Genomic DNA, 57,214 nt, shown 5'->3' with positions numbered 1-57,214 from the left:
GCTGACGGTCCGTGCCATCGACCGCGCCGGACGCAGCAGCGGCCAGTCGACGTACGACTTCAACGTGAAGGCGGGTCACGCCCCTGTCGCCCAGTGGAAGCTCGCCGACGCGGCCGGCGCCACGAGTGCGGCCGCCGAGACGGGAACCGACGCTCGCGCCGGCTCCGGAGTGACCTTCGCGGGAGCCGCGCCGGAGGGCACCGGCCTCACCACCACGGCCCACCTCGACGGCGGTGACCAGGCGTTCCTGACCCCCGACGCACCGGCCGTCAACACGGGCGGGACCTTCGCGGTCGGCGCCTGGGTGCGCCCCGAGCGCACCGACCGCGACATGGCGGTCGCGAGCCAGGGCGCGAACGGCTCCAGGGGCCTCGCACTCGGACTGCGCGCCGGGGACGCGCACCCCGTCTGGTCGTTCACGGTCGGCGGCCAGGAGATCTCGGGCGGCGTACCGGAAACCGGCGAGTGGGCCCATGTCCTGGGCCTGTACGACGCCGAGACCGGCCTGGCGCAGCTGTACGTCAACGGCTACGAGACCGGTACGAAGACACGGGCCACGCCTGCGGCGACCACCGACGCCTTCCGCATCGGCCAGGGCCCCGGGGTGTCGGCCTGGCAGGGCGAAATCGGCGACGTCCGCGCCTACGACCGGGTCGTGGTGCCCGGTGAGGTCACCGAACTCGCTCGTCGCACACCGCGGTTGCTCGGACACTGGTCCCTGGAGACGGCGTCGGACGGTGTCAGCCCCGAACAGGGCGGCGGCGCGCCGCTGAAGCTCGGCTCGGGCGCGACGATCCACCGCGGCCCCGACGGCTCCTGCATCCCGGACCCCGACCCGGACTGCCCCGACGTGCCCTACGCCCTCGTCGGTGACGGTCACCTCCAGCTGGACGGTGAGACGGCCTACGCGGCCACGGAGCAGCCGGTCGTGGACACCGGGGGCAGCTTCACCATCGGCGCCGTCGTACGGCTGGCGGACTCCGAGCCCGCCCACCCGATGACCGTGCTGTCGCAGGCCGGTGAGCACACGGACGCCTTCAAGGTGCGCTACGAGCCGTCGCAGCACGCGTGGCAGCTGGTCATGCCGGTCGTGGACGAGGAAGGTGCGGCCGAGACCGTGGTCTCGCAGATCGAGGCGGCGGACGGCGGCGAGGGCCAGGGCCACCGGCTCGCGGTCGTCTACGACGACGCCACCGACACGATCAAGCTCTACTTGGACGGTTACACCAACGCGGCGGCCACCGCGGCCTTCCCGAACGGCCTGCACAGCTCCGGCCCGTTGCAGGTGGGCCGGGGGCACACGGCGGACGGCTGGGGCGAGTACCTGCACGGCGACGTCGACGAGGTGCAGGCGTACGCGGGAGCGCTGAGGGACGAGGACATCCGCGGTCTGGGCCACGGCACCGACCCTTGCCTGTGCTGAGCCCGACCGCGCGCCGCACCTGACTGATCGTCCCCGCCGTCGTGCACGACGGCGGGGACAACCGGGGTCGACTCCCTGATTGTTCAAGGCAAGTTGGGCCAGACTGGGAGCCGGACCCGGTCGGGAGCGGCGAGGAGGTGGGCGGATGGCGCGCACGCGGCCGTCCATGCAGGACCTAATCAGGGACCGCAGACGGCACGGTTTCGTCGGCCGCGGTGCCGAACGCGCCGCGTTCCGGCAGAACCTCGACCTCCCGCCGGAGGACGAGCGACACCGTTTCCTCTTTCACGTCCACGGTAACGCGGGCGTCGGAAAGACCTTCCTCGTGCGGGAGTTGGAGCAGCTCGCCCGGGCCCGCGGGGCACTGACGGCGTACGTCGACGACGGCGTCGGCAGCCTGCCCGAGGCGATGGCGGCGATCAGCGCGCGGTTCGCCCGGCAGGGGCACCGGTTCAAGGACCTCGACCGCCTGCTGGCCACCCACCGGGAGCGGAGCCACGAGGCCGAGTCGGGGGCAGCGACGGCGCAGACGCCCGAACTCCAGCCCGCGGCACCGTCGGCCGCCAGTCTGGCCGCCGCCCGGGCGAGTCTGGTCGGGCTCGGTCTCGTACCCGGTGTCGGCGCCTTCGCCGGTGCCGTCGACCCGGCCCAACTTGCTCATGGAGCAGACCGGTTGAGGGCCGGTATCGGGGCCCGCCTGCGCAGCCAGGAGGACGCGCAGCTCGTCCTGTCGCCCGAGCGGGTGCTCACTCCCGTGCTGCTCGACGAGCTGGCCGGGGTCGCCACCGAAGCCCCCTGGCTCGTACTGATCTTCGACACGTACGAGCGGACCGCGCCCTTCCTCGACGGCTGGCTGCACGACGTGATGACGACCGACCGGCACGGCGCCCTGCCCGCGAACGTCGTGGTCGTGACGGCGGGGCAGCGCCCCTTCGACACCGCCCGCTGGGGCGGCCTCGCCGACTTCGTGGCGGACGTACCGCTGGCGCCCTTCACGGCGGCCGAGGCACGCGGTCTGCTCGCCGACAAGGGAGTCGTGGCCGAACCCGTCGTCGAGGAGGTGCTGCGGCTGACCGGCGGACTGCCCGTCCTCGTCTCCACCCTCGCCGAGTCCCGGCCCGGTGACCCGGACGACATCGGCGACCCGAGCGCCACGGCCGTCGAACGCTTCCTCAAATGGGAACAGGATCCCGTCCGGCGCGCCGCCGCCCTGGCCTGCGCCCTGCCCCGCCGCCTCGACGCGGACGTCTTCCGCGCGGCCGTGGACTGCCCGGAGACCGAGGCCGACGCCCTCTTCGGCTGGCTCCGCGGGCTCCCCTTCGTCACCGACCGCGGAAACCGGATCCAATACCACGACGTCGTACGGGCCCCGATGCTGCGCCTGCAGCGGCTGCGCTCCCCGCGCGGCTGGGCGGGGCGGCACACCCGGCTCGCGGAGACGTTCGGGCGCTGGCGGACGGAGGCCGAGACCGGCCTGGACGCGGCCGAGGTGTGGGCGGACGGCGGCTGGCGGGAACTGCGGCTCGCGGAGTCGTACCACTGGCTGTGCGCGAACGCCCGCACCGCGCTGCCACTCGTGCTGCGGGACTTCGTGGACGCCTGTGACAGCGTCGACGGCGGTGTCTTCGCCGAGCGCTGGGCACGGGTCCTGGCGGAGGCGGGCGAGGACACGGACACGGAGCTCGTACGGGCATGGGGGCGCGACCTGCTGGCGGCGCTCGCGGACGGCGGAGTGGCCGCCGCGCTCGAGCTGCTGCTGAACCGCACCGGGTTCGAGGAGCGGTGGCAGGCCCGGGCCCGGGCGGCCCGGGGACGGGCCCTGCGGCACGCCGGCGCCTACGCGCCCGCACTCGCGGAGTTCGACCGGGCCATCGCGCTCGATCCGGAACTGGCGCGGGCGCACCGCGGCAGGGGCTTCAGCCACGGCGGCCTCGGCGACCACGAGGCGGGCCTCGCCGATCTGGACCGGGCCGACGCGCTCGCGCCGGACCACGCCCCGACCGTCTCCGTACGCGGCGAGTACCACCGCATTCTCGGCCGCTACGACACGGCGCTCGAAGACCTGGACCGCGGGATCGCGCTCGACCCCTCCCACCACTTCGCCTGGGCCTCCCGGGGAGCCGTACGCCAGTTGCTGGGGCAGCCCGACGAAGCCCTCGCGGACCTGAACCGCGCGCTGGAACTCAAACCGGAGTACCCCTGGGCGCTGATCCGCCGGGCCCGCGTGTGGCGGACCCTCGGCGAGCACGGGCGCCAACTGGCCGACCTCGACGAGGCGGTCCGCCTGTACCCCGACGGGATCTGGGGCCTGTGCGAACGCGGGGACGCCCTGCGCGTCGCGGGCCGCCCGGCGCAGGCCCTCGCCGACTACGACCGGGCTCTCGCCCTCGACGACGCCTACGCCTCGGCGTACGCGAGCCGAGGCGTCTGCCATGGCGCGCTGGGCCGCCCCGAGGAGGCGCTCGCCGACCTCGACCGGGCCCTCGCCCTCCAGCCGGACTACCCCTGGGCGCTGCGCCGGCGTGCCGAGCTCCACCTCGAACGCGGGGCCCACGACCGCGCCCTGGCCGACCTCGACCGGGCGCGCGCCCTGCGCCCCGACGAGGCACCGATCCTCGTCTGCCGCGTGCGGGCCCTGCTCGGGCTCGGGCGGTTCGAGGAGGCGCATACGGACCTGGACCGAGCCCTCGAACTGAGTTCCGACACCGAGCGGGCTCGTCTTGCCCCGCTCGGAGAGCGGATCGCCGCGGAAAACACGGCTGAACGCCGTTCATAAGCGAGCACTTGGTTCACTCGGGTCACAGTTCGCATACCGATCCGGGCCCTGAACCGACCGTTCCCGGTCGATTACAGTGCTGCACTGTCGGACGTACGGACTGTGCCTGGGGAGGTCTCGGTGGGTGCGACAGCCGGTGCCGTCTGGGGCCGTGCGGAGCAGCAGGACTTTCGTAGCCGGGTACGGGGGACCCTGCTGGGCGCGGCCGTCGGGGACGCCCTGGGGGCGCCGGTCGACGGGTTCACCCTGGAGCGGATCCGGGAGGCCCACGGTGCGGAGGGGCTGGTCGACCTCGCCTTCGGGTACGGCCGGCGCGGCTCCGTCACCCACCTCACCCAGCTGACCCTCTTCTCCCTCGACGGTCTGATACGCGCTCAGGTACGCCGTGACACCGGCGCCTGGCATCCGCCCACCGACCTCCACCGGGCGTACCGCCGCTGGGCGGCCACCCAGAGCGACTGGGGCCCCGACGAGCGCCGCAAGGACGACGGCTGGCTGGCCCGCGAGGAGTGGCTGTACGCCCGCCGGGACCCGGCCCGCTCCTGCCTGATCGGCTTCGGCGACGACATCATGGGCACGCTGGACGCGCCCAAGAGCCCCGGCGAGCTCGGGCCCGAGGCCGCGGCCCGCTCGGCGCCGTTCGGGCTGCTCGTCGGCTGGGAGCCGCAGCTGGTGATGCAGCTCGCCGTCGAGTGCGCCGCGCAGACGCACGGGCACCCCACGGCGTACCTCGCGGCGGGCGCGTACGCCGTCATCGTGCACGCGTTGGCCCGCGGCGAGAGTCTCGACGGGGCCGTGCAGCGGGCGCTCGCGATCCTCGCGGCGCGGCCGGGGCAGCAGCCCGTCGCGGACGCGCTCCAGCATGCGCTGGGGGCCGTGCGGCAGGGGATGCCCACGCCGGGGCGGGTGGAGGAACTCGCCGGGGACGGTACGGCGGAGGGGTTGCTCGCGGTCGCGGTGTACTGCGCGTTGGTGGGGGACGACATCCGGCACGGTCTGTGCCTCGCGGTGAACCAGGGCGGGCCCTCCGGTGTCGCCGGTGCGCTCACCGGGGGACTGCTCGGCGCCCTGCACGGCGAGACGGCCCTCCCGCCTGCCTGGCTGGCCGAGCTGGAGGGCCGTCCCACGATGCTGGCCCTGGCGGACGACTTCGCGATGGAGATGACCCAGGGCCCGGCCCTGCACGGCCCGGGCGGCTCCGCACCGGGCTGGCTGGCCCGTTACCCCCGGGCGTGAGGCGTCCTTCGCCCCCGCCGCCCCTACCCATTCCCATCCCCTGGGAGCTGCGCCCCCAGCCCCCGCCAAAAGACCGCGCAGTTCCCCGCGCCCCTGAGGGGCACGGCCATACGCGTTGGGCGGGCGGGGCATGCGGGGCGAAGCCCCGCCCCAGAGGCGCGGGGAACTGCGCGCCCAGCCCCGCGGGCCCGCGGCCGAATGACTGCGGGTGGGTGGGAATCTGGGGCGGAGCCCCACCCGAGGGGCGCGGGGACTGCGCGATCAGCCCCCGCCGGCCCGCAGGCGAACGACGCCCCCGCCTGAGGCCCCCGCCGGGCGGCAGTCGGACGACTGCCGCCCGGCGCGGGGGTCAGACGCCGGACGGGCTGGCGGTGCCGGCCCCGTCCGCGGCTTCCGCCGGGGCGGGAACCGCCGCCGCCCCGGCCCCGCCCTCGTCGTCATCCGTGTTGATCTTCTCGATGATCGCGTCCCGCTCCGGCGTGTCCTCGGGCTTCAGGAAGCCGATGAGGATGTACAGGACGAGGGAGATGACCATCGGGACGGCGACCTGGTACTCCAGCTTCACATCGGTGCGCTGGGAGAAGTCCAGGTTGTAGTTGACGAAGAAGAACGCGAGCAGACCACAGGCCCAACTGACGAGCGCCGCCGTCGGACCGGACTTACGGAACGGTCGCAGCAGCCCCAGGATGAACGGGATCGCGATCGGCCCCATGAGCCCCGCCACCCACTTGATGACGACCGTGATGATGTCCTTGAACGTGGGGGAGTTGACCTGCGTCGCCACCGCCATCGAGAACCCGAGGAAGGCGACGGTCGTGATCCGCCCCGCGATGAGACCGGTCCGGGTGTCCCACGTACGCGCGGCCTTGGAGAGCACCGGCACCACGTCCCGGGTGAACACCGCGGCGATCGCGTTCGCGTCCGACGAGCACATGGCCATCGTGTGCGAGAAGAAGCCGACCACGACCAGACCCAGCAGCCCGTGGGGGAGGAGCTGTTCGGTCATCAGACCGTACGCGTCCGAGCCGTCCGGCTTCTTCGCCGTGACGAGGAGCGGCGACAGCCACATCGGGATGAACAGGATCACCGGCCACACGAACCAGAGCCCGGCGGACAGGAAGGCCGACTTCGTGGCCTGCTTGGCGCTGCCCGTCGCCATGTAGCGCTGGGCCTGGTTCCACATGCCGCCGTTGTACTCGAACAGCTTGATGAACAGGTACGCGATGAAGAACACCGTCAGATACGGCCCCGCGAATCCGTTCGCGTGACCGTGCAGCTTTGGCGAATCGAGGGCCTTGGACAGGCCACCCTGGTCGGAGATCTTGTTCAGCACGATGATCAGCATCGAGAGCCCCGCCAGCAACTGGATCACGAACTGACCCAGTTCCGTCAGCGCGTCCGCCCACAGACCGCCGATCGTGCAGTACACGGCCGTGATGCCACCGGTGATGAGGATGCCCTGGGTGATCGTGACCCCGGTGAAGACGCTCAGCAGGGTCGCGATCGCCGCCCACTTCGCACCGACGTCCACGATCTTCAGCAGGATGCCCGACCAGGCGAGCGCCTGCTGCGTGGGCACGTTGTAGCGGTCCTTGAGGTATTCGAGCGGTGAGGCCACGTGCAGCCGGGAGCGGAGCCGGTTGAGCCGGGGCGCGAACAGCTTCGCGCCGAGCAGCACGCCGATGGCGATGGGCAGCGCCCAGGTGACGTACGAGGTGATGCCGTACGTGTACGCGATACCGGCGTACCCGGTGAACATCACCGCGCTGTAGCCCGACATGTGGTGCGAGATGCCGGACAGCCACCAGGGCATCTTGCCGCCCGCGGTGAAGAAGTCGCTGACGTCGTCCACACGCTTGTGGGACCAGACACCGATCGCGGTCATGACGCCGAAGTACGCGACCAGGACGGCCCAGTCGAAGCCGTTCATGTGCCCCCTCCAGGGGTCCGCCTTGTGAACCTGCAGATACCGGACGGCACTTCGCCAGTACGCACATGGGCGGCGCCCCCGTGCGGGAGCGGGGACTTTGGGGATTGAACCGCCGTTCGGAGGGGGCGGTCAAGACCTTTCTCAGTCACAGATATGAACGCAGATCAGAAAGCAGAACGATTTTGCCTCCACTTTACCCGTACGGCTGTTGTCGTGCTCGTGACGTGGACCACACCATGAGCGGGCACTTCGTCAGACCACGCGGGCAGGTTCACACCGACAAGTCGATCAGGCGTACGGGATGCGGGTCCCGCGCGGCTGGGAGGGGACGGCCGACTGGGATCCACCATCGGTTCCGCTAGCGCATGAGTTCGCCGGCGTTCACGAGCAGCGACTGCCCCGTGATCGCCCGCGCCCGGTCGGACGCCAGGAACACCGCGGCGTCCGCCACGTCCCCGTCCGTGGCCAGTTCGGGCAGCGCCATCCGTTCGGTGAGCCGCTGCAGGACGTCCGCCTCCGGTACGCCCTCGGTGTGCGCCGTGAACTGGACGTACGCCTCGACGGGCGGCCCCCACATCCACCCCGGCAGCACGGTGTTCACACGGACGCGATGCGGGCCCAGCTCCCTCGCCAGCGAGTACATCGCGCTCGTCAGCGCGCCCTTGGACGCCGCGTACGCCGCCTGCCGCACCTGGCTCGGCGCGGCCACCGACGACTGCGTCCCGATGATGACGACCGAGCCGCCGCACACCTTCAGCGCGGGCAGACAGGCCCGGGTCATCCGCAGGGTGCCCAGCAGATTCACGTCGATGACCGACTGCCAGGTGGTGAAATCCGCGTCCTCCAGGCCGCCGAAGTAGCTGTCCCAGGCCGCCACGTGCACCACCGCGTCGATCCGCCCGAACCGCTCCGTCGCGAGCTCCGCGAGCGCCTCGCACTGCTTCTCGTCCGTGATGTCCGTGGCCCGGTACGCCGTGTGCGCGCCGTCCGGGTCGAGCTCGGCCGCGGACGAGGCGAGACTGGCCTCCGTGCGCGCCCCCAGCACCGCGTTGCCCCCGTCCCGCACGACGGCCGCCGCGACCTGATGGCCGAGCCCGGCCCCGACCCCCGAGACGACGACCGTCTTCCCCGCGAGCAGTGACATCGAAAGCCTCCCCGACCCTGGCGCATTATCTGATGGGGCGTCAGAGTATGGGCGTGCGGCGGAGGAAGGAAGAGCGAGGAAGGGGATCGTCATGTCGGAGGAGACCCGTAGCGACGTGTACGCGGAACTGGCCGCCCTCGGCCCGTACGGCGTCCACCCGGGCCACGCCCTGATCACCATGGTCGAGCCGCACCCGGGCCACGAGTACGCGTACAACCGCTGGTACGAGGACGACCACTACTACGCCGGCGCGATGGCCATGCCCTGGATGTACGCGGGCCGCCGCTGGGTCGCCACCCGCGATCTCCAACTCCTGCGGTACCCCGAGAAGTCGGCGGTCGCCCAGCCGGTCACCGCCGGCTGCTATCTCTCGACGTACTGGGTCACCGAGGGCCGCTACGACGACCACATGAGGTGGACCGTCGGCATCAACAAACGGCTGAATCGTGACGGCCGCGTGTACCAGGACCGGACACATGTCTTCACGGCCTTCCAGGACCACGCGGCCACGGTGTACCGCGACGGCGCCGCCGGTCCCCGCGACTTCCACGCCCTGGACCACCCCTACGCGGGCCTCGTCCTCCAGGTCGTCGACGCCGACTCCGCCGACCGGCGCGCCGAACTGCTGGAGTGGCTGCGCGCCCGCCACCTCCCCCGGCGCCTGGCGGGCTCCCCGGCCGCGATGGTGACCGTCTTCCGCCCCACCCCCCTCCCCGGCGACCGTATGACGTACGTGAAGCAGGTCGAGGGCGTCGACACCCGGCTGACCCTCCTGTGGTTCCTTCAGGCGGACCCGAGGGAGTGCTGGGAGGACCACTTCGGCGGCCTGGAGGAAGCGGTGGCGGAAGGGGGGCTGGGGAAGGTGGAGCTGGTGGCCCCGTTCATCCCGACGGTGCCGGGGACGGACAGGTACGTGGATCGCCTGAGGTGAACGGGCGGCGCCCTACGGCGAGTGAGCCGAAGGGGCGCGCCTGTGTCGAGACGGCGAACGCGCGGAGGCCCGACGAAGGAGGGCCGAGCACGATCGCCGTCTCGACACAGGCTTTTGCGCCCCGGAGGCGAACCGAGCCTCAAAAAAAGGGGATAGCCCCCTCGGCCAGGACGGCGGGCCAGTCGAGAGGGCTATTTCGGTGGTGCGTATGCGGTTGGTCGGTGCAGTTGTGGTGGTGGATGCAAGTGTCGACGCATCAGGCGAGGTCGAAAGCCCCCCGGCTGACCTCGGCCACGAAGGCGTTCCACGAGTCCGCGGGGAACGCCAGCGTGGGGCCCGCGGAGACCTTGGAGTCCCGTACGGCCATCGCCGCGAGAACCGGGGACTTGACCTCGACACATGCGCCGTTGCCGGTGGAGTAGGAGGACTTGGTCCACGTGTCCGTGGCGCCTTGCTGGATTGCCATGTTCGCTCCGGATAGCCAGTTGTTGAGAGTTGCTGTCACCGCACTGCGGGTTCGCTACGGAACTCGCCGTGCGGTTTGCGCCAACGTTGTTGCTCGATGGCGTGATCGACGCTACTCGCCAACATCGGTGGGCGAAGTGGCCGTTCACTCGACCGGGTGGCATATACCAGTGGAGTCTTCCGTCCGGACGTGGTGAGGGTGTACTCTGCGGCACTTTCCCGCCGGGAGCCCGTTCTCCGGGGTGCGCGTCAGCGTGCGTACTCCTTGGCGATGTCCGCGATGAACTGCCGCGACTGCTCCACGTTCAGAGCCTGTGCCCGCAGATGCTCGTACATCACGCTGTATTTCTGGACGTCGTTCGCCTTCTCCAGATACAGGTCGCTGGTGACACCCTCGATGTAGACCACGCTGGAGTCGGCCGCGTCGGGGAACTCCAGGATCGCGTACTGCCCGTTGAGCCCCGGATGCGCGCCCATCTCGAAGGGGATCACCTGCACGGTGACGTGCGGGAGCTGGGACTGTTCGACAAGGTGTTCCAGCTGGTCGCGCATGAGGGAGCGGTTCCCGACGACGCGGCGCAGGGCGGCCTCGTCGAGGACGGTCCACAGCCGGAGCGGGTTCTCAGGGGCGGAGATACGTTCCTGTCGGCGCAGCCGCACCTGGACGCGCTTGTCGATGTCGGCGGAAGCGGTCTCCGGCAGCGCGCCCGCGATCAACGCCTCGGCGTACGGCCGGGTCTGCAGGAGGCCGGGGACGACCTGGGGATCGTAGACACGAAGTGACGCGGCGTCGGTTTCCAGTCCGATGTAGACGCTGTACGGGATGTCGCCGAAGGAGTGCCACCAGCCCTGCTGGCGCGAGTCCTTGGCCATCTGCATCAGGGAGTCGACGATCCGGTGGTCCTCGACCTCGTAGACCCCGCACAGATCGCGGACGTCGCGCTGGCTGATACTGCGCCGTCCGTTCTCCAGCCGGCTGATCTTCGACTGCGAGACCAGCAGCCGCTCGGCGACCTCTTCGGCCGTCATGCCCTTGAGCTCGCGGAGCCGGCGCAGCTCCTGGCCCAGCCGGCGCCGCCGGACGGTGGGATTGACATTGGACGCCACGGGACGTGCACCTCCGGCTGCGGGCCTCTACTTTGCGTATCTGCTGTTGAGCAGACTGCCACCAAGGTGCGTTCTACCGCTGGAAAACACCGGATATGCACTGGCTACACGCCAGTTCGGAGATCTGGCGCGGATATCACGCGGATCGCGTACGCGTACGTCGCCTTCACTCGTACCGTCCGCATATGCGCGACACCCGCGAAATGCGGCCGCGCGGGGTGGTGGGGCCGTGTCGTCGTCCGGACGTACGGGCCCACCGCCCCGCGCGAGCCAGCGGCTCCCGGACCGGGTCTTGGGGACTGCGGTGCGGCGCTGAGGTCGTGCTTGCGGTGCGTGGCGGTGCTCTTTGTGGTGCATGGCGGTGCTGTTGTGCGTGGTGGTGCGTACGGTGCCTGGTGGCACCGTGGTACTGCGGCTCAGTGGACCACGGCGCGCGCCATGGAACCGTGGCGCGGTTGCATCGGAACACCGCGGGCGGGTTCCGGTGCGGACCTGACGCCGGCGGTGGCCGGACGGCCTGCCGGTGCCGGGTTGCGGCGTGGCTGTGCACCCACACCGTTCTGAACGTCCATGACCGCGTGGGCCACGAGGCCGCCCATGGGGTCATGCCTGATCAGGTCCCGTAGCCGGGAGCGGGACGAGCGTCCCTCGTTGCCCGGATACAGGTGCTTGCCGAGTCCGACCGCATGGGCCAGCGCGGCGAGCGCCGCGGTCCGCGGGTCCGGCGGTACGCCGGTGCGGATCGCGCTGTCCAGCCGGGACCTGATCTCCCGGCTGATCTCCGTGTCCGTCGCTTGGTAGCGAGTCGTCGGAAGCACCCCGCACATCTGGCCGGCCACGGCATGGACCATGCCGCACCTCTCCAGATGCGAGAGGTAGGTCTGGCGCAGCCCCAGTCGGGGTCCGCCAATCCAGTTGACCGCGCGTACGGGTGCTCCGCGTCGGCGAAGCAGTTCCAACGCACAGTCCAGTGTTGGATCTCCAGTCGGCCGTGGCTGCACCACGGCGATACGATCCCCGTCTGGGGCTATCCGTCCGGCCAGCGCCAGCTCTACTAGCTGTGCTCCGGCCAGACCGAGGTCGAGCGACTGCGGCTGTGCAGTGGTACCCGTGGTCGGGTCCAACGCCAGCAGCAGAAGCTCTTCCGGAAGAGTTCTGCGGCTCCTGCCCATCCATGCCTCCCCGCGTGGATGAATGACAGGGTGACCCCTCTCACATTGGTCTGTCGAGAGTGCCTGACCGGTTCGTGATGGAACCAGCAGGTATGTCGTTCTCGTCTACCGCAGGAGTTAAGGCCCGCACACAGGACACTGGTACATGGTTCGGACAGCGATGTCCGGGCGACGGGTCAAGGGTTCACGGTTCGTTGGGCGCCCGGTGGGTGGCGCACGGAGGAGGCATCGGTGGCGGGCGAGTCCCCCGACAGGTCGAAGCAGCACGAGTCGTCGGCATCGTCGGCAGAAGCGACGCCGGGGACCCCGGCCGCGGTTCCGGGCCCGAACCGGGCCGCCGCCGCGGCGGCGGCCGACCCCCGTCTGGCGGTGGCCCGCGAACGGGCCGCCACGGTGAGGGTGGATCAGGCGACGGCGGTGTTCTCGACGCGGGCGTTGGCGGAAGGTTCCGCCGGGTCCGGAGGGAAGGGCCCCGTGGAGGACGCGCGACTGCGCGAGGCCGTGGCCGCCTGGGTCGCTGGGGCCGACGAGGAGGCCCCTGAGGGGGAGTCCGAGGTTCCGGAAGCCTCCAAGGGTCCCGAGGACCCCGACAACGCCTCCAAGGGCGCGGAGAAGGCCGGTACGGCGGCGGAGGCCGGGACCGGGACCGGGGCTGACGCCGAGACCGAGGCTGGGGCCGAGGCTGATACGGAGGCTGGGGCCGAGGTTGAGGCTGCGGCCGGGTTTGGGGGCGAGGCTGGCGGGGAGTCGGCTTCGGGGCCCGACGCCGGTGCTGACATCGATGCCGCCGACTCCGACGCCGACTCCGACTCCGACGTGGACTCTGACGCCAAGTCCGAGTCCGAGTCGGAGGGTGAAGTCGAGGCCGGGGGCGCGGCGGCGGATGACGCCGATGCCGACGCCGAGCCGACGACGGATGCGAAGTCCACGGCGGACGCCGAGTCCGAGACGGTGTCCGAGCCCGGGACCGAGACCGGGAACGCGAAGCCGGCGGAGGCGAAGGACTTTCCGGAGGACGCGTCCGGGACGTCGGAGTCCTCGGAGAAGACCTCCGAGGACTCAGAGACTTCCGAGGGCGCCGAGACCTCCGAGGACTCCGAAGGTCCCGATGTTTCCGCGAGCTCCGAGGCCCCTTCGGACGTCGAGGGCTCCAAGGACTCCAAGGAATCAGAGGACTCCCAGGACGCGGCGGCGCAGAAGGACTCCAAGGACACGTCGCCCGCCGACGGTTCGGCGTCCGCCGATGACTCGCCGTCCGCGAAGGACGCCCCGGACACCGACGACGCGCCCGAGCCTCCCGTCGACCAGCCCACCGCCATCTTCAAGGCGCCGAAGCGCCCGGCGGTGGACCAGCCCACCACCATGCTCAAGCTGGGCGGTGCCAAGCCGGCCACCGACAAGCCCGCGGACCAGGCGAAGGCCGACCAGCCCAAGGCCGACCAGCCCAAGGCGGACCGGCCGAAGCCCGAGTCCCCGTCCGAGCGCACCAGCAAATTCGTAGCCCTCAAGCCCCTCGACGAACCCGTGTCGAGGGTGAAGCCGAAGACCACCGCGACCCCGTTCGTTCCGTCCGCCTCCTCCTCCTCGCCCACCAGGGTGGCTCCCGCCGACGCCACCGCCGCCCTCCCGCAGGTCGGCCCCGAGCGCACCACGCAGCAGCCGCTGCCGCCGAAGCCGCCGCTGGACCTGCTGGCCGAGCTGACGAACACGCCGCCGCCCGCGCAGACCCCCGTGCGGACGCTCGCGCGCCGGGTGAAGATCTGGACGCCGCTGGTCCTGCTGCTCGCGGTCGTCTTTGCGGTCGCACAGTCGCTCCGGCCGCTGCCGACCCCCACGCTGGACCTCACCGCCGAGTCCAGCTACACCTTCGGCGGCGGCGACGCCTCCATCCCGTGGCCGTCCTCCGGGCAGGGCGCGCTCGACGTCCAGGGCATCGGTTCGTTCGGCACGTCCGGCGCGCAGAAGGCGGCGCCCATCGCGAGCGTCGCCAAGGTGATGACGGCGTACCTGATCCTGCGCGACCACCCGATCAAGTCCGGCGACGGCGCGAAGATCAAGGTGGACCAGAAGGCCGAGGACCAGTCGGACGCCGGCGATGAGTCGACGGTCAACGTGCACGCGGGCGACACCATCACGCAGAAGGAGGCCCTGGAGGGCGTCCTGATCGCCTCGGCGAACAACGTGGCCCGGCTGCTGGCCCGCTGGGACGCCGGTTCCGAGACGGCCTTCGTCGCCAAGATGAACGCCGCCGCCAAGGAACTCGGGATGACGAACACGACGTACACCGACCCGTCCGGCCTGACTAAGACGACCGTGAGCACGGCCGCGGACCAGGTGAAGCTGGCCAAGGCCGCGATGAAGGACGCCTCCTTCCGCGAGGTCGCCCGGATGATGGAGTACACCGACTACAAGGGCACCAAGCACAGCAACTGGAACCACCTCGTCGGCTCGAACAACGTCATCGGCATCAAGACCGGCACCACCACCGCGGCCGGCGGCAACCTCGTCTTCGCGGCGACCAAGGAGATCGGCGGTGAGGTGCGGACCATCGTCGGCGCGGTGATCAGCCAGGGCCCCGGCGGCAACGACAACACCATCCTCGGCGGCGCCCTGGCCGCGGGCGACAAGCTGATCCGCGCCGCGCAGGCCTCGCTCAAGTCCGCGACGATCCTGAAGAAGGGCGATGTCGTCGGTTACGTCGACGACGGGCTCGGTGGCCGTACGCCGGTCGTGATCACCAAGGACGTCACGGCGGTCGGCTGGGCCGGACTCAAGGTCAAGCTGTCCTTCGTCTCCTCGGAGCTGCCGCACTCCGCGAAGGCCGGTACCAAGGTGGGCTCGCTCACCGTGGGTGACGGCGGGAGCAGCAGTGCCGTGCAGGTTCCCGTCGAGCTCCAGAAGGACCTCGCCGAGCCGGGCTTCGGCGCGAAGCTGACCCGCGTGAGCTGAGCGGCCGTACACAGCGAGCCGAGCGGACGTACGCAGGAGGATGCGGGCGTACGGGTACGGGTACGGGCGTACGAGTGGGGCGCGCTTCCGGCAGGGGGCGTATCCCCCGTACGCCGGAAGCGCCCCGAACACCATGTGAACGCGCCGTGAGCCCGCCGTGAGCGCGGCACGAACGCACCGCACCCCGTCGGGGCGCCCCACCCGGGAGCTCCCCGGCGGGGTGCGTGCTAGCGTCGCGAGATCGGGGCAGGTCGCGGGCCACGGGTCCCGGGCCGAACACGAGGAAACGGGACACGGGAGCCTTGCAGTGGCGACAGCGGAGCCGACACACGCCGACGACGCCGATCCTGGACCAGGTCCTGGACCGGATCGCGGACCGGGCTCGCGAATACGGCTGCCCGCACACGCCCCCGACGGCCCCGCCGGCGACGGCCTCACGGACGACGAGCCGCGGGAGCCGGTGACGCGGAAGCCCGTGACACCTGAGTTCAAGACGTCGGAGTCCAAGACGTCGGAGTCCGATACGTCGGAGTCCGAGACACAGGGCCGACGTAACCGCCTCAAGGCCTTCGCCCTGCGCCACCCCGTCGCCTTCGTCACCATCGTGGCGGGCCTCCTGCACGTCGTCTGGTTCTTCACCTTCGCGAACAGTGGCGGAGATCTCGCGGCGCAGGACGCGTGGGCGGAGTTCGTCGGACGGCACCCGGACTCGGCGTACAACCTCGCCTGGTACGGCGGCATGCACCCCGTGTCGTACAGCGTGGTGTCGCCGTATCTGATGTCGGTCCTCGGCGTCCGTACGACGATGATGATCGCCGGCACGATCTCGGCGGGCCTGCTGACGATGATCCTCATCCGCAGCCGTGCCATACGGCAGCCGCTGGCGCCGGCCTTCGCGGGTGTCTTCGCACTCATCTGCAACGCGATTTCGGGGCGCGTCACGTACGGCCTCGGCATGGTCTTCGGGCTCGCCGCGGCGGCCGTGGTCTTCTGCTGGCCGTACCGCTGGCGCTACAAGCGCTGGGCGAAGGCCCTGTGCGCGGCGCCGCTCGCCGCGCTGGCGACCGCCGCCTCGCCGGTGGCCGGACTGTTCGTGGGCCTGGTCGCGGTCGCCCTCTTCCTCCAGAAACGCCGTCCCGGCGCGTACGCGCTCGGCATCGCGCCGGCCGTCGTCGTCGCGCTCTCGGCCTGGCTGTTCCCCTTCTCCGGCACCCAGCCGATGTCCTTCGGCTCGGCCTCGCTGCCGCTGATCTCCGCCGGGCTGGTCTTCGCGCTCGTTCCCAAGGAGTGGAAGACGGTCCGGATCACGGCGGCGGTGTACGGACTCGCCGTGCTCCTCGTGTGGCTGATCAGCTCGCAGATCGGCTCGAACATCACCCGCCTCGCGATGCTCCTCGAGGGCGTCGTGCTGCTCGCCGCGCTCCCCTTCACCGTGCCGAAGTCACGCAAGTGGTACGTGACCGTCCTCGCCTTCACCGGATTCGTCGGGTGGATCGGCTTCAAGTCGGTCGACGACATCATCCATACGACACCGGCGGCGTCCTGGGCCCGCGAGCTCGCTCCGCTGGTGAACCAGCTCCAGGTCGTCGGTGCCGAGAAGGGCCGCGTGGAGGTGGTCCCCGCCCGCTCCCACCGCGAGGCGTCCGCGCTCGCGCCGTACGTGAACCTCGCCCGCGGCTGGAACCGCCAGGCCGACATGGAGCGCAACCCGCTCTTCTACGACGACACCCTCAACTCCGCGAACTACCACGAGTGGCTGCAGCGCTGGGCCGTCCACTACGTGGTGCTGCCCAAGGGCGAACCGGACGGGGACGGCGGCGAACGCGAGCGCAAGCTGGTCCAGCGCGGCATGCCCTACCTCCGCCAGATCTGGGGCGACGCGAACTGGCAGCTCTTCTCGGTCACGGATCCCACGCCGCTGGCCGATCCGCCGGCCGTCGTCGACCGGGCGGAGCAGGGCGAACTGACCATCGAGGTGAAGAAGGCGGGCCGGGTTCTCATCCGCATCCCGTACTCCCCGTGGCTCGGGCTCGTCGACGCCAAGGGCAAGAGCGTGAAGGCTCCGCAGGAGACGCAGAAGTCCAAGCATCGTGCGGAGGGCACGCCGAAGACGTACGACAACCTCAACGGCTGCCTCATGGAGACCGCGGAGAACGCCTCCGGCGACAAGTGGACCGAACTCCTGGCCCCCGCCCCCGGCACCTACCGCCTCGCGGCCCCCTACCAACTCCCCCGAGGAACCCCATGCCCCGAGGAACTGCGCTGACCCGAACCGGACGCTGCGTGGCTGTGGCTGTTCCGCGGGTGGGTGGGGGCTGGTCGCGCAGTTCCCCGCGCCCCTGAAGGGGCGCTGCGCGCATCTTCAGCCCGTCCGGCGTATGAGGACGAGGCCGTTCAGGCCGATGCGGGGGTCTGGGGGCGGCAGCCCCCAGGGATGGGACGGGCAGGGGCGGCGGGGGCGAGGAACCCCCGGTGCTCGCCCCGCCGCTCACTTCACCGGAAACGCCACGTCACACACCGCGTCCTGCGGCCCCGCCGCATCCCAGTCCGCGAAGTACACCTCCCGGCAGGGACCGTCGTACGACAGCCCCCGCTCCCCGACCCACGCCTCGACCGCCTCGAACGCGGCGATGATCTGCGGATGAGCCACCTGCGCCTTGGTGATCCGCGCGTACGCGAGCCGTCGCGCCGGCTCCACCCGCACCCCGATCCCCGACGCCCGCCCCCGCTTCTCGGCCCACGCCCGCGCAGCCTCCTCGTCGGCGACCGGCACACACGACTCGGCGGGCCCGTCACTCTCCATGCTGACCTCGGCGTAATAGACGACGAAGGGCGAGCCGGTCGTCCCGCCGCACTCCCGCGCCCCGTCCTCCAGCCGCGTCAGCGAGGCCGGAATCCAGACCGGCAGCTCATCCGCCAGCGTGTGCCGCTTCTCCGTCAGCACCACCCGCTCCGGCACATCCACCGTCTCGACCACGAACTTCCCGTACATGTCGGTACTCCTCCCGGACAGCCTTCCACGGAGGTACTCGGCAAGCGTCCGCTGCGAAGCGAACCGGGCCTCGGCATCCGCCCAGTACGTGGCGAGGAGCACGGCGCCCTGCGCCGCCCCGGCCTCCACCACCTCGGCGATCCGCGCGAGCGGCATGTCGAGCTGCCGCAGCAGCGCGACCAGCCGGGCGCGCTCGACCTGGTCGGCGCGGTAGTAGCGGTATCCGCTGACCTCGTCGACATGGGCCGGCGCGAGTAGTCCGAGCCGGTCGTACAGCCGAAGCGCCTTCGGCGAGAGCCGCGCGCGGGCGGCGAACGCGCCGATCGTGAGCAGTTCCTGTCGCACGAGCCCATCCTCCGTCACCGGGCGCCTTCCGCCCGGTGACAAAGGACGCTGCTCCCTGCCCCAGGGGCAAGGTCAACCAACGGCTTCCACAAGGTCGGCCGACCGCTTTCAAGGGCGGCAAGGGCGGAACCCGGAGTTACGCGAGCGCCTTCTCCACCGCCGCCACGACCTCCGCCGACTCCGGCTCGGTCTGCGGCGAGAACCGCGCCACCACGTCTCCACCCGGCCCGATCAGGAACTTCTCGAAGTTCCAGCGGATGTCGCCGGTGTGGCCCTCGCTGTCGGCGGTGTTCACCAGCCGCTGGTAGAGCTCGTGCCGCGCGTCCCCGTTGACCTCGACCTTCTCGGTCATCGGGAAGGTGACGCCGTAGGTCGCGGAGCAGAACTCGGCGATCTCCTCGGAGGTGCCGGGCTCCTGCCCCATGAACTGGTTGCAGGGCACACCGAGCACGGTGAAGCCCTGTCCCGCGTACTGCTCGTGCAGCCGCTCCAGCCCCGCGTACTGCGGGGTCAGCCCGCACTTGGAGGCCACGTTCACGATGAGCACGGTCTTGCCGCGGTACTGCCCGAGGTCAGCGGTGCCGCCCTGGAGGGAGTCGATCTGGACGTCGAGCACGGTACTGCTTGAACTGTCAGTAGTCATAAACGGATGCTAACTCCGCTTGATGTCGCCTCCGTCGCCGCCCGGCCACGTCCCCGTCCGCTCGGTAAGGTCGCGAGCGTGACCACAGCGAATACGATCAAGGGCATCTACGAGGTACTCGACGACCGCTTCGTCACCGGCCGCTGCACGAACGGCGACGGCAGGCTCGAGGTCCTCCACGACGGCTCCCGCTGGGCCGAGGGCCCGCTGTACGTGCCCGCCTGGCGCCAGCTGATCTGGAGCGACATCCCCAACGACCGCATCCTGCGCTGGGACGAGCCCACCGGCACGGTCGGCGTCCTGCGCACCCCCGCGGGCAACAGCAACGGCAACACCCTGGACCGCGAAGGCCGCCTGATCAGCTGCGAGCAGGGCAACCGCCGGGTGACCCGGACGGAGCACGACGGATCGGTCACCGTCCTCGCCGACCGCTACGACGGCAAGCGGCTCAACAGCCCGAACGACGCGGTCGTACGGTCGGACGGTTCGGTCTGGTTCTCGGACCCGGACTTCGGGATCCTGAGCGACTACGAGGGCCACCGGGCCGAGTCGGAGATCGGCGCGTGCCACGTCTACCGCCTCGACCCGGGGACCGGCGAGGTACGGCTCGCCGCGGACGGCTTCGACGGGCCGAACGGCGTCGTCTTCTCGCCCGACGAACGGCAGCTGTACGTCTCCGACTCCCGCGCCGCCCGCATCCGCGTCTTCGACGTCCGCGACGACGGCACTCTCACGGACGGGAAAACGTTCGCTGAAGCAAAGAATGATGTCCATTTCGACAACATCCGTTTCGACGACGAGGGCAGGCTGTGGGCGGCCGCCCTGGACGACGGGGTGCACTGCTACGACCCCGACGGCACCCTCATCGGCCGGCTCCTGGTCCCCGAGAGGGTCTCCAACCTCACCTTCGGCGGCCCCAGGAACAACCGCCTCTTCATCACGGCGTCCACGTCCTTGTACTCGCTGATGATGTCGGTGACCGGCGCCCCGCGCATCCAGCGGCACCGGTAGACCGGCACACCGGCGACCCGGGACACCCGCTCCTGGCGGCCTACTCCCGCTGGGCCTTCACGAGTACCTCCCCGGCGGCTGTCCGGGAGTAGAGCACCGACCGCCCGGCCCGCCCCCTCCGTACCAGCCGGGCGTCCAGCAGCACCTTCAGATGGCGTCCGACCGAGCCGAGACCCTGCCCGGTCAGGGCCACCAACTGGGTCGTGCTCATGGGGGAGTCGAGGAGGACGAGGACCCCGGCGCGGGCAGGTCCGAGCAGCGCGCCCAGGCTCTCCGGCACGGCCTCGGGACCGGTGTCGGCGAGCACGCCCGAGCAGGGGTAGACGACGGCGTACCGGTCCGGCTCCTCCCACGCCACCCAGCCGTGCCGCTGCGGTGTGATCGGTACGAACACCAGCTCGGCGCCGGAGATTTCGCGCGGCGGGTACTCCTGGAGATTGATCTGCAGCCGGTTGTCGCCGAGCCAGCGCGTGCCCGGCCGCAGCGTGTCGAGGGCCGCCGCCCAGCCTCCCTGGCTCACCTGCGCGGTCCGGGCGACGACATCGGCCTCCAGGACGCGCCGCCGCCGGTCCCAGTAGGGGCGTACGGCCTCGGTCCAGACGTGGGTGAGCAGGTCGGCGGCGCGCTCCGGGAGGTCGTCGCGGTGCAGGGCGGCGGGCAGCGGCCTTGCGAGGGAGACGGTGAGGTGGGCCCGCGCGTCCACGGCCGACGCCTCCCGCACCCGGGCGACCTCCTCCTCGAAGTCGGCCTCGCCGCGCGGCGTCGGCGTCAGGAAGTCGGCGATCCAGTTCCGACCGAGCCCGGACCGTATGAGCAGCGCGGTGACGGGGTCACGGGCCAGCCGCCTCTTGTACGCGGGCAGGTGGGCGTCGAGCCAGGCCCGCTCCCCGGGGTGCGCGGCGGTCCCCGCGTGCAACAGCTTGACGGCGGCGAAGGTCTCGGCGAGCGGGGAGAGCACGAAACGGGTGCGGGCGAGGGTGTCGGCGTTGATCTGCCACCAGCCCATCCGCACCTCCCGCCGCTTGTCTCCCGCTGTCCATGGCCCCGCGTGGTTTCGCTTCTCCGCGAAACAATAACGACCGCGCCGGGCGCCACCCGAGACTCCGCGCATGCGCAGCTACTCCGACCTTTTCCGCACCCGGGAGTTCACCCCTCTCTTCTTGTCCTCCGCGCTCAACTCGGCGGCCTCGACGATCGCCGGTCTGGCCGTCGGGACGCTGGTGTACAGGGCGACGGAGTCGCCGCTGCTGTCGGCGGTGAGCATGTTCGGGCCGCAGCTCGCCCAGGTGGTCGGCGCGACCACCTTGCTGTCGGCGGCGGACCGGCTGGCGCCGCGCGCCACGATGACGGGCATCGCCCTGTCCTTCGCCGTCGGTACGGCGGTCATGGCGACGCCGGGCCTTCCGGTCTGGGCGCTGTTCCTCCTGATCTTCGTCCTCGGTCTTGTCTCGTCCCTCGGCGGCGGTGTCCGCTGGGGTCTGCTGAACGAGATCCTGTCCAAGGACGGCTACCTGCTGGGCCGTTCGGTCTTCAACATGGCGAACGGCCTCACGCAGATCACGGGCTACGCGACGGGCGGCGTCCTGGTGGCGGTGCTCTCGCCGAGGATCACGCTGGCGGGCGCGGCGGCCCTGTATCTCGCGGCGGCCCTGATCACCCGCTTCGGCATGACCCGCCGGGCGCCGAGGGCCACCGGCCGCCCCTCGATCGCGCAGACCTGGCGCACCAACGCGCTGCTGTGGTCCTCGCGCCCGCGCCGGACGACGTACCTGCTCCTGTGGATCCCGAACGGTCTGATCGTCGGCTGCGAGTCCCTGTACGTGTCCTACGCCCCGGACCGGGCGGGTCTGCTCTTCGCCTTCGCGGCGTTCGGCATGTTCGTGGGCGATGTGACGACGGGCCGTTTCCTGCCGCCCGCGGTCCGCGGGCGCCTGGGCATCCCGTTCCTGCTGCTCCTGGCGACGCCCTATCTGCTGTTCGCGCTGCGGCCGGGGACGGCGGTGGCGGCGGTCGCGGTCGCGCTGGCCTCGGTCGGCTTCGGGGCGAGTCTGATCCAGCAGGAACGCCTGATGGCCCTGACCCCGGACGAGCTGAGCGGGCACGCCCTGGGTCTGCACTCCTCGGGCATGCTCACGATGCAGGGGGTGAGCGCGGCGCTGGCGGGATCGGTCGCCCAACTCACCTCACCCGGCACGGCGATGACGGTGATGGCGATCACATCGGTCGCCGCGACGCTGCTGATTTCGAGCTCCCGCCAACGCCCGGAAGTGTCCACCCCACAACAGGAGCAACCGGAAGTGAACGCCCTCTGAACGCCGAAAAGTTGTACGACCGGAGCCACAACTCCCCTGCGGAGGACGCCGTCGAACGGGATGACCACACGCGCACAGACTCACGCGCGGACCTCATCGGCCCCCAGGGCCCCGTTGGGCCCATCGGGCCCCGTGGAGGAGAACCGACCATGTTCAGTCGCCGCACCACCGCTCTGCCGAAGGCGCTGGCGCTCGCCACCGCCGCCGTGGCCGTCACCCTCGCCGCCCCCGCGGCACAGGCCGCGCCCGCCAGGAGCGCGACCGCGGTCGTCGTCGGCCAGAAGCTGTTCTACACGGCGGCCGCCGGTCAGACGAACCACCTGTCCATCTCCTGGGCGCTCGGCGCGACCGACCCGGATTCCCAGCTGAGCGACTTCATCTACACCTTCGACGACACCGTCAGGATCTCCCTCGGCGCGGGCTGTGTCCGCCCGGCCGGCGGCGACGACACCAAGGCCGTGTGCACGGTGACCGAGCCCAACACCTCGGCGTCCGATCTCGACTCCCTGATCGTCGACCTCGGCGACGGCAACGACACCGCGACGACCAGCAACACCAGCGGCGGGTACACGAGGATCTACGGCGGGCCGGGCAACGACACCCTGACCGGCCACGGCGTCGACGTCCTCTACGGCCAGGGCGGCAACGACCGTCTCTCCGGCGGTGGCGGGGTCTACGACGAGGGTGCGAACGGCGGCGCGGGCAACGACACCCTCGTCAACTGCAGCGCCGAGTGCCACGGTGGCGCGGGCGACGACAGCCTGTCGGGCACGAGCGGCGACAACGCGCTGTTCGGCGACGACGGCAACGACAAGCTGTACGGCAACGCGGGCCGCGACCTGCTCCAGGGCGGTCGTGGCAACGACACCCTGTACGGCGGCGCGGGCGACGACAAGCTGTACGGCAACAGCGGCAACGACGTCCTGCACGGAGGCGCCGGCAAGGACTTCCTGTCCGGCGGCCCCGGCCGCAACAAGACGTACCAGAACTGACCCGTTCGCGGGGTGGTCGGGCGGGCGTGAGGAACGCCGGCCCGACAGGCTCTCGGTCTCCCCCGGGGCCGAGAGCCTGATCGTCCCGCTGAGGTCAGGCCCTGCCCGTTCCGGACCCCTCGACGGTGCGCAGGGCCTCGATGACGCTGGCCACATGAGCGCGGGCGGCCGTCTCGGCGCGTTGCGGATCACGCGCGGCGATGGCCTCGACGAGGGCGAGGTGTTCGCCCAGGGAGACCTGGGGGCGCCCGGACTGCAGGGCCAGCCGGAACTGGTGGCGGACGATCTGCGCGTTCAGGCGGGTGAGGAGTTCGGCGGCGGTGTCCTGGCCGGAGATGTCCCGGACGAAGTCGTGCAGCCGGCGGTTGAGCTCGGAGTACTTCAGGGGCTCGGCGGCCTGGACGGCGGCGCCCAACTGCTCGCCGAGTGCGAGGAGTTGGGTGATCTGCGCATCGGTGACCCGTTCGGCGGCCTTGGCCGCGCACAGCCCCTCGAGCACCATGCGGCACTCGTAGATCTCCACCGCCTCGCTCACGGACACGGTCCGGACCCGGGCCCCGCGGTTGCGGATCCGCTCCACGAGGCCGTCGGCGGCGAGATCGACCAGCGCGGCCCGCACGCTGGCCCGTGTGACGTCGAACTGCTCGGCCAGCTCGGCCTCGACCAGTCGCTGCCCTGGCGCCATGTCACCGGCGAGGATGGCCCCGCGCAGCGCGACGAGGGCCTGCTCCTTGGCCGCGGCGCCGCTGCCTTTGGCACTGCCGGTAGCTGGGGACACGTACGTACTCCTTCGGTCTCGAACTCCTGGAGTGCCGCGGGCTTCCTCGGGCTTCCTCGAGCTCTGCGCTCTCCTGGGAGATGGTTACCGACCGTAGGATGGGTACACAAAATCGTCAACAATCTGGGTCCCGACCGTGGGGATCCGGGCCCGGCGGCTGCTGGCATTCTGAGGGTGTGGTCGTGGAGCGGATGCGGATCCGCCGGGGAGGGGAGTGCGCCATGGACGGGGCGGAACGGGAACGGGTCGGTACGGGGCCGATGGGTCCCGAGCAGATGATCGCGGAGGCGCGGAAGGCGTTCTTCGTGATGTTCGGGTTCCTCGCGCTGGTCTGGCTGGCGCAGCTCGCGAACTTCGCCGACCACTACGCACTCTCGCGGGACTACGGAGTGGTGTCCGGCGACATCGGCACGCTGCCCAACATCCTCACCGCACCCTTCCTGCACTGGAACTGGGCACACATCGAGAGCAACTCGGGACCGCTGTTCGTCTTCGGATTCCTCGCCGCCTACCGAGGGGTGGTCCGTTTCCTCGGGCTGAGCCTGCTCATCGTGGTGACCAGCGGCCTCACGGTCTGGTTCCTCGAGCGGGGCGATGTCGACACGGTCGGCGCCAGCGGCCTGATCTTCGGGTATTTCGGCTATGTCGTGGTGCGCGGGCTCTTCGACCGGCATCTGATCGACACGCTGATCGGCGTCGTCATGGCGGCCTCCTTCGCCTACATGCTCACCGTGGCGGTGCCCGGGACGCCGGGGGTGAGCTGGCTGGGACACCTCGGCGGCCTGATCGGCGGCCTGGTCGGGGCCTGGCTCTTCCGGGACCGACGCCCCCGGCCCGCCAAGGACACCCACTCCGGCGGCGGCACCGGCCCGACCACCCGCGGCGCCCTTCGGCCCCGCGCCGACAACCCGCGCGCCGACCTCCACAAGGAACTCGGCGACCTGGGCCTGCTCTAGAAGGCCCGCTCCAGCACCCGCTCCGCGCATCATCAGAAATTCATCCGCGTTGCAGCGTGTACCGCCAAGGTGTGCGCGTGCCCATCGAAGCCCCGCGGTTCAGCCGCGGGGAAGCGTCTCAGGGCACGTCGCCGCCTGAGGAAGGAACACGGACTTGCCCGTCATCGACGGCTCTCTCGCGCGAGTGCTGAAGCAGCGAAGGCTCTTCCTCGGCCTGGAGCGGAACGAAGCCGTGGAGATCGTGTACGTATGCGTGGACGACGGTCTCCCCGGCGGATTCCCGGTCGGCCACGTCATCCGGGCCGGCTCGTCCGGCGCGGGGACCTGGTCCGCGTACGCCCGGGTTCGACCCGGCCGCGTCTTCGCCAACGACCAGGTCGCCACGGGTCTGTCGACCGCCGGGGAAGGCGTGAGCGCCGTACTCGACCACGCCCGCTACGGGGATGTCATGTTCGCCCTGGAACAGCAGTCCGGCCCCGTCGTCACGTACATCGCCGAAGTCCACCGGGACCACGCCACGCGTCTCGCCGCGCTCGACGAGCCCGAAGGCATCACTCACCTCGGCAACGGCACGGTCCGCTTCACCAGCCTCGCCGTCGCCTATCTGCGCAGCCTTCCGGAACGCCTCGACTGCCGCGTCGACGGCGAGAACCGGATCCGGCTCGCGGGCGCGTCGTACCCGCTGACCCGCGAGATTCCGCAGGTCACCGCCCCGGCCTCCCGCCGGGTGCGGCCCGGCTCACACCGTTAGGCCCGTATCGCACGGTGGGCAATGGGTACGCGCCATCCGTGGGCCTCGGCGCCGTCATCCACCCTGAAGGGGGCAAATCCGGCAACCTTGTCATTTGACCGTCGGGCATGTGATCGGTGGCTTCCGCGGCCTGTCCGAAAGAGAAGGACGACCCTGGAACGGGGGACGCATGACCCAGGCGGACGATCGCAGGGGACTGGCCGGCGTGGCGACGAGACAGGGGCTCGAGGGGACGGTCGCGGAGGAGGCGCCGTTGCCGCAGCCGGCCCCCGCGCCACGGGTGATCCCGGCCCGGCGGGGCGCCCGCGCGAACCGGCTCGCCGCGTTGGACGGGCTGCGATTCCTGGCGGCGCTGTCGGTGGTCCTCTTCCACTTCGTCGGCCAGACCCCCGGGGCGATGGTCGTCGTCTGGGGGCGCCCGTACCGGACCACCTTCCCGGAGGCGCACGCCTACTTCGCCTTCGGACGGCTCGGTGTCGACCTGTTCTTCCTGATCAGCGGCTTTGTCATCTGCATGAGCGCATGGGGGCGCACCCCGCGTGACTTCTTCATCTCACGCGTCACCCGCCTGTACCCGATGTACTGGATCGCGATCGTGGTGTCGGCCTGCGTCATCTACTGCGCCGACACCCCGTTCGGGCACCCCAACCCGCGGGTGCTCTTCGCGAACTTCACGATGTTGCAGACCCCGCTCGGTGTGTCCAACCTGGACCCGGTCTACTGGACGCTCTGGCCGGAACTCTGCTTCTACCTCACGTTCGCGGTCGTGGTGTGGAAGGGCCTCACCCACCAGCGGGTGGTGATCTTCTGCGGGTTGTGGACGGTCGCCGCGGTGCTGGCACCCAGCGCCAACATCCCGCTGCTCACGCTGATCGTGAACCCGACGTCCGCCCCGTACTTCATCGCGGGCATGGCCTTCTACCTCATGCACCGCTACCGGCCGACGCCGCTGCTGTGGGGGATCGTCGCCATGTCGTGGCTGCTGGCGCTGCACTTCCTGCTGGCACCCCACGGAGGTCGCGTCAACTGGGCCACGTGGGCGCCGTGGCGCGGCTGGCTGATCCTCGTGACCACGCTGTTCTTCCTGGCGATGGGCGCCATCGCGCTCGGCGGGACCCGTCGGATCCGCTGGCGCGGGCTGACCGTCGCGGGTGCGATGACCTTCCCGCTGTACCTGTTGCACGACACGATCGGAATGACCGTCGCCCACCACTACGGCGACCGGATCGACCCCGCGGCCCTGGTCGTGGCCACGGTGACCGCTTTGATCGTCCTGTCGTACCTCGTGCACCGCTTCGTCGAGCGGCCCCTCGCGCTGGCCATGCGGCGCTCGCTGAACACCGCCGCGTTCGACCGGCAGCCGCCGACGTCACGCTCTTGACGGGCGGTGGTACGACGGCGCCCCGGACGACCGCCGCCCGGCCGCCCACCTGGTGAGTCCGCGCGCCGTGAAATGCGCTGGCCAGGCGGGCCGTTCGCGCCGCAGGTGCTGTTTGGGTAAAGGGTTCGGCATCGACAGTTCAATGGTCTTGTCCTGTGCATGTCTCACTCGATGAGATGCACGGAGACCACTTCGTGCATCTCAGGACCACCCAGGGGGATTCATGCACATATCCCGTACCGGGCGCGGCGTCGCGGCCTCCACGGCCGCCACCGCCGCCCTCGCCGTCGCCGCGCTGGCGACCGCTCCGCTGGCCGGCGTCACCACCGCCGCGCCTGCCGCCGTACCGCACACCAAGGCCGTCCCGGCCATCGCCGGGCACACCCTGGTCCGCGACGTGGCCAGCCCGCTCTCCAGCGAGCAGTGCCAGGCCAAGTGGCACATCGCCTGTTACAACCCGCTCCAGTACCGCACCGCGTACGACCTCAACGCGCTGTACCGGAAGGGCATCACGGGCAAGGGGCGCACCATCGTCATCGTCGACTCGTACGGTTCCCCGACCGTCCAGCACGATCTCGACGTCTACAGCAAGCAGTTCGGCCTGCGCAGCACCAAGGTCAACGTGGTCAAGTGGGGCAAGGTTCCCGTCTTCGATCCCAAGAACGCCGACATGACCGGCTGGGCGGGGGAGACCACCCTGGACGTCGAGATGGCGCACGCCGTGGCGCCCGACGCCAAGATCGTCCTGGTGGAGACGGCGGTCGCGGAGACCGAGGGCACCACCGGTCTGCCGGAGATGATGGACGCCGAGAAGCACCTGATCGACCGTGGCGTCGGCGATGTCATCAGCCAGAGCTTCGGTGCCACCGAGGACACCTTCCCCGGTTTCGACAAGGGCGACTTCTCCAGCATCAAGAAGCTGCGCTACGCCTTCGAGGACGCGAACCGCAAGCACGTGACCGTCCTCGCCTCCTCGGGTGACGGCGGCGCCACGGACCTGAAGGCGGACGGCAAGACCTACTACGACAAGCGTGTCAACTCCTGGCCCTCCTCGGATCCGTTGGTCACCTCCATCGGTGGCACCCAGCTCCACCTGAACGACAAGGGTCAGCGCGTTAAGCCCGACAGCGTCTACAACGACTACGGCTCGGGCGGCGGCGGCCAGTCCCACGTCTTCTCCCGCCCGGCCTTCCAGAACGGCGTGAAGAACGTCGTCGGCGCCCGCCGCGGCACCCCGGACGTGTCGCTGGCCGCCGCGGTCAACGGCGGTGCCTGGATCTACTCCAGCTACGACCCGACCGCCACCGGCTGGGACGTCACCGGCGGTACCAGTGAGGCCAGCCCGCTCTTCTCGGGCATCGTCGCCCTCGCCGACCAGGCGGCCGGCCACCGGGTGGGCAACATCAACGAGGCGCTGTACGCCCTGTCCAAGCGTTCCGCCCACCACGACAAGAGCGCCGGCGTCGTCGACGTCAACGACGGCACGAACAACAGCTACGAAGGCGTCACCGGCTACAAGGCCGTCAACGGCTACGACATGGCCACCGGCGTGGGCACCGTCGACGCCCTCCGCTTCGTGCCCGCCCTCGCCCGAGCGAGCCACCGCGGCTGAGTCGCCCCTGCGAGTCGGCCACTGAGAATTACCCCTGAGAATCACCCATGAGACGGCCCGGGTTCCACACCCGGGCCGTCCGTCTGTTTATCTGCAGAAATCAAGTCGGTGAATTCGGGCTGAGCGGACAGAAATACTCGAATAGCGTGTCGGACATAAAGGCCACGACACCCTTGTTACTGTGCGGTCCTCAAGGGCTGTCCATGCAAGGGCCGTTCATGTAGGGGCTGTCCACAAAAGATGTCACGCGCCGACCTGCGGACAGTATTCGCCTTGGTTGAATACTGGCGCAGTTCGGTCGAGAGGAAACGGACCATGCACGACTATTCTCGTCGCGGCCTGCTCAAGGCGACGGCGGCGGCCGGCGCCGGCGCGGTGGTTCTCCCGGGTGTCGCGGCAGCGGAAGCCCCGGGAGCGAGCGCCGCGATCGAAGGCGGCGAGGACGCGAAATGCAGGCCGGCGAAGCTGACCGGCCGCATCGTCCGTCCCGAGGACTCCGGGTACGCGAGTGCGAGCCTGGGCTGGGACGAGCTCTTCACGCACTATCCCCTGGTCATCGTCTTCGCCCAGAACACCCAGGACGTGGTCAACGCCCTGACGTGGGCGCGTCAGCACGACGTCGCGTTGCGGGTGCGCAGCGGCCGCCACAGCCTCGAGGGCTGGTCGAACGTGGACAACGGCCTCGTGATCGACGTCAGCGAGTTGAAGTCGGTCCACATCGACACCGCCTCCCGTATCGCGACGGTCGGCTCCGGGCTCAGCCAGTTGGAGGCCGTGACCACGCTCGCGAAGAAGAACCTCGCGGTGACGACCGGGACGGAGGGCACCGTGGGTCTGTCCGGTGCGACGCTCGGCGGCGGGTTCGGCTTCCTCACCCGCTACCTCGGCATGGCCTGCGACAGCCTTGTGGGGGCCGAGGTCGTCGTCGCGTCGGGTACCGAGTGCGCCAAGGTGGTCAGGGCGGACCTGAACAACAACTCGGACCTGCTCTGGGCGCTGCGCGGGGCGGGGAACGGCAACTTCGGGATCGTCACGTCACTCACCTACCAAACGGCTCCGCTGAAGAGCGTCACTTATGTGCAGGCCACGTGGGAGGGAATCGAGGACCTGCACGGGGTCTTCGACGCATGGCAGAGTACGGCGCCGACCGCCGACAACCGCCTCGGAACCCAGGTCGAGATCCACAGAAACCAGATCCTGCTGTTCGCGGTCCTCGCCGAAGGAACGCCGGAAGAGGCGAAGGCGTTGCTGGCCCCGATTCTGTCGGTCGGCGACCCCAAGGTCACGGTACAGGTGGGTAACTGGGGCGACGTGTACGCGGGATTCCAGATTCCGACCGCGGACGAGCCGGCGAACTGGAAGTTCTTTTCGCAGTTCACCAGAAAGCCGTTCCCGAAGAAAGCGATCAGCGTGATCGCCTCATTCATGCGGGACGCCCCCACGGACGACAGCAATTTCTTCACCCAGGCCTTCGGCGGTGCGGTCAGGAAGAGCCCCCGCGGCGGCACGGCGTTCCCGCACCGCGACGCGCTTTTCTACTCCGAACCCGGCGCCGGCTGGGGGACGCGTACAGGACAGCCGGGCGTCTGCGACCCTCTCACCCCGCAGGCCCAGGCCTGGATCGCCGAGTTCAGCCAGGCACTGCGGCCGTACGTGAACGGCGCCTACGTCAACGTGCCGAACATCGGAATGCAGGACTGGGAGACCGCCTACTGGGGATCCAACTTCGACCGGCTGCGCAAGATCAAGGCGAAGTACGACCCCCGCAACGTCTTCCAGTACGAGCAGAGCGTCCCGCCCGCGCTCTGCTGACCGAACCGACATGAAGGACCGGCCCGGGAGGAAACCCCTCCCGGGCCGGCCTCGCTCTCCTCGACAGCGGCGTGTTCACCGAGGAGAAGACCGAAGCGGTCCGCACGGAGGCCGGCGTCCCGGGCCTGGCCGGGCAGGCATTTTGAATCCTCGGACCGGGACGCCTGTCATGCCGGGCCGTCGAGCGCGCCGAGGATCAGGGCTTCCAGTTGCCGTGCGACCTGGTCCAGGGGCTCCATGGTGCGCTTGGCGCGGCACATGGCGATGGCGCCCTCGACGGATGCCACGACGAGGGTCGCGAGCCCGGGAGCCTGGTCGGGGGCGGCGCCGTGCGCGCGCAGCGCCTCGGAGAGCAACTGCTCCCAGCGGTCGAACGCCTCGGTGGCGGCGACGAGGGCGGGCGGGATCTCGTCGGCCGGCGGCTCCTCGACGGCGACGGCCAGTACGGGGCAGCCCGCGCGGAATTCGCTCGCGAGGACGATGCCGCGCCACAGTGCGAGGAAGGCGTGCAGCCCGGCGACCGGGCCCGCGTCCAGTTCCCTGCGCAGGACGCGGGTGACGGCCGCATCCGCGTACCGCACAGCCTCGGTGGCCAGTTGCTGCTTGCCCTCGGGGAAGTAGTGGTACGTCGAGCCGAGCGGCGCTTCGGCGTGTTTGGCCAGGTCGCGAATGCTGGTGCCGTTCAGGCCGCGCCTGCTGATCATGTCGGCCGCACCGGCCACGATGCGCTCGCGCGACGGCGTGCTGGGTTTGGCCAAGACCGTGCTCCCTCGGGGCTCCCTCTGGTTATAACGCTCGTCTTAGTCTAGCGTGACCTCCGGTTATAACGACTGTTATAGACGCTGCGCGGTCCGCTCAGGGACCGTGCGCAGAGCCCGAGGGAGACTTCGTCATGCCGCTGATCCGGCTCACCGTTCCGGCCGGTGCGCTCACCGAGGAGGGGCGCGCGAGCGTCCGGAGCGACCTTGCCGCCGTACTGCTGCGCTGGGAGGGAGCGCCCGACACGGCGTTCTTCCGGGCCCAGGCGTGGAGCTACCTGGTCGAGCTGCCCGAAGGGGCGCAGACCACCGCCGAGGACGACGAACCCCGCTTCCTCGTGGACGTCACGGTTCCGCAGGGTGCCCTGTCCGAACGACGCAAGTCCGGACTGGTCCAAGACGCCACCAGGACCGTGCTCGGGGCCGCCGGGCTCTCCCAGGCCGAAGCGCTGCGGGTGTGGGTGCTGGTGCACGAGCAGCCGGACGGCACCTGGGGCGCCGGCGGCTCGGTCATCCGGTACGCCGACCTGGTGGCACTGGCTCAGGAGCACCGGGGGCAGCGCGCCGATGCGTGAACTGACCTACGTCGCCCGCCACACCGTCGAATGGCGCGAGGCGCCCGACCCCGGGCTCCGGTCCGACCAGGAGGCCATCGTCGCTCCGGTGGCCGCCACCTCCTGCGACGTGGACTCGGCGATCCTGGCCGGACACGGTTTTCTTGACCCGCCGTTCGCCCTGGGCCACGAATGCGTGGCCCGGGTCGTCGAGACCGGCGACGACGTGACCGCCGTAGCCCCCGGAGATCTGGTGGTCGTCCCCTGGTCCATCAACTGCGGCAGCTGCGACAACTGCCGCTCCGGACTGACCGCGCACTGCACGGCCGTACCGCACACGGCCATGTACGGTGCACCGATCGGCGGCAGGTGGGGCGGTCTCTTCTCCGACCTGGTCCGCGTGCCCTTCGCGGACGCCATGCTCGTACCCCTGCCCGCGGGCCTCGACCCGGTCGCCATGGCCTCGGCCAGTGACAACTGGTCCCTGTCCTGGCGCCTGGTCGCACCCCACCTGAGGAACAGGCCCGGGTCCCGGGTCCTGGTCGTCGCTCGCGGCAGCATCGGTCTGTACGTGTGCGACATCGCCCGCGCACTCGGCGCCTCCGACGTCCTGTACGTCGACCCGGACCCCGAACACCGCCGGATCGCCGAGAGCTTCGGTGCCCGTACGGCCGCGGCGACCGAGCCCGTACGGCATGGCTTCGACCTCGCCGTCGAGGCCACCGGCCGCGTCGACCAGCTCGCCCTCGCCGTCAAGTCCCTGACACCGGAAGGCATCTGCGAGTCCGCGGGCAACCATTTCCGGCCCGGTGAGCTGCCCCTCCTGGACATGTACCTCACGGGCGTGACCCTGCGCATCGCCCGTGACAACGTCCGCGCGCACATCCCCGACGCCCTCGAACTCGCCCGCTCCGGCCGGGTCGACCCCGCCCGGGTCGTCTCCCACGTCCTCGACTGGGAGCAACTCCCCGACGCACTGACCGAGAAGCACCTCAAGCCCGTCTTCGTCCGCGCCGACGACTGACGACACCCCGATCGCGGGCGGCGTCGTAGTGGCCGAGCGTGCCGTCCTCGTCGATTCGGCCGCTGCGGGAACTTTTCGCCGCCCGTGCGGGCCTGCTCCCCGCCGCTGCGGGTCAGGACACCGTGGACGGCCGCCCGACCCCGAGGACGTCGAGCATCGCTCGGGTCGCCGGGCTGGGGTTGAAACGGCTCCACGCCGGACACCCGATCAGCGGGGTGATCACCGGGGCCGGCGCACGCCGATGCCGACTGGGTCCACCTGAGCCCGCCGGCCCTGTGCCCAGGAGCGGTACGAGGGGGGCTGTCCGGGGGCTCCGTAAGCCCGTGATCCGGCCCCTGAGCGCGCAGTCCAGGAATGGCGGGCTCCCCGGGCATGAAGTATGGGCGCCTGCGGGAAGCCGTCGTCGGGCGTGACCGGCCCCGCGACGGGGCACGACAGCGGCAGCCGGTCCTTGCCCAAAGACGCGGGCCCGCTGGACGCACGGGCCACGGCCGAGCAGGCCGTGCGCGCCGCAGGAGGGATGGCGACCCCGCATCGCCGGGTCGAAGCGGCACGGCATCCGCCGTAGCAGTCCGACGCGCGACCACTCGGCGACGGTCGGCGGATCGCAGACACCGACGGCGTCACTGCGTCGCGTGTCATCCGTATGCCGCAACGGAAACAGACTCACCCATCCGGCCGACCTGGCGTGCCGTCGGCTGACGTGCCCGGAAGCCTAGGATCCGCCACTAGAGAGAGGGCGTCGCACCCCTGTCTGGCACCGGCGAGCCCACGTCATGACCGGAAGGAGACGGGATGCTGCACCGCGCAGGCAGGACCTCCTGGAAGCGCTTCGCCACCGTTCTCGCCCCGAGTGTCATGGCCGCCGCCGCCCTCGGCGTCGGCATGGCCCAAGGAGCGCTGGCCGCGTCGTTCCTCATCTCCGGCCAGAAGTTCCAGGTGGCCCTGGACACCCTGGACGTCCGTGGTCTGAGCATCTACAGCATGGTGGACGTGACCAGGAAGGGCACCCTGGTGCCGGTCGTGGTCACCGGGGCCAGCCGCGCGGAGATCAGCGGGCTGTGCCAGTCCGTGGTGGTTTCCATCCCGGTTCTGGGCCCGTACACGCTGAGGATCACCGGCGGTGACCGCAGGCGGGTCGAGGCGAAGAACTTGTTCCTCGACGCGACATCCCTGTCGAGCACGCAGGCGAACTTCGACGACCTCGACATCGGTGTGGCGGCGGGAGCGGTCAGCAAGGGCCCGATCAACCGGGGGGACAGGAACTCCCGGTTCTTCGATCCCAACGGCATTGCTCAACAGGCGGATTCGGCCTTCCTGACCAACGTGCACTTCACCACCGTCGCAGTCTCGGCTGCCACGTTCAACGTCCCGGACCTCGATGTGCGGCTCAGACAGGGCCACCACGAGTGCTTCTGACCCGGCGTCACGAATCACGCACCCTTCACGCCCACTCGCCGCGTACTCCCGCCCGCCGAACACCACGGAAGCCCACGTGTTCTTCGAACGATTCGGCAGGCGCCCGAACTTGCGCGTCGCCGCCATCAGCGCCACCGCCGCCCGACGAGGATTCAGGGCCTGGCGGCACGAACGTCCCTTCTGGGCAGGCCTGTTCACCTTCGCGGCGGGCGTGCCCATCGTCTACTTCCCGTACGCGCACCTGAAGTTCGGCGCCATCCCACTGGCACTGTCGACCTCGGCCGGCGCGGGGTCGCTGATCATCGGAGTTCTCCTCGTGGCCCTGGCCATCTCCCTCTGGTTCCACCAGCAGGCGCGCGTGTTCGCAGGGATCGCGGTCATTCTGCTCGCCCTCGTCTCGTTTCCCGTCGCCAATTTCGGGGGCCTCCTCATCGGGCTGATTTCCGGCCTGATCGGCGGCTCCCTGGCCTGTGCCTGGATCCCTCCGACGGGCGCCGCCGAGTCGCAGCCCGCAGCGAACCCTGCGTCAACGACCGTCCCCGCCGGTGAGGACCACGGTGGCAAGTGATGAGCTGACCGGCTGTGCGGCAAGCGGGCCGGAGTCCGGTCCCTGCCGTCCGGGCCGTGCGGTGAACAACCGCCTGGCCGGTCAGCTGCTGTGGCCCCTCGCCTGCGTGCTGGCCGTCGCCGGCCTGCCCCTGGTCCTGCATCTCGCCACACCGGCGGTCTCGAAGGCGTTGCTCGCCCCCGGCGGCATCCGCACGTCCAAGGCACCAGCAGATGCCGGTACGCCGGCCGCCCGACTGCCGGGCCGTCCGGCGAACGCCCCCTGGGTTCTGCGCGCCGACCGACTCGTACTCCACGGCAGCGCCTTCCGCGGCGTGGTCACCGTCCGGACCGCGGCCGGGTCCCAGCGGGTGCTGAAGTTCACCGCACGGTCGCTGGACTTCGGCGACCTCGACCTGACGGCGGGCCGTGGCCGCGCGGCGGTGCGTCTGCGGACCAAGCCCGCGACCACATCCACGCTCAAGGGCAAGGACGTGGTGACTCTGTACACCCAGAAGCTGTCCGGCACGCTCGTCGGACTGGGTGGCGCTCCGCTCCCGGCGGACCGCAGCGTCACCGTCACCCCCGACGCGCTGCCCCCGTGGCTTGCCCACCCCGCTGTTCCCACCCGCACCATCACCTTCGAGAAGGTGACCGTTTCACAGGTGGCCCAGCTCAGCGGCGACATGTCCCTCGCCGGGCCGGCCCTCAGCGCGAGGCCATGAGTCCGGGCCGTACCCCCTGTCCGGCGATCCCCCGAATTTCCTGTGGCACGGTCCTGAGTCTCACGCGATCCTGCGGAATTCCATATCCAGGAAAACCGGCCGGAGAGCCTCACGTCATGCCACGGAACCTCGTGGCTTGACAGCTCGGCATCGGTGATTGGCCTGGTCAAGCGCGCATACGGGCGGGTGACCGCCGACGTCCTACGCCGCCGCCACGCCTATCGGGTCCGCCGCGATCCGTCAAGTCACGTGTTCCCCTGACACGAAATCCAGGGGCATGACGCAATTCTATTGCCGGGGCCTAATGGAGACACGGCTCACAGAGAGCAAGTGGCCCGCTCGCATCGTCGAAAAAATCCGGGGATGCGATTTACGGGCCGCATTTCCTCCTATTCGCACAAGAAAGGATGTGGCAGTAATGTTTCCCACTTCCGCTCATCCCCTATGCGTCGAAGCGACCCTGGATCCCCGCCTGGCCCGATGGAAGTGGCTGGTGAAGTGGATCCTCGCCTTCCCGCACTACATCGTCCTTCTCGTCCTGTGGATCGTGTTCCTGCTGCTGAGCATCGTCGCGTTCTTCAGCATCCTCATCACCGGCAGATACCCCCGACCGCTCTTCGATTTCAATGTCGGCGTCCTGCGCTGGAACACGCGAGTCAATTACTACGCCTACACAGTGCTCGGCACCGACAAGTATCCGCCGTTCACCCTCAAAGACGTGCCCGACTATCCGATCCGCGTCGATGTCACCTATCCCAAGCGACTGTCCCGCGGCCTGGTTCTGGTCAAGTGGCTGCTGGTCATACCGCAGTTGCTGGTGATCGCGGTATTGACGAGCGGCGGCTCGAGCGCGTACCGGCACCTCGAACACTACAGTCCGCTCGGCTCCGGGCTCATGGGCCTGCTGTCTCTGGTCGCGGCGGTGATCCTGATGTTCACCGGGAGCTACCCGCGTGGCCTGTTCGACCTCCTCATGGGCCTGCTGCGCTGGACGCTGAGGGTGTTCGTCTACGCGTACCTCATGACCGACAAGTACCCGCCGTTCCGGCTGGACATGGGAGGCAGCGAACCCATGGCAGCAGCGACACAGCCGGCGGGCGGCGGGTAGGGACCCCCGCCGCCGGCCGAGTGCGGGACGGTCCGGACGGACCGTCCCGCAAGCGTGTGGAACCTCGTCGGCATCGTGGTGGTCAATGCGGTGGTGACAAGGAGATGGAGTCGCCACAGGCATCGATCTGGGCCGCTGCACGATGGGTGTCCAGGACGGGGACGTTCGTGCGCTCACGGTCGGGGTTGTGCGGTGCCGACACCAGCGCTTCGCCCTCGTTGACGCAATAGTCGCCGGCGCCTTTCGCACCGCGGGGCGTGTATTGCACGTCGACCTTTACTCTTGCCCCCTTCTGCAGAATGACTGGCTTGAGGTGTCCGTGGCCGACGCCCTCAATGCTGTTCGCCTTCCCGTTGTGGACGCTGAAACCCGGGTAACCGGCGAACACGCATGTCCGGGGCCCATGGTTGGCGGCGGTCAATAGGGCGTCGCGCCGATCACTGCTTTTCGTGGGGAGCAGGACCAGCGTCCACGTCAAGGAACCGGTTCGGCACCCGGTGGGTTCCGGCGCCTGGGAGGAAGCGGCGGATGAAGTGACGGACGGAACGGACGGACTCGCCACGCCACTCGCGGGAGGGGCGGTCCCGTCCTCTCCGGTTTTGTGGCCACAGGCCGTTGCGGCCAAGCCCACCATCAGCACTCCCAACCCGGCGGTGAGACGTGTGGTCGCTCGCATCGTTCCCCCTGAACGCATGGTCTGTCCGTTCGGCGAACGGTTGGGCGCCGCGGTCGCAGGCAGCGGACGGAAAATTGTTTGTATCGCCAGGTGGAGTGGGGCGCCTGCCGCGAGCTCGATGGCGGTCGGTCGCGCGCTGGAGGCCGTGTTGGACTCCGGTCCCTGTCCGCCGTACGCGTCACACCCGAAGGGCCCGGCGGGCGAGAGCCGCTCGGGTCGTGTCTCTGTTTGACATCGCTGCCACGCCTCCACCATGCTTGTATTAATTCATTAGTGGAAGTGTACTGAGCACACTGTGGTCATGGAAGGTGACGTGGTCGAGTACCGGATCGACCGGGGCAGCGGCGTACCGGCCTACGTGCAGATCGTCGAGCAGACCGAACGGGCGCTCCGGATGGGCACGTTGAAGGTCGGGGACAAGCTGCCCACGGCCAAGGAGGTGGTGGCGGTGACCGCCATCAACCCCAACACCGTGCTGCGGGCCTACCGCGACATGGAGCAGGCCGGCCTGGTCGAACTGCGCCGCGGGCTGGGGACCTTCGTGACGCGGTCGCTCGCCCGTCCCGGCGCGGAGGACGACTCGCCGCTGCGCGCGGAACTCACCGACTGGACGGCACGCGCACGGGCGGCGGGACTGGAACGGGCCGACATCCTCGCCCTGGTCACCGCCACCCTGGACGCCTACGACAACGAGCAACACAGCCGCACCCCGGGCGACCGGGAACGGAAAGAGGAGAACGCATGACCGGGCCTGACGCGCCGGCCGCGCTGTGCGCCACGGGACTCGGATTCCGGTACCGGGCGCGGGGCGGCTGGGCCCTGCGGGACTGCGAGTTCACGGTGCCCGGGGGCCGTGTCACCGCCCTCGTCGGACGCAACGGCGCCGGCAAGAGCACCCTGCTGCACCTGGCCGCCGGCCTGCTGCGGCCCCGCGCCGGGGAGATACGGGTACTGGACGCCGCCGTACCGGGTACGCCCGAGACCCGCGCCCGGGTCGCGCTGCTCACCCAGGACAAACCGCTCTACCCCCGCTTCACCGTGGCGGACACCCTGCTGATGGGCGAGAAACTGAACTCCTCGTGGGACCAGGCCGTCGCCGAGGGGACCGTCCGCGAGGGCGGTATCGCACTCTCCGCCCGCGTCGGCGAGCTGTCCCCCGGACACCGCACCCGTGTCGCGCTCGCCCTGGCGCTCGGCAAACGGCCCGACCTGCTGCTGCTCGACGAGCCGATGGCCGACCTCGACCCCGTGGCGCGCGGTGAGATCATGGCCGCGCTGATGGCCGAGGCCGCCGAGCACGGGACGAGCATCGTGCTGTCCTCGCACGTCCTGCCCGAACTGGAGCAGACCTGCGACTGGGTACTGCTGCTGAGGGACGGCCGCGTCGAGCTGAGCGAGGACGCCGAGGCGTTGCGTGACAGCCACGCCGTACTGACCGGGCACGCCGACCAGGCCGACACTCTGGCCGCACGGCACACCGTCGTACACCGCCGGGCCGGTGGCAGACAGATGACCGCCCTGGTACGGCAGCAAGGACCACTGGTCGGCGACTGGCACGCGGACCGGCCCAGCCTGGAGGACATCCTGATCGGCTACCTGCACGCCGGGGACACGGTGCGCCCGGCCGGCGCGGAGCGGACGGAGGCGGCGGCATGAAGAGCTCCCTCCGCACCGGTCCCCTCCGTACGGCTCCCCTCCGCACCGGTCCCGTCCGTACTGCTCCCCGCCTTACCGGTCACGTCCGTGTCGGTTCGCTGCGGAGCGGTGCCCTCTGGCTCGCGTGGCGTCAGCAGCGCGTGCTGGTCGGCATCGGCGCAGCCGTCCTGGCCGCCGCCGTGGCGATCGCCGCGTACTACCGCTCCGACATGCTGGACGCCCTGCACAGCGGACTGTTCGACCACTGCGGCACCGGACCGTTGTACTGCTTGCGCACCGACACCGGCCAGCCGCTGGTACTGGATATCGCCCCGCTGCAGTACCTGGGGATGGTGAACCTCGCCCTGCCCGTCCTGATCGGGGTCTTCTGGGGCGCCCCGCTGCTGGGCCGCGACCGGGAACTGGGCACGCACCGCATGGTCCTCGCCCAGGGCATAAGCCGCGGCCAGTGGTTCGCCTCCCGGTTCGCCCTCGCCGCGGCGACCACGGTGGTCCTCTCCGGCCTGCTGGCGGGCGTGTTCACCTGGTGGTGGCGGCCCGCCGCCGACCGCAGCTACGGCCTGTTCTGGTACGACAGCACAGCCCTGAGCGGCTCGGGCCCGCGCGTCGTCGCAGCCGCCCTCTTCGGGCTCGCGGCCGGCACGCTGCTGGGTCTGCTGGCCCGCCGGGTCCTGGCCGCGATGGGCCTGGCCCTCCTGGTGACCGGGGTGATGACCCTTGTGCTGGAGTGGACGCACAGGACGCGCCTGCTGGTGTCGCCGCATACGTACGTGAGCGCCGGCATCGTCCCCAAGGCGCCCATGGGGGACAAGTGGTCGACCGGCCACTACGGCCTGATCACCGCCTCCGGCCGTCACGACGACGTGTTGAAGTGCCCCTTCCCCTCGGGCGCCGACCTCAGGGAGTGCATGGCCCAGCACGGATACGTGGCCCGCTTCTACGAGGCCAACCCGGCCGGTGACTACTGGACCTTCCAGTGGACCGACACCGCCGTCCTCGGCGGCCTCGCCCTCCTGTTCACGGCCGCCACCATGCTGCTCCTGCGCCGCCGCGTCTGACGGCGGCACGCCACCGCACGGTCTTTCGCCCGTCAGGGGCCCTTCTCAGCGATCCCCTCAGCACGGAGGTCACTTCGCCATGCCCGCCGACGCCAATGAGTTGCCTGCCGAAATGTGGACACGTCCTCGTCGTACGCGACGTCCGATCCCGGGACACGGTGAGCCGAGCGGGTCCGTCGACTCGCGTGGACCGCAGAGCGGGCAGGCGCGACTGGCCGCGATAGACGGGCTCCGCCTGGTAGCAGCGGTGATGGTGGCCGCCTATCACTTTCTGGGGACACCCACCCCGCACTTCTGGGGAAAGACCGAGATCAGGGATTTCGCGCCGTTCCTGCACGAGATCAGCCGCTACGGCTGGCTCGGCGTGGAGTTCTTCTTCATCATCAGCGGATTCGTCATCTGCATGAGCTGCTGGGGGCGGACTCCCGCACAGTTCGCCGTCTCCCGGATATCACGGCTCTTCCCTGCGTACTGGTGCGCGGTGCTCCTGGTCGTCCTGGTCGTCCTGGTCGCACGGATGGGCCACTGGCCTGCCGCCGCGCACATCGACCCTCGTACGGTCCTGGGAAACCTGACGATGGTTCCGGGGCCACTGGGACTCAACCTGGTCAGCGGAGTCAGCTGGACACTCTGGGTGGAGGCTCGCTTCTACCTGCTGATGGCCGTACTGCTCATCTCCGGACTGTCCTATCGGCGGATGGTGGCTTTCTGCGGAGCCTGGCTCCTGGCCGGTGTCATCGCCCTTGAACTTCACTCGCCACCGCTCAACGAATTCGTGCTGACCCGGTACACCGGTCTCTTCGTCGCCGGAATCGTTCTCTACCTCATGCACAGGTTCGGACAGAACCTCCTGCTGTGGCTCCTGCTGGGCTTCGCCTGGTGCTACGAACTCACCGTGCTCGAATTCCGGGTGGCCGACCATGCCACCACGTCCCCCGGCGAGGGCCGGCCCTCCTGGGCCGTGTGCGCGGCCGTCATCACCGTCTGTCTCGGGCTGCTGGCACTCGCAGGTGTCGGACGGCTGGCGGGACTGCAATGGCGTTGGCTGGTCACCGCAGGCGGGCTCACCTACCCCTTCTACCTCGTCCACCAAAGCATCGGAATTCCCTTGGCCAAGGGCTTGATCCAGGCAGTTCCGGGGCTGGGACCGTTGCCTTCGATGGCGGTGTCCGTCATCTGCATGCTGGGTCTGGCCGCGCTCATCCACACATGGGTGGAGCGCCGACTCGGACGCTTCCTGAGGCATCGCCTGACGCTCGACGTGCGCCTGCGAGACCTCGCGGCGAAGCCGGCTCTCGCCCGTACGCGATAACGCGAGACAAGAACTTCCCGCCGTTCAACCGGGTGCCCCTCTCCGGCGACACACGGGCCGAGAGCAACCCGATCGCCGTGAAGGCCATCCCCATCCATACGTGCCGCAGCAACAATCCGACTCGGAGAAATGTCTCGCATGCCCTTCAACATACGAATACGACGGCCTCGCCTGGTCATCGCTGTCGTCACAGCAGTGGCCGCCGCCGCGGCCGTCGCGCTGATCGTGGCTCTGACGGTCACGACCTACGATCACACCTCACCGCGCGCCGCCCGCGACAAGGCATCGGGAACGGTGGCCGGGAACGTCGACTGCCGCAAGGCGAAGTGCGTGGCCCTCACCTTCGACGGCGGCCCCAGCCTGACGACCCCCAAGCTGCTGGACATCCTGAAACAGGATGATTTGCACGCGACGTTCTTCGTGCAGGGCAAGGGCCACATCGAGAAGTACCCCAAGATCCTGCGTCGTATCTCGGACGAGGGGCACGAAATCGGCAATCACACGTGGTACCACGAGGTTCTGACGGATATCAGCGAGGCCGACGCCCGTCGGGAGCTGACCCGGACGCAGGACGCCATCGAGAAGGTCACCGGTACCAAGCCCATCCTGATGCGCCCGCCGGAGGGCCGCACCAACCGCAAGGTGGCCAAGATCTGCCAGGACCTGGGGCTGGCGCAGGTGTTGTGGAGCGTCACGGCCAAGGACTACGAGACGACCGACTCGGCCCTGATCACCAAGCGGGTGCTCGACCAGACTCACCGCGACGGCATCATCCTGCTGCACGACCTGCACAAAGGGACCGTGCCCGCCGTCCCGGGAATCATCAAGGCGCTCAAGCAGCGCGGCTACACCATCGTCACGGTGTCGCAGCTGCTCGCCCCTGCCAAGCTCCAGCCGGGGATGGTCTACCGGCCCTGAACAACCGCAGTCCTCGAGACCGGGCGGGGGGCCACCGGCCCTGGACGGCTACGGCCGGCAGGGTCGGGCAGGGCCCCCAGGCTATGGACAAGTTCCCGCTGACGGGTGCGTACACGACGTACGCGGTGCACGCGGACGGCACCCCGGACTGCGTGACCGACTCGGCGGCGAGCGGCACCGGCTGCGCGACCGGCGTCAAGACCGTCAACGGGCGGATCTCCAAGACGCCGGGTACCGACAACGCCGTACGGACGATCCTGGAGCCGGCGCAGAAGAGCGGCTACGCCACCGGCAACGTCACCACCGCCGAGCCGACCGACACGACCCCGGCGGTCCTCGACTCGCACGTCACCGACCGCTCCTGCCAGGGCCCGGCCGACGTGGGGCGGTTGTCCCGACCGCCCCACGGGCTGGCGGTGACCTACGGGGTGAACAGCCCTTGGCGTTCACCCGTACCCCTTGTCGTACGCCTGTCCGCCGCTGCGGGCAGCTCAACGCGGATACGCGGAGACGGAGAGGCACGTGCTTCAGCAGCAGCCACGCGGACGTGGCGGACGTACCGGACGCACTCTGACCACTTCCCGCCTGGTGCGCGGCGCCGCGCTGGTCGGTGGCCTGACCCTGCTCCCACTGGCCACGGCGTGCAGCGGAGGTGAGGACGACGCCGCTGCGGAGCGCAAGCAGGCGAAGGCGTCCGTGACGGCCGCTCCCGCGGCCGGGGTCGTGGCACCCGCGAAGGTCGAGGTGATTGCCGGCCTGACCGGCTGCAAGCCCAAGATCCGCATCAACGCGGAGGAACTGCGCCAGGGCGTATGCCACACGAAGAAGGTCGACTACCTCATCACCACCTTCCCCGAGGATCGGTACAAGGAGCTCTGGCTGGACAGCGCCAGTGGATACGGGGGCACGTACCTCGTCGGCACCCGCTGGATCGTCAGTGCCCAGCCCGAACTGCTCGAGGGGTTCCGCTCCAGACTCGGGGGAACCATCCGGCAGTTGAGGGGCTACGGCCCCACCGCGGCCCCGAGCACGTCGTAGCGTCCGGCACCGCCTCCGCCCACGCCCATCTCACCGGGTCCGACCCGACCGACACCGCCGTCCTCGAGACGGCCCCGAAGCAGATCACGCTGGCCTTCACCGAATCCGTCAGTCTCTCCGACGGCTCCCTGCGGGTGCTGTCCCCGAAGAACCAGCGCGTCGACCGGGGCGCGGTCGCGCACGCCGACGGCAAGGCGAACACGGCACGGGTGATGCTGGGCGGCAAGCCGGCCCAGGGCACCTACACGGTGTCCTGGCGTGTCGTCTCCGCCGACATGTCCCGGTGCTCGTTGAACCCCGTCTCGCAGGCGGCCACGCCGACCTGTCTCGTGACGTGGTCCGGCCGGTGAAGCCTGCGGACCGGTGCCGTCGGGTGCCCGGAGCAGCGCTGGTCCGGGGTGGGTTCGTAGGAGCTGACGGTGTACAGGGCTTCGTCGTCGATGGCGTTCTTGTCCCAGTCCAGTGAGATCCGCACCGGAACGTTCACAGCAGCGGCCGACCGTCGCCCCGGGGCAGTCGCACCCCAGGGCGACGGCGGTGGACGTCAGCTCTGGGACGAGGCAGTCCGCCGCTTGACCAGCCACCAGGCCCCGCCGCCGAGCACGAGCAGGACGACGACGATCACGCCGGCCAGGGCACCGGAGGACATGCCGTCGCCCTCATCAGCCGCCGTGTCACTGGCAGCCGCCGAGGCGTCGGACTCCGTCGCGGCGGCGGAGGGGGAGGAGGCCGCGCTCTCCGACTGCGCTGCCGTCGGGCTGGAGCTGGAGCTGGAGTCGGCGCTGGCGCTGGGGTTGACCGGCCTGGCGCCCGGGGCCGCCGCCTTCAGTGCGAGGACCGGGGCGGGCTGCTCGGGTTCCTCGCCACCCGTGGGGAGTTCGATCCAGCGGGAGACCTTCCCGTCGCTGTAGGTCTCGACGGTCTTGAACACCAGCTCCTTTGCGTCCGGCAGCTGCCGGACCTTGATCTTGTACTCGGCGTCGACCCCGGCCTTCAGCGCAGGGCCGCCGACCGTGTAACCGTCTTTGGCCGCCGTCAGCTGCCAGCCCTTGGGGGCCTCGTCGAGGGTGACGTCGGCAGGGGCGATGCCCTCGGGAAGCACGACCCGCATCGCGGTGAAGCCCGCGGAGGCGGACTCGGCCTCGGAGACGAAGCTCAGGGTGACGTTCTCCGCCAGGGCCTGTGGGCGGTCGGCTTCGACCTCCGCGTGGGCGGCGGCCGGTGCGGCCAGGGCGAGCGTGGCCGTCAGCGCGACAGCGCCGGCCAGTACGAAACGCCGGCCGGCACGTGCCAGGGGGCGGGTGGACATGAACACAGGGAGACTCCTTGCTGATACGGGAGAATCCGGCCCCGTGGCTGCCGGGACCGGTGAAGGACCGAAGGGTTCTCCCGCTGCGGTGGTCCCCTGCGCACCACCGCGTGCTCCAGTACTTCTTCCCATGCCTGGGCCGCCACCGCGAAGAAGGGGCCGGCCCGCCGAGTCGGCAGCCGGAGCATCACCCTCTCCGGATCGGTGATCGCTCGCGGCAGTACCTGGGCCAGGGCCGCCGCGGCCGCCCTGGTCAGCGTGCGCAGCGTGCCGAGCGCCGCGGTCATCCGTACGTCCGCCCGGTGCAGCAGCCACGCCACCGCCAGCGCGGCGAGCGTGTGCACGGCCGTCATCGCCGCTCCGGCGTGATGCCAGGAGTGACCGTCCCCGGAGGCGGAGGCCATGTGCCCGGCGTGCATCGCGTGCTGCGGCATCGCCGTCGAGGTGGCGCCGTCCATGGCGGACAGCGCGAGGTGCAGTACCCCCTGCATCGCCAGGGTGAAGGTGAGAGTCGCGACCAGCGCGTAGCGGCGCCGGGCGAGCGGCCAGACCGCCGCGAACTGCGCCACGACCAACAGGGCCACCAGCCGCCAGGGCACGGTGCCTTCGGCGACCGTGTGGTGCCCGAAGGTCGCGAGTACGGTGCCGAGCACGGCGAACAGGCCGGCCCGCGCGCACGCACCCGCGTGGCTGGCCCGGCCTGCTCGGGCATGTCTCTCGTGCCCGGTCACGTGATCAGGTGGCACGGCCGCCATCATGTCCTACCGGCCGGACGGAGCGGGCGACACCGTCGCAGGAGTCCTCGTCACTGCCCGGACCTGCGCGGCCAGGACCGCGCGCCGAACGCCTCGGCCGGCAGCTCGGGCCTGCGGGTGGAGAGGCAGAGGTAGGGCGTGGGGTCGTCGGGGTCGAGGACCTCGACGCGTATCGCGCCGGGTACGAAGCTGCGCGCCACCATGAAGGCCCGCGGATCGGCCTTGTACGTCCGCCAGGCGCGGGCTTCTTCGCCATGGAGGGACTCCGGCTGACAGAGTGCCGACAGCGGAATGCGGGCGTCGGCCACGAACAGCGTGTCGGCGGTGACCCGGAACCGCGTCGGCCCCTGTGAACTGACGTACATCCCGGCCAGACAGGTGCCGATGGTCAGGGCGATGAGTGCGGCGATGCCGCCGTAGGGGAGGAAGATCAGGGCCAGGGAGACGCCGAAGAGCACGGCGATGATCCACCAGGTTCTCGGGGCGGTCAGGCGTTCGTCGTAGACGAGCCGGCCGGTGGAGGTCACGGGCGTTCACCTTGTCGTATACGTCGGGGTGGGTGGGGCTGTTCACAGGGGCAGGAAGGAGGCGGCGCGCGGTCGGTGGTGGAGGGTGGTGCCGGTCTCGATCTCGTGGAACCAGGCGTGCAGGTGCAACGACCGGTCCGCGAGCCGGGGTGTGACACACGGGTGCTTACGCACCTTCCCCGTCGGCCGGCATCCCACCAGTGAGGCAGTGGCGGGAGCCCTCAGCTTGGGAAGCTGCGATCTGAACTCGTCCGGGAAATTCCCCCGTTTTGCCACCTTGGATCACTTCCTCGGATCACTTCCTCTGGATGACGAAACATCCCGCGTCCAGGTCGGAATCTCGGGGGGCACTCCAGTCTTCGGCTACCTCACACCAGCTGAGACCCGACAGCGACACCACGCCCTCGCCGCACAACGAACAAGCGTCCAACGTCATGGGGAGACTTCGGAACCTGCCGAGGACCTTCAATGGACGCCATTGATGTCGATCAGCCACCGGGCTCACGGCCGTCTGGATGAATCCGGCCTGTGGACTGTTGTTCGCGGCCTCGCATGGAGGTACGAGTCGTTCGGGCGCCGTGGTATGTGTGCGTGATGCCTGCGCTCCGTCCGGAGGGCGTCCAGAACGATGGGAGTGAGCAGGCATGGTCCTGGCAGCACGGCTGGTGTTGGCTGCGGTCTTCGGGGTCGCGGGGATCGCCAAACTCATGGACCGCGAGGGACTCCCTCGCGCAATCGCAAGCTTCGGCCTGCCGGCTCGAACGGGGATTCCGCTCGGATACTTTCTCATCTCCTACGAGTTCGTCACAGCCCTGGCCCTTATCGTCAACCCATGGGCAAGAATCGGTGCGCTGGGAGCGCTCGGACTGTTGCTGACGTTCTGTCTGGCCATCGTGGTGAGCATCGCACGCGGCCGGACCCCGGATTGCCACTGCTTCGGAGGGCTACGCGCCACGCCGGTCGGGTGGGCCACGCTCGCGCGCAACGGGCTTCTCGCAGCTATGGCGGGATTCGTCGCAACCGACGGGCGCACCCCATGGTTCTTCGCGGGCCTAGGGACCATCGCGGCGACGTGTTGGGTGGTGCTGGGACTCAAGCGATCCAGGAAAGTACGACCGGGCATGGTCACACCGGGCTTTTCACTGTCTGACGCAACGGGACAAGTATGGACTCTGGACAAACTGCTTGCCGCCGCACGTCAGCCACTCCTGCTTCTCTTCACTGATCACGCGTGCAGCGCGTGCGACGCACTGCTGCCACAGGTGGCCCGGTGGCAACAGGCCCATGCAGAACGGCTGACCATCGCAATCGTGAACGGCGGTACCCCCGCGGACAGCGTTGCCTTCTCACGTGAGCACGGGCTGCGGAACCTACTGGTGGACGAAGACCGAATGCTGCTCACCACTTACGGTCTGACCGCCACACCCAGCGCGATGCTGATCGACACCGACCGGATCCTCGCCGCCGCGCCGGCAGCCGGGTCAGCAGAGATCGCCGACCTGGTGACCAGGGCACTCGAACCGCGCGGTAGATCAACGATCGCACGACGCGTGCTGTTGTTCGCCTCGGCCATGATGGTGCCCGCCGTCATCTCCACCCGCGCGACGGCCCACGGCGCCACCGGGGCGAACTGGCGCCCAAAGCGAGTGAAGTTCGCTGGGGGATGGCTCTGCAAACAGCGCTACGCGCTGTGTACCAAAGCCGCCTGCAAACCCTCGCCGAGCGACCCGAACGTCGTCATCTGCCGCTGCGTGGTGGAATACGGCTACTCCTACGGCTATACCTCGTGTGCAAAACGCGCACCGGTCGGCAAAAGATTGGTATCGACGTTCTCGACACAAAACACCAACCACCATACCCGCACCATGACCTGCACCCCCCGAGCGCAATGGGCAAACTGTCTGGACGTGGAATGCGAAATCGACCCGCGCAACCCGAGACATGCTGTGTGCCGCTGCAAGTCCGTGGAGAGCGGCGACTTTTTCACATTCGGCGGAAACTGCGACACCAGCACCTGCACCTCTGTGATCTGGTCAGCGGCCACACCACCCGGAGTCCCCTTCCAAGCCGCGATGAAGAGCATCGGCCTATCAGTCACACTCCCCAAAGCATGCCCGACAGGCACGGACGGCGATGACCTTCCCGCCTAGGACCTCCTGCGCGAGCCACCGGCCCCGGCGATGCTGCAGCAGGAGCGCCAGGAGGCCGACCGTGTCCGCGCTGAAACCAAGCGCACCCTGGAAAGAGCCCGTGTCGCGGCTGCGAAAGCGGCCCCGGTGGAACTCGAACTCAGTCCGCAATACGAGCAGTTGTCGGCCCGTATGGAGGAGGGCGCGGCACTCGGCGACGAAGGGGCGCGGAGCGGCGGCAAGGCGCGACCGAGCGGCTTTCAGCGAGCGCAGGTCGAACTCGTTGAGCGCCTTCTTCCGGGCGGTGCTTTCGGCGCAATTCAGCTTCCTCGTCTCGCCGCCCCCGCCAGAATCCATGCTTCGACCGCCTCGTACTGCTGGCGCTGTTCCTCCGCCTTTTGCCGCCCGGAGATCTTTGTCCCTGTCCAGCCGAGAGCGAAGCCCAGGGGTATGGAGACAAGGCCAGTGGTGGTGAACGGGAACCAGTTGAAGTCGGAGTGCGGGAAGGCGGAGGAGGGGGAACCGGAGACGAGGTTGGTGCCGGTCATGAGGACGAGGGTGGCGAGTGTGCCGCCGATCAGGGTCCACAGCAGACCCGTGCGGGTGTAGCGGCGCCAGAAGAGGCTGTAGACCAGTGCCGGTGCGAGTGCGGATGCACCGATGGAGGCCGACAGCAGAGCCAGCGGCTGCAGATTGCGGTGCTGGACGAGGGCGGCCAGCAGGATGGTGGGGGCGCCCACCGCCAGGGCGGAGACCCGGGCGATGGTCATCTCACGGCCGGGAGTCGTCCCACGGTGTGCGAGCAGGTCGTGCGCGAGGGTGTTGGCACAGGCCAGGATCATGCTGGCGACCGATGCGAGCAGGGTGAGGAAAAGCGCCGTTGTGACCATGGTGAACAGGAACGTTTCGGACGTCGAAACGTCCGTTCCGAACGCGGCCCGTGAGCCCAGCAGATACGCGGTCCTGCCCGTCGGGTCGGCGCCGGCGATCGTCGTGCGCCCGATCAGTGCCGTTGCCCCGATGCTGACGACCGTGCAGATCAGCATGAAGAGTGCGACGCACGACACAGCCCAGGACATCGACCGGCGCACCTGACGGGCACTGGTCGCGGTGTACATGCGCATGGTGACGTGCGGCAGGCAGGCGCCGCCGAGGATCACGATGAGCTCCGAGCTGATCATGTCGAGCCGGGGGCTGGGGCCACCGGCGAACTGGAGACCGGAGTGCAGGAAGGCCGACCCCACGCCGCTGTGCGCTGCCGCGGCGGAGAACAGCTTGCCCAGGTCCCAGTCGAACTGCCGCAGAATCAGCGCGGCCACGACCGCGCCGGAGCCGAACAGCATCACAATCTTCAAGACCTGGATGAGGGCTGTGCCCTTCATCCCGCCGATCGCCGCGTAACTGATCATCAGTGCGCCGATCCCGACGATGCATCCAGTCTTCAGCGAGTCACTGGAAAAGCCAAGGATGAACGCCAGCAGATCACCGGTGCCGGCGAGCTGGATGAGCATCATCGGCAGCAGGGCCGCGATCGTCGCCACACACGCGGCGATGCGTACCTTGCGGCCGGGCATCCGCCGTGCAAGCACGTCGCCCATGGTGAACCGGCCCGCGTTGCGCAACGGTTCGGCCAGCAGGAACATCAGCAGCATGAGGGAGAGGGCTATGCTCAACGCCAGGACGACGCCGTCGTACCCGTCGAGCGCGATCACCCCGCCTGTGGACAGGACCGTCGCCGCGGAGATGTAATCCCCGGCGATGGCAAGGCCGTTGCGCATCGGCGACAGCGACCCGTACCCGGTGTAGAACTCGTCGAGGTCGTCACCATCAGGTCCTGTCATCACGCACAGCAGCAGGATGATCGTAGCGACCGTCGTGAATGCCACCAGAGACATCGCTTGCGTGGAACTGCTGAAACCGCTCACCATGCCACCCCCCGCTTCACGTCCAGGTCGGCCTGCTTGCGAATGCGGTCCGCAATCGGGTCGACCCTGCGACGCGCGGCGTGCTCGTACAGCCCGACCGCCAGACAGGTGACGGGTACCTGGAGCAGTCCGAGAAGCAGCCCCGTGGACAGGCCGCCTGAGACAATGCCCGTCATCAACGACGGTGCGAACGCGGACAGCACAAGAAAGAGCGTGAAGTATCCGAGCGCCGTGAACGTCGCCACGCGCCGCTGGGTGCGGTAGGCGCGGCGCAACACACGTAGGTCGCTGTGGTGACCGAGTCCCGTGTGAGGCGACGTCGTCCCGCTGTCGGACTCCTGCTGCTGCCACGCGTAGATGACATCGGAAGAGGAGAAACGAGGCGCGGGGCGGTACGGCGCTCCTGACCGGTGCGGCTGGTATTCGGGATAAGGGAACGGATCTGGCATCCCGTTTCTCCTCATGCGACTCATGGACCCATACGGGACCGAAGGGAAGCGGGGGGGTGCGCGCACGCTACCCAGCAGGTATGGACCTGCGCCAGACTCTTGCCAAACTGAACAGTTGGTATGCAGCAGATCGATGGCTGTATCAACTACTTCTGTTCGGCGCCGGGGAATCATGGGCCACTGGCCTCGATGTTTCGTGACGGCCCGTTGGTTCATCCAGTGGGCCGATTCGGCTGCTCAGGCGGGTGGCGGGCATGGTCGCGGCCCGGCTGTCGCGTCGCACCTGGGCGCGACGGACTGGGTTCCGGTCTCCCTCGATCTGGGAGACGCGGACGTCGCGAGTTGCGACACCCATGTTGCAGTCCGCGTGCGCCCTCAGACGGATCTCATCCGAGTGCGGGTCTTCCGGGAGGCCAACGGCCCCTCAGGTGCTAATCCGACGTTTGCGACTGTGTTTGACGGCCAACTCCTCCTGTCGGACGGTCGCCTGGCCGTGGGCGATGTTGAAGGACTCACCCGATTCGTGCGCCTGGTCGGGGACCGAGGAGCGTGGAACGTCCGTGTGGCGGTGGATAACCCGGGTTGGGACGCCCACGCCATCGATGTGACCATCGGATGGCCCGGTGCCTAGCTTGACCAGCTGCCAGCGGTTGAGGCCCTGAGCGGTGGCAGCAGTGCTGCGAGCTCAGCTTGGGAAGCTGAGGTGATCTAGGGCTCGCTGCGAGTCTGACCTGCAGCGAAACGGTGTCGGCTCTTGGTGGCCGTCGTCTTGGTTCCCTCTTGTTCCCCGTGGTTCCCCGCACGATCTGGCACGCGTCTGGCACGACCTCTTCGTCCCGAACTCTCGGCCGGCTGGGGGGGACTGAGGTCCGGTCGGCTGGTCAGTTGGCCTTTGGCGGCCGTTGGCGGTTGCCAACGGTCGTGGTGGTTGTTGTACTCCGCTGCTGTACAGCAACACCGGCGCGTGCCTTGGAGGAGATCAGGCGAAGGCGCTCATTGGCCCTCATGGTGCACGATGTGGCGTCGGTAGGTTCCGCGGGGAGGATGGGGAGCTATGTCGTCGCTCGATCGTCTCAGGGCGCTGCTAGGCGAACCGGTGACCTGGGGCTGGGCCAAGCCGCGTCTGTGGACGGCGTCCGAGCAGTATCTCGGTGTCGGGCTGCCTTCGGATTACAAGGCGTTCCTGGATCTGTACGGGCCGGGGAGCATCGACGGTTACCTATCGCTGAGCCGGCCTCTGGAAGCCGACGCCACCGAGTTGGACCGGTTGTGGTCGCTGGAGGACTGGCGCCGGGCGCGACTCAGTGCCCCGGACCTGTATCCGTACCCCTTCCACCCCGATCCTGGCGGCCTCATCTCCTGGGGTTCGGACGAGCACGGCAGCGAGTACTACTTCCTCGCAATCGAACCGAACCCTGATGAGTGGCGCATCGTCGTCAGCAGCGAGTGCAACAGTTGGTTCGAGACCGCGGGCACCTTCTGCGACTTCCTCGTGCGCTGCTTCGACCGCATCGACCGGCCACCTTTCATGGACCGCGCATGGCCCACCCTTGATGCCCGCTACCACTCCCATGCCTGATGCAGCGCTCGCATCGTCCAGGTCGGCATGTGGCTGACACCCGCTTTAGGAGTTCGATCCACACCTGCCCCTGGGGCCGTCGGCGGCTGGTTCGACGGTCGTGCGGGGGTGCTGGTGTGTGCCGCCGTCCGGCCTCGTTGATGTCAGCCGTGGATGTCAGATGTCGGCCTCTGACATTGGCTGACGGCTGATCGGGATCTCGTAGACGATCTCGCTGTGAGCGGCGGGCACGACGATGTCCGCCGTCTCCACGGCCGTCCGTCGTCGCTGTTGTACGTCCGCCGGATGTGCGTGACGAGCGCGGCCTTCTGGATGCCGAGTAGAGATGCCTCCTCGGCGGTCGCCTGCCGTGGCTCCGGTTGCTCCACGGCGTGGCTGACGGTGACCCCGATCGCGGCCGTGCGGTTCACGACTCCGGTGCCTGCGTGGGGCGCACCCTCCGGCAGGGCGACGAGAGTGCTCGCTCTGAGGGCGTACGGCAGCAGAGCGCTGGACTGGTTCATTTCTTGCGACGCCTGCTTGCCTGGTCAGACGGCCGTGAGCGGCTACAGCCGGTCGACTGCGGGCTTCACCAATGTGCGGCGCTCCTGGCCATGTGTGGACCTTTAGGTATGCCTGCCCTGATACCTGCCGCTGCCCGGCGAAGCCCCGGGTGCTTCTGGTGCGAGCTGCCCCGCCTGACCTCTGACGACACACACCATTACGTGTCCAGTCCGCAGAAGGCTAAGGAGGCAGCCGACGCTCAACCACCAATAGAGGGCCGGGAGTACATGGGCAGAGATTGCCGAGTCTATGAAAGTCGCAGCAAAAAGGGCGGAGATGGAAAAATTGAGTACGAGCAGTGGCCAACCGGAGTCCGTTTTGGCTCTATTGAGTTTCTGCCAAGTTGTTCGTGGTATTTGAGCGGGATGCGGGCTGAAGCGGTGCTTGAACCCGTCCACGAAAGATCGCTGCGTCATGGGGGCATGGAACAGTTGAAGACAACGACTGCGCAAGCCTATGAGGAGGTTGCCGGTGCGGCCGGTCGAGTCTCAACGCCCGAGTCAAGGCCGATCGGCGTACCGCCACAGCGACCGGCAGGTCCGGCGGCCGTCGTTGTCCCGCCCGGAGAGCACGAGACCGCCCGACTTCAGGGGGCTGGCTGCACTCGGGACAGGAGGGGGCGGGTCGGCCATCCGGCGAACCCAATCCGTAGTTAAGGGCGTTCCGATGGAGCGGAAGCTTCTCGGGATGTTCGAGTAGGGGGCTGCGATGCCTGCGGCGAACCGGGTCTGCTGAGACCTCCGTATAGAGCGGCACGCGGTCCTGGTACGTGGTGGCAGTTGCGCGAGCGCCGGACGTATGCCTCGTTGCCTACAGGTCCCCGAGACCTTGGTAGAGAGCGGCATCGTCCGGCGCCTTCGAGTCCGTCAACACTGCAGTTCTGACCACTCGTTGGTGTTGGTGGTGCGAGCCCGCCACACGGTGACCCCTTGCAATGCCCGAGCCATTCGAGCTCCCGCAAAGACCGGGGCCCGTGGGACGAGCTGGTGCCACGAACGGCTACTGAGGTGGCGGACCGGCCACAGTGCTGAGTCCTGGGATTAGGTCGCTGCGTGGCCCGTATGAGCTCGTGACCAGCACGAACAGCAAGCTGGAGGGGAAAGAATTGATCTATTGCGGCATCGACTGGGCGGAACGCACGCACGACGTCGCCCTGGTCGACGACAGTGGCCAGATACTGGCCAAGCGGCACATCACCGACGACACGGCCGGCTACAAGATCCTGCTGGACCTCCTTGCCGAATACGGCGACACCGAGGAGAACCCGATCCCAGTCGCGATCGAGACCTCCCGAGGACTGGTCGTCGCCGTGCTGCGGACAGGTAAGAGGCAGGTGTTCGCGATCAACCCGATGGCCGCTGCACGCTACCGCGATCGGCACTCCGTCTCCCGCAAGAAGTCCGATCCCGGAGACGCCCTCGTCCTGGCCAACATCCTGCGCACCGACATGCATGCCCATCGGCCGCTGTCTCAGGACAGCGACTTGGCCCGTGCCGTTGCGGTCCTTGCCAGGGCTCAGCAGGACGCGACGTGGAACCGGCAGCAGATCTCCAACCAGCTCCGGTCGCTGCTACGGGAGTACTACCCGTCCGCGCTGGCGGCCTTCGAGTCCTGGAAGAACGGTCTATGCCGCCGGGAGGCGCACGAACTCCTCAAGGCGGCTCCGACACCAACGCGGGCCTCGCGGCTAACGCGCACGCAGTTGCAGGCCGCGCTCAAGCGCGCCGGCCGACAACGGGGCATCGAGGCCGAGGCCGACCGGCTCCGGGAGATCTTCCGCGCCGACTGGGCGCACCAGCCTTCCCTAGTGGAGGACGCACTCGGCACACAGATGCTTGCGCTCGTGGTCCAGCTGGAGGCCGCCTGCACCGCCGCCGACAATCTGGCCAAGGCGGTGGAGGAGACTTTCCCTCAGCACCCGCACGCTGAGATCATCCTCAGCTTCCCCGGACTCGGCATACAGCTTGGTGCCCGGCTGTTCGCCGAGATCGGAGACGACCGCACCAGGTTCGCCGACGCCCGCGGCCTGAAGGCGTATGCCGGCGCCTCACCCATCACCCGGGCCTCCGGCAAGAAGTCGAGCATCACTCGCCGATGGGTGAAAAACGACCGTCTCAACCACGCCGGCTACCTCTGGGCCTTTTCCGCCATCACCGCCTCACCGGGCGCCAAAGCCCACTACCGCAGGCGCCGCGACGGCCACGGAGACTGGCATGCTGCCGCACAGAGGAACCTCTTCAACCGCATGCTTGGCCAGCTCTACCACTGCCTTCAGCACGGACAGCTTTTCGAGGAGGCCGTCGCCTTCCCCATCGCAACCGAGGCTCTCGCAGCATGAGATCCCTCAGCCACCGATTGCGAGGGACCAGCGCTCTTGGATGACGGCCTGCTTCCGCTCAAGCTCCGGATCCATCAAGCGATTGGTGAGGGTCCCCGGAATCGTGAGCGAGCGCCCATGGGCCCTGATGACACGAAGGTCCGACCAGGTTCCGCTCCGTGACACCCGCTGCCGCTCCTCGATGCGCGCGACCTCGCTCCAGGGAACCACCCGCCTGCTGACGAAGGTGCGGAATTCCAACCCCGTCGTGGTCAGGAGGACCTGGCCATAGATCGAGTTGATCGTGCTCAAGAGCACGACTACGGAGAAGGCCCCTACGCCACCGACCCACCACCATTTGCCCGGTTCATGCGTGGTCAAGCTCATCGCCACCATCACACCAGCGAGCGCCAGCGTCAGGATGCCGGTCCGCCACCAGTATCGCTGCCGATCACGAGAGTTGAAGCCGATCCACGCCTCGGGCATGTCCATAACACTACCGACGCACACTCGAACAACGACCACCCTGGCTTGACGAGTTACATGCCTGAGGTGTCTAAACGGGTCTATCGGTTGACCGGGATGTCATCGGACAGGCTGGGTCCCTCAGTTTGGGTCTCGGTGACAGTAACGGTCGGAGAAGGACCGGGGGCGTCGGGTGAGCCGATCAGGAGGTTGATGCCCCGAGGAACATGACGAGAGCGCATGCGGCAAGGAACAGCCACCAGAGGGCAACGAGCAAACTGGGTTCGGTTGGCGGTCGGCGACTCACCATGGTGCATGGTCCCGCGTAGTCGTGGCCTACGTCCCGGTTTGGCCGAAGCGCCAGGAGTCGCAGGGGTGGAAGCATCGCCCAACCCCTGCTCTCAGCTTGGGAGGCGCGGGTGCTTGTGCCTCGCTGACCTGCGGCGCAGTCGATCATGACGCTTGCGCGGTTGCCACTGCAGGCCCCTCGGTTCCTCGAGGTTCCCGCAGGATTTGGCACGCATCCGGCATGCATGAGGGCGCTGGTCGCACACGCCTGGGTTCGTTGTACCGCGTCCGCGCTGCCGTCTACCTCGGAAGATGAAGACCTGCACAAGTCGATCGCCTGGCTGACCAAGGAGCGCTGGCACTGAAGCAGAGTTTGAGATCTGGCCTCATCCTTATCAAGTTGATCACAGGGGTCCGCCAACGTCGACCAACCGCCCCTGCGCCTCGGCCGATCGTCCACTGAGGTCCGGCGTCGACCGCTGCTGTTCGCGCTTGTTGGTGTCAGCCGCTGATGTCAGCCGCCGCACGTCGTCTTGACAAGGCTGCCCCGTCTTTGCCGGACCGCTACCAAGCCGGGCCCGCCAGCATCGTGATGGGCAATGGAGGACACTTCTCCGGCTTCCGGGTGAGGCTGACCAGTTCCTCCGGAGGTTCGTTTCCGTCCCGGACGGCCATCACGTAGGCCTTCGCCTGCTGTGGTCCCAACCGGGGTGCCTGCTTCCGTAGGTGGCGTATCGCGGCCATCGTCCCGTCGGAGTGCACGAGTGCCTGGACGGCTGTGATCAGCGGATCGGGCAGTTAGACCCCCCTGACCTGCTGGAAATAGAGCTTCTCCCAGCCCTCGCGGACGTATGTGGTGACAGGGATGTGGTGGATGCTCCCATCCTGGCGGTCCACCAGGTAGGGCCCGCTGCCCACCAACATCTTTTTGATATCGCGGCTGCGGATGTACTCAACCGACTGCCAGGTGACCAGCCACCCGAGCGCGTGCTCCTTCACGTCGAGGACAGCGAGCTCGGGCAACCGTGCCATCCATGGCGACTCCTGCCGCTTTCTCGAAAGCAGGGCCTCGACCAGCTCCACGGCGCGTTCCTTGGTGACCACGCCCTTCATCTTTCACCACGGCGCAACCGATTTTCGATCCCGACCGGACCAGTCGCGCATGCCTGGACCGAGATCTCAAACGCGGTCTCAAAGAGCGTTTTGTCCTGGCGAGGTTGTTTCGCGTCGATTCGCAGACCGAGCCGGTATGGGGCTCTCGGGGCAGATGTGCCTGATGCGGGGCAAGGGATTCATGTCGTCGTTCGGCGACCCGTTTCGGCAGGGTCGCTCCTGTCTGATCCCAACGCGCCCCCGGTTGACCTCGTTTGCGCCCTGGGGAGGCGGCCTGCTCGACGGTACTACCGAAACATGACGCG

Annotated in this window: 50 protein-coding genes and 2 pseudogenes (1 of these 52 cut by a window edge); 31 read left to right on the top strand and 21 right to left on the bottom strand. The window is 69.2% G+C overall.

Going from position 1 to position 57,214, the window contains the following annotated elements:
• The 3 genes from ACZ69M_RS31300 to ACZ69M_RS31290 form a co-directional block, all read left to right on the top strand.
• Nucleotides 1-1,423 carry the 3' portion of a LamG domain-containing protein gene (locus ACZ69M_RS31300; RefSeq protein WP_470055081.1) on the top strand. 698 nt of this gene lie to the left of the window's left edge, so the window shows 1,423 of its 2,121 coding nt (coding positions 699-2,121); the start codon falls outside the window, past its left edge; its stop codon occupies nt 1,421-1,423.
• 145 nt (nt 1,424-1,568) lie between these two features.
• Entirely contained in the window at nt 1,569-4,199 is a 2,631-nt protein-coding gene (locus ACZ69M_RS31295) for a tetratricopeptide repeat protein (RefSeq protein ID WP_470055079.1), read from the top strand.
• Nucleotides 4,200-4,319: 120 nt separating this feature from the next.
• On the top strand, nt 4,320-5,435 hold the full coding sequence (locus ACZ69M_RS31290; protein ID WP_470055077.1) for an ADP-ribosylglycohydrolase family protein: 1,116 nt from the start codon (nt 4,320-4,322) through the stop codon (nt 5,433-5,435).
• A gap of 349 nt (nt 5,436-5,784) precedes the next feature.
• On the opposite strand, the gene ACZ69M_RS31285 is transcribed toward ACZ69M_RS31290, so the two are convergent.
• Together ACZ69M_RS31285 and ACZ69M_RS31280 are read right to left on the bottom strand one after the other, a co-directional pair.
• Nucleotides 5,785-7,365: a sodium:solute symporter family protein gene (locus ACZ69M_RS31285; RefSeq protein WP_470055075.1), complete on the bottom strand. Its 1,581-nt coding sequence runs from the start codon at nt 7,363-7,365 to the stop codon at nt 5,785-5,787.
• A gap of 358 nt (nt 7,366-7,723) precedes the next feature.
• Nucleotides 7,724-8,509 carry an SDR family oxidoreductase gene (locus ACZ69M_RS31280; RefSeq protein ID WP_470055073.1) on the bottom strand — a complete coding sequence of 262 codons (786 nt, stop codon included), beginning with the start codon at nt 8,507-8,509 and terminating at the stop codon, nt 7,724-7,726.
• A gap of 91 nt (nt 8,510-8,600) precedes the next feature.
• On the opposite strand from ACZ69M_RS31280, the gene ACZ69M_RS31275 reads away from it, so the two are divergent.
• Complete coding sequence (locus ACZ69M_RS31275; protein WP_470055071.1) at nt 8,601-9,440, top strand: hypothetical protein; 840 nt, start codon at nt 8,601-8,603, stop codon at nt 9,438-9,440.
• 256 nt (nt 9,441-9,696) lie between these two features.
• Here ACZ69M_RS31275 and ACZ69M_RS31270 read toward each other — a convergent pair whose 3' ends face one another.
• The 3 genes from ACZ69M_RS31270 to ACZ69M_RS31260 all read right to left on the bottom strand — a co-directional run bounded on the left by ACZ69M_RS31270 (nt 9,697) and on the right by ACZ69M_RS31260 (nt 12,184).
• Nucleotides 9,697-9,906: a DUF397 domain-containing protein gene (locus ACZ69M_RS31270; RefSeq protein WP_352044204.1), complete on the bottom strand. Its 210-nt coding sequence runs from the start codon at nt 9,904-9,906 to the stop codon at nt 9,697-9,699.
• Nucleotides 9,907-10,154: 248 nt separating this feature from the next.
• On the bottom strand, nt 10,155-11,012 hold the full coding sequence (locus ACZ69M_RS31265) for a helix-turn-helix domain-containing protein (protein ID WP_352044205.1): 858 nt from the start codon (nt 11,010-11,012) through the stop codon (nt 10,155-10,157).
• A 416-nt stretch (nt 11,013-11,428) separates the two neighbouring features.
• A complete protein-coding gene (locus tag ACZ69M_RS31260; protein WP_067372212.1) occupies nt 11,429-12,184 on the bottom strand; it encodes a GOLPH3/VPS74 family protein in 756 nt (251 codons plus the stop codon).
• Between the two features lie 231 nt (nt 12,185-12,415).
• Here ACZ69M_RS31260 and ACZ69M_RS31255 point away from each other — a divergent pair, with 231 nt between their 5' ends.
• Nucleotides 12,416-15,133 (top strand): D-alanyl-D-alanine carboxypeptidase, encoded by a 2,718-nt coding sequence (locus tag ACZ69M_RS31255; RefSeq protein WP_470055068.1) that lies wholly within the window; start codon nt 12,416-12,418, stop codon nt 15,131-15,133.
• Between the two features lie 307 nt (nt 15,134-15,440).
• Complete coding sequence (locus ACZ69M_RS31250; RefSeq protein ID WP_470055066.1) at nt 15,441-17,399, top strand: MFS transporter; 1,959 nt, start codon at nt 15,441-15,443, stop codon at nt 17,397-17,399.
• A gap of 222 nt (nt 17,400-17,621) precedes the next feature.
• Here the strand turns inward: ACZ69M_RS31250 and ACZ69M_RS31245 are convergent, their stop codons facing one another.
• Entirely contained in the window at nt 17,622-18,470 is an 849-nt protein-coding gene (locus ACZ69M_RS31245; protein ID WP_470055064.1) for a MerR family transcriptional regulator, read from the bottom strand.
• Nucleotides 18,471-18,606: 136 nt separating this feature from the next.
• Nucleotides 18,607-19,113, bottom strand: a complete 507-nt coding sequence (locus ACZ69M_RS31240) for a glutathione peroxidase (RefSeq protein ID WP_470055062.1) — start codon at nt 19,111-19,113, stop codon at nt 18,607-18,609.
• 78 nt (nt 19,114-19,191) lie between these two features.
• Between ACZ69M_RS31240 and ACZ69M_RS31235 the strand changes: the two genes are divergently transcribed.
• Nucleotides 19,192-20,124 (top strand): SMP-30/gluconolactonase/LRE family protein, encoded by a 933-nt coding sequence (locus ACZ69M_RS31235; RefSeq protein ID WP_470055060.1) that lies wholly within the window; start codon nt 19,192-19,194, stop codon nt 20,122-20,124.
• 40 nt (nt 20,125-20,164) lie between these two features.
• On the opposite strand, the gene ACZ69M_RS31230 is transcribed toward ACZ69M_RS31235, so the two are convergent.
• Nucleotides 20,165-21,130, bottom strand: coding sequence for an ArsR/SmtB family transcription factor (locus tag ACZ69M_RS31230; protein WP_470055058.1), 966 nt, complete (start codon nt 21,128-21,130; stop codon nt 20,165-20,167).
• A 103-nt stretch (nt 21,131-21,233) separates the two neighbouring features.
• Between ACZ69M_RS31230 and ACZ69M_RS31225 the strand changes: the two genes are divergently transcribed.
• Both ACZ69M_RS31225 and ACZ69M_RS31220 read left to right on the top strand, forming a co-directional pair.
• On the top strand, nt 21,234-22,436 hold the full coding sequence (locus ACZ69M_RS31225; RefSeq protein WP_470055056.1) for an MFS transporter: 1,203 nt from the start codon (nt 21,234-21,236) through the stop codon (nt 22,434-22,436).
• 149 nt (nt 22,437-22,585) lie between these two features.
• The gene (locus ACZ69M_RS31220) at nt 22,586-23,428 is read left to right on the top strand and encodes a calcium-binding protein (protein ID WP_470055054.1); all 843 of its coding nucleotides are present in this window, start codon (nt 22,586-22,588) and stop codon (nt 23,426-23,428) included.
• A 94-nt stretch (nt 23,429-23,522) separates the two neighbouring features.
• Here the strand turns inward: ACZ69M_RS31220 and ACZ69M_RS31215 are convergent, their stop codons facing one another.
• The gene (locus tag ACZ69M_RS31215; RefSeq protein ID WP_470055052.1) at nt 23,523-24,206 is read right to left on the bottom strand and encodes a GntR family transcriptional regulator; all 684 of its coding nucleotides are present in this window, start codon (nt 24,204-24,206) and stop codon (nt 23,523-23,525) included.
• Nucleotides 24,207-24,427: 221 nt separating this feature from the next.
• Here ACZ69M_RS31215 and ACZ69M_RS31210 point away from each other — a divergent pair, with 221 nt between their 5' ends.
• From ACZ69M_RS31210 to ACZ69M_RS31190, 5 genes are all read left to right on the top strand, one after another.
• Nucleotides 24,428-25,162 (top strand): rhomboid family intramembrane serine protease, encoded by a 735-nt coding sequence (locus ACZ69M_RS31210; RefSeq protein WP_470055050.1) that lies wholly within the window; start codon nt 24,428-24,430, stop codon nt 25,160-25,162.
• 154 nt (nt 25,163-25,316) lie between these two features.
• Nucleotides 25,317-25,913, top strand: coding sequence for a hypothetical protein (locus ACZ69M_RS31205; protein WP_470055048.1), 597 nt, complete (start codon nt 25,317-25,319; stop codon nt 25,911-25,913).
• A 169-nt stretch (nt 25,914-26,082) separates the two neighbouring features.
• Nucleotides 26,083-27,294 carry an acyltransferase family protein gene (locus ACZ69M_RS31200; RefSeq protein ID WP_470055046.1) on the top strand — a complete coding sequence of 404 codons (1,212 nt, stop codon included), beginning with the start codon at nt 26,083-26,085 and terminating at the stop codon, nt 27,292-27,294.
• Between the two features lie 223 nt (nt 27,295-27,517).
• Nucleotides 27,518-28,906: a S53 family peptidase gene (locus tag ACZ69M_RS31195; protein WP_470055044.1), complete on the top strand. Its 1,389-nt coding sequence runs from the start codon at nt 27,518-27,520 to the stop codon at nt 28,904-28,906.
• Nucleotides 28,907-29,221: 315 nt separating this feature from the next.
• Nucleotides 29,222-30,718 (top strand): FAD-binding oxidoreductase, encoded by a 1,497-nt coding sequence (locus tag ACZ69M_RS31190; protein WP_470055042.1) that lies wholly within the window; start codon nt 29,222-29,224, stop codon nt 30,716-30,718.
• 167 nt (nt 30,719-30,885) lie between these two features.
• On the opposite strand, the gene ACZ69M_RS31185 is transcribed toward ACZ69M_RS31190, so the two are convergent.
• A complete protein-coding gene (locus tag ACZ69M_RS31185) occupies nt 30,886-31,476 on the bottom strand; it encodes a TetR/AcrR family transcriptional regulator (RefSeq protein WP_470055040.1) in 591 nt (196 codons plus the stop codon).
• Nucleotides 31,477-31,610: 134 nt separating this feature from the next.
• On the opposite strand from ACZ69M_RS31185, the gene ACZ69M_RS31180 reads away from it, so the two are divergent.
• The 6 genes from ACZ69M_RS31180 to ACZ69M_RS31155 all read left to right on the top strand — a co-directional run bounded on the left by ACZ69M_RS31180 (nt 31,611) and on the right by ACZ69M_RS31155 (nt 36,852).
• Nucleotides 31,611-32,051: a tautomerase family protein gene (locus tag ACZ69M_RS31180; protein WP_470055038.1), complete on the top strand. Its 441-nt coding sequence runs from the start codon at nt 31,611-31,613 to the stop codon at nt 32,049-32,051.
• Nucleotides 32,044-33,054, top strand: coding sequence for a zinc-dependent alcohol dehydrogenase (locus tag ACZ69M_RS31175; protein WP_470055036.1), 1,011 nt, complete (start codon nt 32,044-32,046; stop codon nt 33,052-33,054). The genes ACZ69M_RS31180 and ACZ69M_RS31175 overlap by 8 nt, the downstream gene beginning before the upstream one ends.
• 795 nt (nt 33,055-33,849) lie before the next feature.
• Nucleotides 33,850-34,473, top strand: a complete 624-nt coding sequence (locus tag ACZ69M_RS31170; RefSeq protein WP_470055034.1) for a DUF6230 family protein — start codon at nt 33,850-33,852, stop codon at nt 34,471-34,473.
• A gap of 76 nt (nt 34,474-34,549) precedes the next feature.
• The gene (locus ACZ69M_RS31165) at nt 34,550-35,041 is read left to right on the top strand and encodes a DUF6114 domain-containing protein (protein ID WP_470055032.1); all 492 of its coding nucleotides are present in this window, start codon (nt 34,550-34,552) and stop codon (nt 35,039-35,041) included.
• Nucleotides 35,031-35,744 (top strand): hypothetical protein, encoded by a 714-nt coding sequence (locus ACZ69M_RS31160; RefSeq protein WP_470055030.1) that lies wholly within the window; start codon nt 35,031-35,033, stop codon nt 35,742-35,744. The genes ACZ69M_RS31165 and ACZ69M_RS31160 overlap by 11 nt, the downstream gene beginning before the upstream one ends.
• A gap of 418 nt (nt 35,745-36,162) precedes the next feature.
• A complete protein-coding gene (locus ACZ69M_RS31155; RefSeq protein ID WP_470055028.1) occupies nt 36,163-36,852 on the top strand; it encodes a DUF4389 domain-containing protein in 690 nt (229 codons plus the stop codon).
• A gap of 82 nt (nt 36,853-36,934) precedes the next feature.
• Here the strand turns inward: ACZ69M_RS31155 and ACZ69M_RS31150 are convergent, their stop codons facing one another.
• A complete protein-coding gene (locus ACZ69M_RS31150) occupies nt 36,935-37,486 on the bottom strand; it encodes a DUF4232 domain-containing protein (RefSeq protein ID WP_470055553.1) in 552 nt (183 codons plus the stop codon).
• A 343-nt stretch (nt 37,487-37,829) separates the two neighbouring features.
• On the opposite strand from ACZ69M_RS31150, the gene ACZ69M_RS31145 reads away from it, so the two are divergent.
• From ACZ69M_RS31145 to ACZ69M_RS31110, 8 genes and pseudogenes are all read left to right on the top strand, one after another.
• Nucleotides 37,830-38,273 (top strand): GntR family transcriptional regulator, encoded by a 444-nt coding sequence (locus ACZ69M_RS31145; RefSeq protein ID WP_470055027.1) that lies wholly within the window; start codon nt 37,830-37,832, stop codon nt 38,271-38,273.
• Complete coding sequence (locus tag ACZ69M_RS31140; protein WP_470055025.1) at nt 38,270-39,184, top strand: ATP-binding cassette domain-containing protein; 915 nt, start codon at nt 38,270-38,272, stop codon at nt 39,182-39,184. The genes ACZ69M_RS31145 and ACZ69M_RS31140 overlap by 4 nt, the downstream gene beginning before the upstream one ends.
• Nucleotides 39,181-40,242, top strand: a complete 1,062-nt coding sequence (locus ACZ69M_RS31135) for a transporter (protein WP_470055023.1) — start codon at nt 39,181-39,183, stop codon at nt 40,240-40,242. The genes ACZ69M_RS31140 and ACZ69M_RS31135 overlap by 4 nt, the downstream gene beginning before the upstream one ends.
• Nucleotides 40,243-40,354: 112 nt before the next feature.
• Nucleotides 40,355-41,554 carry an acyltransferase family protein gene (locus tag ACZ69M_RS31130; protein ID WP_470055021.1) on the top strand — a complete coding sequence of 400 codons (1,200 nt, stop codon included), beginning with the start codon at nt 40,355-40,357 and terminating at the stop codon, nt 41,552-41,554.
• Nucleotides 41,555-41,692: 138 nt separating this feature from the next.
• Complete coding sequence (locus tag ACZ69M_RS31125) at nt 41,693-42,472, top strand: polysaccharide deacetylase family protein (RefSeq protein ID WP_470055019.1); 780 nt, start codon at nt 41,693-41,695, stop codon at nt 42,470-42,472.
• Between the two features lie 83 nt (nt 42,473-42,555).
• Nucleotides 42,556-42,861 (top strand): annotated as a pseudogene (locus tag ACZ69M_RS31120) (alkaline phosphatase); the annotation flags it as partial.
• 133 nt (nt 42,862-42,994) lie between these two features.
• Complete coding sequence (locus ACZ69M_RS31115) at nt 42,995-43,510, top strand: hypothetical protein (RefSeq protein WP_470055017.1); 516 nt, start codon at nt 42,995-42,997, stop codon at nt 43,508-43,510.
• Entirely contained in the window at nt 43,399-43,860 is a 462-nt protein-coding gene (locus ACZ69M_RS31110) for a copper resistance CopC family protein (RefSeq protein ID WP_470055551.1), read from the top strand. The genes ACZ69M_RS31115 and ACZ69M_RS31110 overlap by 112 nt, the downstream gene beginning before the upstream one ends.
• On the opposite strand, the gene ACZ69M_RS31105 is transcribed toward ACZ69M_RS31110, so the two are convergent.
• The 5 genes from ACZ69M_RS31105 to ACZ69M_RS31085 are packed head-to-tail and all read right to left on the bottom strand — an operon-like array spanning nt 43,752 to nt 46,275.
• Nucleotides 43,752-43,997: a hypothetical protein gene (locus ACZ69M_RS31105; protein WP_470055572.1), complete on the bottom strand. Its 246-nt coding sequence runs from the start codon at nt 43,995-43,997 to the stop codon at nt 43,752-43,754. The genes ACZ69M_RS31110 and ACZ69M_RS31105 overlap by 109 nt on opposite strands.
• Before the next feature lie 57 nt (nt 43,998-44,054).
• Nucleotides 44,055-44,819: a DUF1775 domain-containing protein gene (locus tag ACZ69M_RS31100; RefSeq protein WP_470055015.1), complete on the bottom strand. Its 765-nt coding sequence runs from the start codon at nt 44,817-44,819 to the stop codon at nt 44,055-44,057.
• Nucleotides 44,756-45,565, bottom strand: a complete 810-nt coding sequence (locus ACZ69M_RS31095; protein WP_470055014.1) for a hypothetical protein — start codon at nt 45,563-45,565, stop codon at nt 44,756-44,758. The genes ACZ69M_RS31100 and ACZ69M_RS31095 overlap by 64 nt, the downstream gene beginning before the upstream one ends.
• Nucleotides 45,566-45,624: 59 nt before the next feature.
• Entirely contained in the window at nt 45,625-46,101 is a 477-nt protein-coding gene (locus ACZ69M_RS31090) for a DUF3093 domain-containing protein (protein ID WP_470055012.1), read from the bottom strand.
• Between the two features lie 42 nt (nt 46,102-46,143).
• Entirely contained in the window at nt 46,144-46,275 is a 132-nt protein-coding gene (locus ACZ69M_RS31085; RefSeq protein WP_470055010.1) for a hypothetical protein, read from the bottom strand.
• Between the two features lie 470 nt (nt 46,276-46,745).
• Between ACZ69M_RS31085 and ACZ69M_RS31080 the strand changes: the two genes are divergently transcribed.
• Nucleotides 46,746-48,251: a MauE/DoxX family redox-associated membrane protein gene (locus ACZ69M_RS31080; protein WP_470055008.1), complete on the top strand. Its 1,506-nt coding sequence runs from the start codon at nt 46,746-46,748 to the stop codon at nt 48,249-48,251.
• Nucleotides 48,252-48,550: 299 nt separating this feature from the next.
• On the opposite strand, the gene ACZ69M_RS31075 is transcribed toward ACZ69M_RS31080, so the two are convergent.
• A complete protein-coding gene (locus tag ACZ69M_RS31075; protein WP_470055006.1) occupies nt 48,551-50,125 on the bottom strand; it encodes a sodium/solute symporter in 1,575 nt (524 codons plus the stop codon).
• Between the two features lie 26 nt (nt 50,126-50,151).
• Nucleotides 50,152-50,604, bottom strand: a complete 453-nt coding sequence (locus ACZ69M_RS31070) for a DUF485 domain-containing protein (protein ID WP_470055004.1) — start codon at nt 50,602-50,604, stop codon at nt 50,152-50,154.
• A 1,054-nt stretch (nt 50,605-51,658) separates the two neighbouring features.
• Here ACZ69M_RS31070 and ACZ69M_RS31065 point away from each other — a divergent pair.
• Nucleotides 51,659-52,183 (top strand): SMI1/KNR4 family protein, encoded by a 525-nt coding sequence (locus tag ACZ69M_RS31065; RefSeq protein WP_470055002.1) that lies wholly within the window; start codon nt 51,659-51,661, stop codon nt 52,181-52,183.
• 156 nt (nt 52,184-52,339) lie between these two features.
• Here the strand turns inward: ACZ69M_RS31065 and ACZ69M_RS31060 are convergent.
• Nucleotides 52,340-52,662: pseudogene (locus tag ACZ69M_RS31060) on the bottom strand (UTRA domain-containing protein); the annotation flags it as partial.
• 1,169 nt (nt 52,663-53,831) lie between these two features.
• On the opposite strand from ACZ69M_RS31060, the gene ACZ69M_RS31055 reads away from it, so the two are divergent.
• Entirely contained in the window at nt 53,832-55,064 is a 1,233-nt protein-coding gene (locus ACZ69M_RS31055) for an IS110 family RNA-guided transposase (protein ID WP_470055549.1), read from the top strand.
• 6 nt (nt 55,065-55,070) lie between these two features.
• Here ACZ69M_RS31055 and ACZ69M_RS31050 read toward each other — a convergent pair whose 3' ends face one another.
• Entirely contained in the window at nt 55,071-55,529 is a 459-nt protein-coding gene (locus ACZ69M_RS31050; RefSeq protein WP_470055000.1) for a hypothetical protein, read from the bottom strand.
• Between the two features lie 1,065 nt (nt 55,530-56,594).
• Nucleotides 56,595-56,900, bottom strand: coding sequence for a YrhB domain-containing protein (locus ACZ69M_RS31045; protein WP_470054998.1), 306 nt, complete (start codon nt 56,898-56,900; stop codon nt 56,595-56,597).
• Nucleotides 56,901-57,214 lie beyond the last annotated feature (314 nt).

This window comes from Streptomyces sp. NPDC107454, assembly GCF_055582885.1.
This window is presented reverse-complemented; position numbering and strand designations above follow the sequence as displayed.

Excerpts from the sequence above, each read along its gene's own strand:
- ACZ69M_RS31075 (WP_470055006.1), bottom strand. The coding sequence starts at position 50,125 with ATGTCTCTGGTGGCATTCACGACGGTCGCTACGATCATCCTGCTGCTG.
- ACZ69M_RS31130 (WP_470055021.1), top strand. The coding sequence starts at position 40,355 with ATGTGGACACGTCCTCGTCGTACGCGACGTCCGATCCCGGGACACGGT.
- ACZ69M_RS31050 (WP_470055000.1), bottom strand. The coding sequence starts at position 55,529 with ATGCCCGAGGCGTGGATCGGCTTCAACTCTCGTGATCGGCAGCGATAC.
- ACZ69M_RS31225 (WP_470055056.1), top strand. The coding sequence starts at position 21,234 with ATGCGCAGCTACTCCGACCTTTTCCGCACCCGGGAGTTCACCCCTCTC.
- ACZ69M_RS31195 (WP_470055044.1), top strand. The coding sequence starts at position 27,518 with ATGCACATATCCCGTACCGGGCGCGGCGTCGCGGCCTCCACGGCCGCC.
- ACZ69M_RS31135 (WP_470055023.1), top strand. The coding sequence starts at position 39,181 with ATGAAGAGCTCCCTCCGCACCGGTCCCCTCCGTACGGCTCCCCTCCGC.
- ACZ69M_RS31100 (WP_470055015.1), bottom strand. The coding sequence starts at position 44,819 with ATGTCCACCCGCCCCCTGGCACGTGCCGGCCGGCGTTTCGTACTGGCC.
- ACZ69M_RS31200 (WP_470055046.1), top strand. The coding sequence starts at position 26,083 with ATGACCCAGGCGGACGATCGCAGGGGACTGGCCGGCGTGGCGACGAGA.
- ACZ69M_RS31170 (WP_470055034.1), top strand. The coding sequence starts at position 33,850 with ATGCTGCACCGCGCAGGCAGGACCTCCTGGAAGCGCTTCGCCACCGTT.
- ACZ69M_RS31175 (WP_470055036.1), top strand. The coding sequence starts at position 32,044 with ATGCGTGAACTGACCTACGTCGCCCGCCACACCGTCGAATGGCGCGAG.
- ACZ69M_RS31065 (WP_470055002.1), top strand. The coding sequence starts at position 51,659 with ATGTCGTCGCTCGATCGTCTCAGGGCGCTGCTAGGCGAACCGGTGACC.
- ACZ69M_RS31145 (WP_470055027.1), top strand. The coding sequence starts at position 37,830 with ATGGAAGGTGACGTGGTCGAGTACCGGATCGACCGGGGCAGCGGCGTA.
- ACZ69M_RS31125 (WP_470055019.1), top strand. The coding sequence starts at position 41,693 with ATGCCCTTCAACATACGAATACGACGGCCTCGCCTGGTCATCGCTGTC.
- ACZ69M_RS31180 (WP_470055038.1), top strand. The coding sequence starts at position 31,611 with ATGCCGCTGATCCGGCTCACCGTTCCGGCCGGTGCGCTCACCGAGGAG.
- ACZ69M_RS31260 (WP_067372212.1), bottom strand. The coding sequence starts at position 12,184 with ATGGGCAGGAGCCGCAGAACTCTTCCGGAAGAGCTTCTGCTGCTGGCG.
- ACZ69M_RS31230 (WP_470055058.1), bottom strand. The coding sequence starts at position 21,130 with ATGGGCTGGTGGCAGATCAACGCCGACACCCTCGCCCGCACCCGTTTC.
- ACZ69M_RS31220 (WP_470055054.1), top strand. The coding sequence starts at position 22,586 with ATGTTCAGTCGCCGCACCACCGCTCTGCCGAAGGCGCTGGCGCTCGCC.
- ACZ69M_RS31280 (WP_470055073.1), bottom strand. The coding sequence starts at position 8,509 with ATGTCACTGCTCGCGGGGAAGACGGTCGTCGTCTCGGGGGTCGGGGCC.
- ACZ69M_RS31240 (WP_470055062.1), bottom strand. The coding sequence starts at position 19,113 with ATGACTACTGACAGTTCAAGCAGTACCGTGCTCGACGTCCAGATCGAC.
- ACZ69M_RS31080 (WP_470055008.1), top strand. The coding sequence starts at position 46,746 with ATGGTCCTGGCAGCACGGCTGGTGTTGGCTGCGGTCTTCGGGGTCGCG.
- ACZ69M_RS31150 (WP_470055553.1), bottom strand. The coding sequence starts at position 37,486 with ATGGTGGGCTTGGCCGCAACGGCCTGTGGCCACAAAACCGGAGAGGAC.
- ACZ69M_RS31295 (WP_470055079.1), top strand. The coding sequence starts at position 1,569 with ATGGCGCGCACGCGGCCGTCCATGCAGGACCTAATCAGGGACCGCAGA.
- ACZ69M_RS31210 (WP_470055050.1), top strand. The coding sequence starts at position 24,428 with ATGGACGGGGCGGAACGGGAACGGGTCGGTACGGGGCCGATGGGTCCC.
- ACZ69M_RS31275 (WP_470055071.1), top strand. The coding sequence starts at position 8,601 with ATGTCGGAGGAGACCCGTAGCGACGTGTACGCGGAACTGGCCGCCCTC.
- ACZ69M_RS31285 (WP_470055075.1), bottom strand. The coding sequence starts at position 7,365 with ATGAACGGCTTCGACTGGGCCGTCCTGGTCGCGTACTTCGGCGTCATG.
- ACZ69M_RS31190 (WP_470055042.1), top strand. The coding sequence starts at position 29,222 with ATGCACGACTATTCTCGTCGCGGCCTGCTCAAGGCGACGGCGGCGGCC.
- ACZ69M_RS31070 (WP_470055004.1), bottom strand. The coding sequence starts at position 50,604 with ATGCCAGATCCGTTCCCTTATCCCGAATACCAGCCGCACCGGTCAGGA.
- ACZ69M_RS31155 (WP_470055028.1), top strand. The coding sequence starts at position 36,163 with ATGTTTCCCACTTCCGCTCATCCCCTATGCGTCGAAGCGACCCTGGAT.
- ACZ69M_RS31270 (WP_352044204.1), bottom strand. The coding sequence starts at position 9,906 with ATGGCAATCCAGCAAGGCGCCACGGACACGTGGACCAAGTCCTCCTAC.
- ACZ69M_RS31140 (WP_470055025.1), top strand. The coding sequence starts at position 38,270 with ATGACCGGGCCTGACGCGCCGGCCGCGCTGTGCGCCACGGGACTCGGA.